General features: G+C 71.2%; 47 protein-coding genes and 1 tRNA gene (2 of these 48 cut by a window edge). 30 read left to right on the forward strand and 18 right to left on the reverse strand.

Annotated elements, in window-relative coordinates; translation table 11 throughout:
* From ACIRPH_RS19400 to ACIRPH_RS19415, 4 genes are all read right to left on the reverse strand, one after another.
* Positions 1-438, reverse strand: partial view of an ABC transporter permease gene (locus ACIRPH_RS19400; protein ID WP_402916218.1) — the 5' portion only. The gene continues 714 nt to the left of window position 1, outside the view; 438 of the gene's 1,152 nt are visible here — the first part of the coding sequence; it begins with the start codon at positions 436-438; its stop codon lies beyond the left edge, outside the window.
* Positions 435-1,628 (reverse strand): ABC transporter permease subunit, encoded by a 1,194-nt coding sequence (locus ACIRPH_RS19405; RefSeq protein ID WP_402916220.1) that lies wholly within the window; start codon positions 1,626-1,628, stop codon positions 435-437. Before ACIRPH_RS19405 ends, ACIRPH_RS19400 begins: the two co-directional genes overlap by 4 nt.
* Before the next feature lie 2 nt (positions 1,629-1,630).
* Entirely contained in the window at positions 1,631-2,566 is a 936-nt protein-coding gene (locus ACIRPH_RS19410; protein WP_402916222.1) for an ATP-binding cassette domain-containing protein, read from the reverse strand.
* A gap of 207 nt (positions 2,567-2,773) precedes the next feature.
* Positions 2,774-4,036 carry an activator-dependent family glycosyltransferase gene (locus ACIRPH_RS19415; RefSeq protein ID WP_402916224.1) on the reverse strand — a complete coding sequence of 421 codons (1,263 nt, stop codon included), beginning with the start codon at positions 4,034-4,036 and terminating at the stop codon, positions 2,774-2,776.
* A 182-nt stretch (positions 4,037-4,218) separates the two neighbouring features.
* Here ACIRPH_RS19415 and ACIRPH_RS19420 point away from each other — a divergent pair, with 182 nt between their 5' ends.
* Entirely contained in the window at positions 4,219-5,475 is a 1,257-nt protein-coding gene (locus tag ACIRPH_RS19420) for an activator-dependent family glycosyltransferase (RefSeq protein WP_402916226.1), read from the forward strand.
* Positions 5,476-5,498: 23 nt separating this feature from the next.
* Here the strand turns inward: ACIRPH_RS19420 and ACIRPH_RS19425 are convergent, their stop codons facing one another.
* Positions 5,499-6,497, reverse strand: a complete 999-nt coding sequence (locus tag ACIRPH_RS19425) for a Gfo/Idh/MocA family protein (protein ID WP_402916228.1) — start codon at positions 6,495-6,497, stop codon at positions 5,499-5,501.
* A 281-nt stretch (positions 6,498-6,778) separates the two neighbouring features.
* Between ACIRPH_RS19425 and rfbH the strand changes: the two genes are divergently transcribed.
* Complete coding sequence (rfbH, locus tag ACIRPH_RS19430) at positions 6,779-8,101, forward strand: lipopolysaccharide biosynthesis protein RfbH (RefSeq protein WP_402916230.1); 1,323 nt, start codon at positions 6,779-6,781, stop codon at positions 8,099-8,101.
* A gap of 90 nt (positions 8,102-8,191) precedes the next feature.
* On the opposite strand, the gene ACIRPH_RS19435 is transcribed toward rfbH, so the two are convergent.
* From ACIRPH_RS19435 to ACIRPH_RS19450, 4 genes are all read right to left on the reverse strand, one after another.
* Positions 8,192-8,908, reverse strand: coding sequence for a class I SAM-dependent methyltransferase (locus ACIRPH_RS19435; protein WP_402916232.1), 717 nt, complete (start codon positions 8,906-8,908; stop codon positions 8,192-8,194).
* A 151-nt stretch (positions 8,909-9,059) separates the two neighbouring features.
* Positions 9,060-9,836, reverse strand: a complete 777-nt coding sequence (locus ACIRPH_RS19440; protein WP_402916234.1) for a TetR/AcrR family transcriptional regulator — start codon at positions 9,834-9,836, stop codon at positions 9,060-9,062.
* Positions 9,837-9,959: 123 nt separating this feature from the next.
* On the reverse strand, positions 9,960-10,778 hold the full coding sequence (locus tag ACIRPH_RS19445) for an NAD(P)H-binding protein (protein WP_402916236.1): 819 nt from the start codon (positions 10,776-10,778) through the stop codon (positions 9,960-9,962).
* A 117-nt stretch (positions 10,779-10,895) separates the two neighbouring features.
* Positions 10,896-11,465, reverse strand: coding sequence for a DNA-3-methyladenine glycosylase I (locus ACIRPH_RS19450; RefSeq protein WP_402916238.1), 570 nt, complete (start codon positions 11,463-11,465; stop codon positions 10,896-10,898).
* Between the two features lie 232 nt (positions 11,466-11,697).
* Here ACIRPH_RS19450 and ACIRPH_RS19455 point away from each other — a divergent pair, with 232 nt between their 5' ends.
* On the forward strand, positions 11,698-12,657 hold the full coding sequence (locus ACIRPH_RS19455) for an ATP-binding cassette domain-containing protein (RefSeq protein WP_402916239.1): 960 nt from the start codon (positions 11,698-11,700) through the stop codon (positions 12,655-12,657).
* Complete coding sequence (locus tag ACIRPH_RS19460; RefSeq protein WP_402916241.1) at positions 12,654-13,505, forward strand: ABC transporter permease; 852 nt, start codon at positions 12,654-12,656, stop codon at positions 13,503-13,505. The genes ACIRPH_RS19455 and ACIRPH_RS19460 overlap by 4 nt, the downstream gene beginning before the upstream one ends.
* A gap of 51 nt (positions 13,506-13,556) precedes the next feature.
* Here ACIRPH_RS19460 and ACIRPH_RS19465 read toward each other — a convergent pair whose 3' ends face one another.
* Positions 13,557-14,288: a hypothetical protein gene (locus ACIRPH_RS19465; protein WP_402916243.1), complete on the reverse strand. Its 732-nt coding sequence runs from the start codon at positions 14,286-14,288 to the stop codon at positions 13,557-13,559.
* 293 nt (positions 14,289-14,581) lie between these two features.
* On the opposite strand from ACIRPH_RS19465, the gene ACIRPH_RS19470 reads away from it, so the two are divergent.
* Positions 14,582-16,546: a M3 family metallopeptidase gene (locus tag ACIRPH_RS19470; protein ID WP_402916245.1), complete on the forward strand. Its 1,965-nt coding sequence runs from the start codon at positions 14,582-14,584 to the stop codon at positions 16,544-16,546.
* Positions 16,547-16,599: 53 nt separating this feature from the next.
* Here the strand turns inward: ACIRPH_RS19470 and ACIRPH_RS19475 are convergent, their stop codons facing one another.
* Complete coding sequence (locus ACIRPH_RS19475) at positions 16,600-18,813, reverse strand: ATP-binding protein (RefSeq protein WP_402916247.1); 2,214 nt, start codon at positions 18,811-18,813, stop codon at positions 16,600-16,602.
* 107 nt (positions 18,814-18,920) lie between these two features.
* Complete coding sequence (locus ACIRPH_RS19480) at positions 18,921-19,628, reverse strand: response regulator transcription factor (RefSeq protein WP_402916249.1); 708 nt, start codon at positions 19,626-19,628, stop codon at positions 18,921-18,923.
* 222 nt (positions 19,629-19,850) lie between these two features.
* On the opposite strand from ACIRPH_RS19480, the gene ACIRPH_RS19485 reads away from it, so the two are divergent.
* The 3 genes from ACIRPH_RS19485 to ACIRPH_RS19495 all read left to right on the forward strand — a co-directional run bounded on the left by ACIRPH_RS19485 (position 19,851) and on the right by ACIRPH_RS19495 (position 21,313).
* Positions 19,851-20,612 carry a L,D-transpeptidase gene (locus tag ACIRPH_RS19485; protein ID WP_402916251.1) on the forward strand — a complete coding sequence of 254 codons (762 nt, stop codon included), beginning with the start codon at positions 19,851-19,853 and terminating at the stop codon, positions 20,610-20,612.
* Between the two features lie 65 nt (positions 20,613-20,677).
* Positions 20,678-21,019, forward strand: a complete 342-nt coding sequence (locus tag ACIRPH_RS19490) for a hypothetical protein (protein WP_402916253.1) — start codon at positions 20,678-20,680, stop codon at positions 21,017-21,019.
* 205 nt (positions 21,020-21,224) lie between these two features.
* Positions 21,225-21,313, forward strand: a tRNA-Ser gene (locus tag ACIRPH_RS19495).
* Between the two features lie 149 nt (positions 21,314-21,462).
* Here the strand turns inward: ACIRPH_RS19495 and ACIRPH_RS19500 are convergent.
* Positions 21,463-22,473 (reverse strand): LacI family DNA-binding transcriptional regulator, encoded by a 1,011-nt coding sequence (locus ACIRPH_RS19500; protein ID WP_402916255.1) that lies wholly within the window; start codon positions 22,471-22,473, stop codon positions 21,463-21,465.
* Positions 22,474-22,691: 218 nt separating this feature from the next.
* Here ACIRPH_RS19500 and ACIRPH_RS19505 point away from each other — a divergent pair, with 218 nt between their 5' ends.
* The 7 genes from ACIRPH_RS19505 (at position 22,692) to ACIRPH_RS19535 (ending at position 30,668) form a co-directional block, all read left to right on the forward strand.
* A complete protein-coding gene (locus ACIRPH_RS19505) occupies positions 22,692-23,738 on the forward strand; it encodes an extracellular solute-binding protein (RefSeq protein WP_402916257.1) in 1,047 nt (348 codons plus the stop codon).
* The gene (locus tag ACIRPH_RS19510) at positions 23,738-24,595 is read left to right on the forward strand and encodes an ABC transporter permease subunit (RefSeq protein WP_402916259.1); all 858 of its coding nucleotides are present in this window, start codon (positions 23,738-23,740) and stop codon (positions 24,593-24,595) included. The genes ACIRPH_RS19505 and ACIRPH_RS19510 overlap by 1 nt, the downstream gene beginning before the upstream one ends.
* A complete protein-coding gene (locus ACIRPH_RS19515) occupies positions 24,592-25,353 on the forward strand; it encodes an ABC transporter permease (protein ID WP_402916261.1) in 762 nt (253 codons plus the stop codon). Before ACIRPH_RS19510 ends, ACIRPH_RS19515 begins: the two co-directional genes overlap by 4 nt.
* Positions 25,350-26,426 (forward strand): ABC transporter ATP-binding protein, encoded by a 1,077-nt coding sequence (locus ACIRPH_RS19520; protein WP_402916263.1) that lies wholly within the window; start codon positions 25,350-25,352, stop codon positions 26,424-26,426. The genes ACIRPH_RS19515 and ACIRPH_RS19520 overlap by 4 nt, the downstream gene beginning before the upstream one ends.
* 31 nt (positions 26,427-26,457) lie before the next feature.
* Entirely contained in the window at positions 26,458-27,234 is a 777-nt protein-coding gene (locus tag ACIRPH_RS19525; RefSeq protein WP_402916265.1) for an MBL fold metallo-hydrolase, read from the forward strand.
* A 240-nt stretch (positions 27,235-27,474) separates the two neighbouring features.
* Positions 27,475-28,224: an ABC transporter ATP-binding protein gene (locus ACIRPH_RS19530; RefSeq protein WP_402916267.1), complete on the forward strand. Its 750-nt coding sequence runs from the start codon at positions 27,475-27,477 to the stop codon at positions 28,222-28,224.
* Positions 28,224-30,668, forward strand: coding sequence for an FtsX-like permease family protein (locus ACIRPH_RS19535; RefSeq protein ID WP_402916269.1), 2,445 nt, complete (start codon positions 28,224-28,226; stop codon positions 30,666-30,668). Before ACIRPH_RS19530 ends, ACIRPH_RS19535 begins: the two co-directional genes overlap by 1 nt.
* Before the next feature lie 61 nt (positions 30,669-30,729).
* Here ACIRPH_RS19535 and ACIRPH_RS19540 read toward each other — a convergent pair whose 3' ends face one another.
* Positions 30,730-31,443, reverse strand: coding sequence for a response regulator (locus tag ACIRPH_RS19540; protein WP_402916271.1), 714 nt, complete (start codon positions 31,441-31,443; stop codon positions 30,730-30,732).
* Complete coding sequence (locus ACIRPH_RS19545) at positions 31,437-32,852, reverse strand: sensor histidine kinase (RefSeq protein WP_402916273.1); 1,416 nt, start codon at positions 32,850-32,852, stop codon at positions 31,437-31,439. Before ACIRPH_RS19545 ends, ACIRPH_RS19540 begins: the two co-directional genes overlap by 7 nt.
* A gap of 1,325 nt (positions 32,853-34,177) precedes the next feature.
* Between ACIRPH_RS19545 and ACIRPH_RS19550 the strand changes: the two genes are divergently transcribed.
* The 9 genes from ACIRPH_RS19550 to ACIRPH_RS19590 all read left to right on the forward strand — a co-directional run bounded on the left by ACIRPH_RS19550 (position 34,178) and on the right by ACIRPH_RS19590 (position 44,120).
* Positions 34,178-35,377, forward strand: a complete 1,200-nt coding sequence (locus ACIRPH_RS19550) for a M16 family metallopeptidase (RefSeq protein ID WP_402916275.1) — start codon at positions 34,178-34,180, stop codon at positions 35,375-35,377.
* 367 nt (positions 35,378-35,744) lie between these two features.
* Positions 35,745-37,370, forward strand: a complete 1,626-nt coding sequence (locus ACIRPH_RS19555; RefSeq protein WP_402916277.1) for a B12-binding domain-containing radical SAM protein — start codon at positions 35,745-35,747, stop codon at positions 37,368-37,370.
* Positions 37,371-37,387: 17 nt separating this feature from the next.
* Positions 37,388-37,981: a helix-turn-helix domain-containing protein gene (locus ACIRPH_RS19560; RefSeq protein ID WP_402916279.1), complete on the forward strand. Its 594-nt coding sequence runs from the start codon at positions 37,388-37,390 to the stop codon at positions 37,979-37,981.
* Positions 37,982-38,057: 76 nt separating this feature from the next.
* Complete coding sequence (locus tag ACIRPH_RS19565) at positions 38,058-38,693, forward strand: DUF402 domain-containing protein (protein WP_402916281.1); 636 nt, start codon at positions 38,058-38,060, stop codon at positions 38,691-38,693.
* A gap of 3 nt (positions 38,694-38,696) precedes the next feature.
* On the forward strand, positions 38,697-39,506 hold the full coding sequence (locus ACIRPH_RS19570) for a hypothetical protein (protein WP_402916283.1): 810 nt from the start codon (positions 38,697-38,699) through the stop codon (positions 39,504-39,506).
* Between the two features lie 5 nt (positions 39,507-39,511).
* Positions 39,512-40,507 (forward strand): FomB family phosphonate monophosphate kinase, encoded by a 996-nt coding sequence (locus tag ACIRPH_RS19575; RefSeq protein ID WP_402916888.1) that lies wholly within the window; start codon positions 39,512-39,514, stop codon positions 40,505-40,507.
* Between the two features lie 27 nt (positions 40,508-40,534).
* Positions 40,535-41,842 (forward strand): phosphoenolpyruvate mutase, encoded by a 1,308-nt coding sequence (gene aepX, locus ACIRPH_RS19580; RefSeq protein ID WP_402916285.1) that lies wholly within the window; start codon positions 40,535-40,537, stop codon positions 41,840-41,842.
* Entirely contained in the window at positions 41,839-42,978 is a 1,140-nt protein-coding gene (gene aepY, locus ACIRPH_RS19585; RefSeq protein ID WP_402916287.1) for a phosphonopyruvate decarboxylase, read from the forward strand. Before aepX ends, aepY begins: the two co-directional genes overlap by 4 nt.
* Complete coding sequence (locus ACIRPH_RS19590) at positions 42,954-44,120, forward strand: phosphonoacetaldehyde reductase (protein ID WP_402916289.1); 1,167 nt, start codon at positions 42,954-42,956, stop codon at positions 44,118-44,120. Before aepY ends, ACIRPH_RS19590 begins: the two co-directional genes overlap by 25 nt.
* 467 nt (positions 44,121-44,587) lie before the next feature.
* On the opposite strand, the gene ACIRPH_RS19595 is transcribed toward ACIRPH_RS19590, so the two are convergent.
* Genes ACIRPH_RS19595 through ACIRPH_RS19605 form a run of 3 tightly spaced genes read right to left on the reverse strand, consistent with a single transcriptional unit; the run spans position 44,588 to position 47,124 of the window.
* Positions 44,588-45,385, reverse strand: coding sequence for an ABC transporter permease (locus ACIRPH_RS19595; RefSeq protein WP_402916291.1), 798 nt, complete (start codon positions 45,383-45,385; stop codon positions 44,588-44,590).
* A 12-nt stretch (positions 45,386-45,397) separates the two neighbouring features.
* Positions 45,398-46,177 carry an ABC transporter permease gene (locus ACIRPH_RS19600; protein WP_402916293.1) on the reverse strand — a complete coding sequence of 260 codons (780 nt, stop codon included), beginning with the start codon at positions 46,175-46,177 and terminating at the stop codon, positions 45,398-45,400.
* Positions 46,174-47,124, reverse strand: coding sequence for an ATP-binding cassette domain-containing protein (locus tag ACIRPH_RS19605; RefSeq protein ID WP_402916295.1), 951 nt, complete (start codon positions 47,122-47,124; stop codon positions 46,174-46,176). Before ACIRPH_RS19605 ends, ACIRPH_RS19600 begins: the two co-directional genes overlap by 4 nt.
* Positions 47,125-49,326: 2,202 nt before the next feature.
* On the opposite strand from ACIRPH_RS19605, the gene ACIRPH_RS19610 reads away from it, so the two are divergent.
* The 6 genes from ACIRPH_RS19610 to ACIRPH_RS19635 all read left to right on the forward strand — a co-directional run.
* On the forward strand, positions 49,327-50,490 hold the full coding sequence (locus tag ACIRPH_RS19610; protein WP_402916297.1) for an L-tyrosine/L-tryptophan isonitrile synthase family protein: 1,164 nt from the start codon (positions 49,327-49,329) through the stop codon (positions 50,488-50,490).
* A 106-nt stretch (positions 50,491-50,596) separates the two neighbouring features.
* Positions 50,597-51,754, forward strand: coding sequence for an ATP-grasp domain-containing protein (locus ACIRPH_RS19615; protein ID WP_402916299.1), 1,158 nt, complete (start codon positions 50,597-50,599; stop codon positions 51,752-51,754).
* A gap of 28 nt (positions 51,755-51,782) precedes the next feature.
* Entirely contained in the window at positions 51,783-53,021 is a 1,239-nt protein-coding gene (locus ACIRPH_RS19620) for an ATP-grasp domain-containing protein (protein ID WP_402916301.1), read from the forward strand.
* Between the two features lie 26 nt (positions 53,022-53,047).
* Positions 53,048-54,316: an MFS transporter gene (locus ACIRPH_RS19625; protein WP_402916303.1), complete on the forward strand. Its 1,269-nt coding sequence runs from the start codon at positions 53,048-53,050 to the stop codon at positions 54,314-54,316.
* A 36-nt stretch (positions 54,317-54,352) separates the two neighbouring features.
* Positions 54,353-55,729, forward strand: a complete 1,377-nt coding sequence (locus ACIRPH_RS19630; RefSeq protein WP_402916305.1) for a hypothetical protein — start codon at positions 54,353-54,355, stop codon at positions 55,727-55,729.
* A 1,578-nt stretch (positions 55,730-57,307) separates the two neighbouring features.
* Positions 57,308-57,671, forward strand: the start of a protein-coding gene (locus ACIRPH_RS19635) for a hypothetical protein (RefSeq protein ID WP_402916307.1). It continues 461 nt past the right edge of the window; 364 of the gene's 825 nt are visible here — the first part of the coding sequence; its start codon is at positions 57,308-57,310; the stop codon falls past the right edge of the window.

Here is a 57,671-nt window from a genome sequence, read left to right on the forward strand (position 1 = left end):
CGTCACCTGCGCGGTGCTCAGGAGGGAGGACTCCCGGGTCACGACCGAGCGCACCCAGATGCCCACGTCCGCAGCGGCCAGGTCGTCACTGCGAGTGACGAGTTCCAGCTCGGCGCGCTCGCCGTTCCGGATCCGCTCCTCGTAGTCGTCGGGGATGACGAGCCCGGCCTGGACGTCGCCGCCCTCGACGAGGTCGCGCATCTCGCCCTCGTCCATGTGCAGGACGTCGATCCGCTCGTCCTCCTCCAGGGCCTCGACCAGGCGGTCGCCGAGCCCTGCCTGCGACGGGGAGGAGACCGCGAGCACGGGCTGACCCTCTCCGTACATCAGGCCCATCATGAAAACCATGAGGAAGGGGAGCAGCAGGACGAAGAAGATGTTCGTCCGGTCCCGGAACACGCGACGGAGGTTGAGGACCCCGATGATCAGCGGCTTCATGCGTTCACCATCCGTCCCATACGAAACAGCGCGACGGTGGTGCCCACGAGGCCGAGGGCGAGGAGCACCGCGCACGGAAGGAGGACCACGTCGAGGCCTCCCGCGGAGAGTTCGCCCAGTCCGAGGAGGAACCACCGGTGGGGCGTCAGGTAGCTGACGATCGCCAGGCCGTTGAGCTGCGAGATGGGGAACAGCGCTCCGCCGAACACCCCCAGCAGCATCGCCAGGACCGACAGCCAGTTGGCGGCCTGCTCCGAGCTCCGGGCGAAGCTCGCCACGGCCGCGGTGAGGCCGATGACGGCCAGCACGCCCGTGAGGATCAGCGCGCCGGCTCCCAGGGGGTCGCCCCAGTCGGCGCCGAAGAAGACCGAGGTCGCGACGGCAAGCACGGCCATGTTCGCGAGGCCGATGACCAGGCCGCTGGTGAGCTTGGCGATCAGGATCGCCCCGCGCGGGATCGGGCTGGCCAGCAGGCGGGCCAGGGTCCCGCCGGCCTTCTCGTCGAAGATGCTCGTGACGCTGAACATCGCCGCGAAGAAGACGAAGAAGAACGCCATCGAGGCGGAGTAGTAGGTGGCGTTGCCCAGCTCCCGCCACTCCAGGTCAGAGTCCTCGGACAGGACGAGAGGCGCCTCGGCGGCCTCGGCCTCCTCCAGGAGGAGGGCCGCGTCCTCGGGGCTCGGCTCCGAGTCGAAGCCCGACGCGACGGCGAGGCGGATGCGCAGGTGCTCGGTCGCGAAGGCGCGGCCGATCTCCCGGGCGATGTGGGTCGCGACGGGGGCGTCGGCGTCCCCGACGACGGTGAGCACCGCGTCGTCGCCGTCCTCCAGGGACTCGGTGAAGTCCTCCGGGACGAGGAACGCGGCGTCCACGCTGCCGTCCTCGACCAGTTCGCGCGCCTCGTCCTCGGATTCCGCCGTGGTCAGTTCCAGGACCCCGTCGTCGGCCAGGGGCCGCAGGGCCGCGTCGACGAACTCCTGGCCGAGGGAGCCGGCGTCGCTGTCGACGACGACGTACTCGGAGCCCGTCTGCCGGGAGGTGTCGTCGCCGAGCAGCATGTTGAAGAAGAAGGCCACGCCGAGGGGCAGCAGGAGCCCGAAGACCAGCAGGCTGCCGTCCCGGAGCCGCTGGCGTACGTCCTTGGCCACGATGGCCGCGATCATGGTGAGCGTGTTGGGTCCGTTCGACATCGCTACTCCCGGAGTCCCTTCCCGGTGAGGCTGAGGAAGACGGCCTCGAGGTCCGGTTCCTGGACCTCGACCGACCGGATCCCGGCGCCGGCCCTGGTGAGCGTGTCCAGGATGAGGGGGAGGGCGTCCCTGGCGTTGGAGGTGAGGAGCCGGACCTGCGTCCCCTCGGAGGACACCTCGTCGATCGGCTCCAGCGCGCGCAGGACGTCCAGCACCCTCTCACCGGGGGCGTCCAGGGTGATCAGGACCGTGTCGTCCTCACCGACCTGCGAGACCAGCTCGCGCTGTGTGCCCTCGGCCCGGATCTTCCCGGCCTCGATGATGCCGACGCGGTCGCACAGGCGCTCCGCCTCTTCCATGTAGTGCGTCGTGTAGAGCACCGAGACCCCGCCCCGGGTCAGCGTGTGGACGCTCTCCAGGATGGAGTTTCGGCTCTGCGGGTCCACGCCGACCGTCGGCTCGTCCAGAATGAGGAGTCGGGGGCTGTTGAGCAGGCCGAGACCGATATTGAGACGGCGTGCCATTCCGCCTGAGAATTGGGATACGGCCTCACCGGCACGGTCGGAAAGACCGACCGTTTCCAGGACCTCTTCGGTCTTGGCGCGCGCCTCGGTTTTCGACAGCCCGTAGAGGCGGGCGAAGAAGCGGAGATTGTCGCGCGCGCTGAGGTCGTGGTAGAGGGCGAGCTCCTGCGGGACGAAGCCGATCAGGGACTTGCTTTTCCTGTTCGTCGCGCTGTGCTCGATGCCGTCGACCGTGATCGACCCGGAGTCGCGCTGCACGATGCCGGTGATCATGCCGATCGTGGTGGACTTGCCCGCCCCGTTCGGCCCCAGGAGGCCGTAGGTCTCACCTTCCTCGATAAAGAAGCTGACATCGTCCACCGCCTGGTTCTTTCCATATCTCTTGCTCACTCCCCTGACTTCCAGAATGGGCACGGGTGCTCCTCAAATTCTCGGTGCCTGCGTAGATCCGCCGGGGCGTGCCGAGTCGGAATCGTGCTTCTCCCCCGCCGTCTCCGGGAGATTGCCCATGGAGACCTTTCCCGTGCTGCGCCCGGTGCCGGGTCAGTGAACCATAGGAAGGGGTGCGGAGTGATACCGGCGCCATTTCCGCAGGTATTCGCCCCGGGGTGGCACGCGGGGTCAGCGCCGGTCGGCGAGGTCGGTGAGGGTGCGTGCGAGGTCGGCGGGTGTGGGCATGGCGGTGATGTCGTGTCGCAGGGCGTGGGCGGCGCGGGTGTGGCGCGGGTCGTCCAGGAGGGTGCTCACGCCGGCGGCGACGGCCTCGGGGGAGACGCGGTCCGCGTCCAGGACCAGGGCCGCCCCGAGGGCCGCCACGGACGAGGCCAGCAGCGACTCGTCGAACGTGGGCCTGGGGGAGACCAGCTGCGGTACGCCGTGCGCCAGACCGGTCAGGACGGTCCCCGTACCGCCGTGGGTGATCATGGCGTCGCAGGTGGGGGCGAGTGCGTGCAGGGGGACGTACTCGACCAGGCGGGTGTTGTCGGGGACGGCGGTGAGCTTGGCCTGTTCGCGGGCGGGCAGGGTCGCGACGACCTCCGCGTCCAGATCGGCCAGCCCCTCCAGGACCATGGGCACGTCCACCCCGAACCTGCCCAGCCACGCCGCCGTGCTCGTGCCGAGACAGAGTCCGACGCGGGGGCGTTCGGGGGGTGTGCGCAGCCAGTGGGGGACGACGGCCCTGCCGTTGTAGGGGACGTAGCGCATCGGCAGGTAGGTGAGGTCGTCGGGGGTGGGGACCCTGAGGGAGGCGGGGACCTGCTCGACGGTGGCCTGGCCGTGGACCAGGGTCTCGGAGTACTCGACCCCGTACCGTGCGGCGCGGGCGCCCAGCCAGGCGGCCAGGGGGTCCTCCCGCTCGGCCCCGGGCCGCTCGGCCATCCGCCCCAGGAACCGCGCGCGCACGGCGCCGAAGACGTCCGCACCCCAGGGGTGGCGCACGTGGGCGGCGCCGCACGCCTGCGCCGCGATCGCCCCGGAGAAGGTGATGGGCTCCCAGACGACGAGGTCGGGCCTCCACTCGCGGCAGAACGCCACCAGGTCGTCCAGCATGGGGTCGTTCACCATCCGCCACCACCAGGTGACCACCTGCCGGTAGTCCTCCAGCTCCTCGCCCCAGGAGCGCTCGCGCCCGCTTCCGTACGCGGAGAAGAGGGGGACCCCTCCGCGAAGGCCGTCGAAGGAGGAACGCGCGGTGAGGTGCCGCCAGAAGCCGTGGTCCCTGCCCACGGGGACGAAGGGCAGGCCGGTGTCCCCGACGACGGGTTCCAGCGCGGGCTGGCTCGCCACCCTCACCTCGTGCCCGGCGGCCCGCAGCGCCCACGCCACGGGGACCAGGCTCAGGAAGTTCGTCTTCTCCGCCAGGGACGCCATGACGACGCGCACGGTGGGCTCTCCTCGGGTCGCGGGCCGGCGTCGGAGCCGGAGGGGCGGGACGGCGCGGAGTGCGTGCTCCGCGCGGCGCCTTGTCTATCAGCTCCCGCCGGGGCGCCACGCGGTTCCTCCCGGCTGGACGCGTCGCCCACTCTCCCCTAGTCTCCGATTCGCTTCGAGGAGGTGCGGGGACGTTGCGTGTGCTGTTGGCGGTGGCTGCCGAGAAGCCGCACTTCCTGGGGATGGTGCCCCTGGCGTGGGCTCTGCGGGCCGCGGGACACGAGGTGAGGGTGGCGAGCCAGCCCGCGCTGGGGCCGACGGTGGCGGCGACGGGGCTGCCCTTCGTCCCCGTCGGCAGGGACCACGGCTTCTGGCGGACCATGAAGGTCTTCGACCTGCACGACACCCTGAACGACGCCCCGCTGTTCGGGCGCGTGACCGCCCCCGACGACCAGGTCTCCTGGGAGTACCTGCTGGAGGGTTACCGCAGGGTGGTCCCGTGGTGGTGGCGGATGGTGAACGACCCCATGGAGCAGGACCTGGTGGCGCTGTGCCGGGAGTGGGGGCCCGACCTCGTCGTGTGGGGCTCGGTGAGCTTCGCCGGGGCGATCGCGGCGCAGGCGTGCGGGGCCGCCCACGTGCGCTACCTGTGGGGCGCCGACATCTTCGCCCGCACCCGCGCGCGGTTCCTGGGGCGGATGGCCGAGCGGCCCGGGGTCGAGAGAGAGGACCCCCTGGCCGCCTGGCTGGGCGCCCGCGCCGCACGGTACGGGGTCGAGTACTCCGAGACCCTGGTCCACGGCCAGGCCACCGTCGAACAGGTCCCCGCCTCCCTCAGGGTCCCCACCCCCGACGACCTCACCTACCTGCCGATGCGCTACGTCCCCTACAACGGCAGGGCCGTGGTCCCCGACTGGCTGCGCACACCACCCGAACGCCCCCGCGTCGCCCTCACCCTCGGCACCACCCTCATGAGCCAGGACCACGGGGGGAAGGCCCTGTTCCGCTCGCTCCTGGAGGGGCTGGCGGACCTGGACGCGGAGGTCGTCGCGACCCTGCCCGCCCGCGAACAGGCCGAGCTCGGCGCCGTCCCCGGCAACACGCGCCTGGTCGAGTACGTGCCCCTGCACGCGCTCGCCCCCACCTGCGCCGCCATGGTCGACCACGGGGGATGGGGGACCGTCCTGACCGGTCTGGCGCACGGCGTGCCGCAGGTCATCGTCCCCAGCTGGTTCGACGATCCGATGCTCGCCGACATGCTCGCGGCCCGGGGCGCGAGCATCACCGTCCCCCACCGGCGGATGACCGCGGAGAGCGTCAGCCGGTCGGCCTCCCGGCTCCTGGACGACCCGTCGTTCGCCCGGGGCGCCGCCGGCGTCCGCGACGCGATGCTGGCCATGCCGTCCCCGGCCGACCTCGCGGACGCGCTCGTCCGGCGCGTGCGCGGCTGACCGGGGACGCCGTCCGGTTCCGGTCAGACCGCGGCGGCCTCCGCCGCGCTCCGGCGGACGCGGTCGACGAGACCGGCCAGCTCCAGGACCGGTGACGTGTCCACCGGCGCCGTCCCTCGGACACCGTCGGCGAAGGCGTCCAGGAGGTTGCGGAACTGGTGGTCCGGTTCCAGGGGGAGGTCCTCGGCGGTCGAGCCCGTCCGCAGCTCCAGGGTCGGCCGCAGCGTCTCCGGCGGGGTGAAGGCGCGGTCCAGCCGCAGCGTCCCGGACTCCCCCCAGACGGTGTACTCGTTGCGGTAGTGCAGCCCGAACCCGAACCCCGCCTGTGCCGTCCCGCCGTCCGGGGCGGAGAGCAGCGCCCCGCCGCGCACGTCCACCCCGGTCTCCTCCCCCCGCTCCAGGACCGCGCCGCCGACCCGGAGACCGCCGCCCCACAGGAACTGCGCCAGCGCCAAGGGGTACACGCCCACGTCCAGGAGGGCGCCGCCGCCCAGGGCGGGGTCGTGCCGGATGTCGCCGGGAGCGCGCCGGGGCACCCCGAACTCGCACATCAGCGCCCGCGGGTGTCCGATCGCCCCCTCCGCCACCAGCCTCCTCAGCTCGTGGTGCTGCCGGTGGTACCGGAAGGCGAAGTTCTCCATGACGGTCAGGTCGCGCCGCTCGGCCTCGGCGAGCAGCTCCGCCGAGGGCCCGGACCCCGTGGTGAGGGGTTTCTCGGAGAGGACGTGGAGACCCGCGGCCAGGGCGCGTCCGACCCACTCGTGCCTCAGCGCGACCGGCAGGGGCACGTACACGGCGTCGAGGTCCTCCCGCGCGAGCAGGTTCTCGTAGCCCGTGACCGCGGCGCCGCCGAAGCGGTCCGCGAACCGCTCCGCCTTGGCGGCGTCCCGGCTGGCGACCGCGACGAGACGCACGGAGGGGGTCGTCGCGACAGCCGGAAGGACGCGCCGCCACGCGATGTCGGCGCAGCCGAGCACCCCGAGCCGCACCGGTGCTCCCCTACCCTCGCGCGTCGAGGACACACGACCTCCCTCGTGTCGACCGGCTCCGAGGCGCCGGGTGCCGCGGCCGGCCGAGGCCGCGCCGCCGCCATACTGCCAGAGCGGGGAGGCCGGGGACACCGCCGTGCTCCGCGCTCCGGTCCGGTCGCTCCACCGGAGGCGGGAGGGCCTTCGCATCCCCTAGTGTGTCCGGCGCCGTCCCAGGGCGCCGGGAGCCGGGACGGCCGGGATCCGGTGTCCACGGGGACGGCCGGAGGGGCGGCGCCCGCCCACGACGTCCGCCCAGGAGGGAAGTTCCACGCATGGAGACGAGTGACGAGGCCGCGGCCGTGCTCGACGCCGTTCGCGCCTACCACCGGTCCACCCGGACCGAGCGGGAGTTCGTGCCGGGCGTGACGGAGATCTGGCCCTCCGGCGCGGTCCTCGACGAGGAGGACCGGGTGGCGCTCGTCGAGGCCGCCCTCGACATGCGCATCGCGGCGGGCCGGAGCGCCCGCCGCTTCGAGTCGGCGTTCGCCAGGAGGCTCGGGCGCCGCAAGGCCCACCTGACGAACTCGGGGTCCTCCGCCAACCTGCTGGCGCTGTCGTCCCTGACCTCCCACCTGCTGGAGGACGAGCGCCTGCGCCCCGGCGACGAGGTCGTCACGGTCGCGGCGGGGTTCCCCACGACCGTCAACCCCATCCTCCAGAACGGGCTCGTGCCCGTGTTCGTGGACATCGACCTGCGCACGTACAACACGACGGCGGAGCGCGTGGAGAGGGCGATCGGCCCCCGCACCCGGGCGATCATGATCGCCCACGCCCTGGGCAACCCGTTCCAGGCCCGGGAGATCGCGCAGATCGCGGAGGACCGGGGCCTGTTCCTCGTCGAGGACAACTGCGACGCCGTGGGGTCCCTCTACGACGGGCAGGTGACGGGGTCCTTCGGCGACCTCTCCACGGTCAGCTTCTACCCGGCCCACCACATCACCATGGGGGAGGGCGGGTGCGTGCTCACGTCCAACCTCCTGCTGGCGCGCGTCGTGGAGTCCATGCGCGACTGGGGCCGGGACTGCTGGTGCGAGCCGGGCGAGAGCGACACCTGCCGGAAGCGCTTCAGCTACCAGCTGGGCACCCTGCCGCCGGGGTACGACCACAAGTACACGTTCTCCCACGTGGGGTACAACCTGAAGGGGACCGACCTCCAGGCGTCGCTCGGCCTGACCCAGCTGGAGAAGCTGGAGGACTTCGGCAGGGCCCGGCGCCGCAACTGGCGCCGGATGAGGGAGGGGCTGGACGGGGTGCCCGGCCTGATCCTCCCGGAGGCCACGCCCGGCAGCGATCCGAGCTGGTTCGGGTTCGTCGTCACCGTCGATCCGGAGGCGCCGTTCGGCAGGGCGGAGCTGGTCCGGTTCCTGGAGTCCCGCAGGATCGGCACCCGTCTGCTTTTCGCGGGAAACCTCACCCGTCACCCCGCCTACCTCGACCGCCCGCACCGGGTGGCGGAGAACCTGGACAACAGCGACATCGCCACCGACCAGACCTTCTGGACCGGGGTCTACCCGGGCCTCACGGACGAGATGATCGACTACGTGGTCTCCTCCATCACCGAGTTCGTCAAGGAGCGGGGCGCCGTCGCCCCCTGACCGGGGCCCCGCCCGCGGTCGCCGAGGGGGCGGCCGGCGCGAGCCCGGCGGCCCCGGCGCGCTCCGCGAACGGAGCGCGCCGGGCGCGGCTCACGCGGACGGCAGGTGCTCGGGCATCCGGAAGTAGATCATCGGGTTGTCCCTGCTGGTGCGCACCGGCTCCCCCAGGCCCAGCTCCTCCTTGAGCTCCAGGAGCGCCGTGTACGGGGCGGGCGCCTTCCTGCGGGACGGCGTGAAGAAGTCCGTGCCCGTCCTCCGCAGCCACGCCAGCACGACCGCGCCCTCGGTCAGCGGCAGGGCCCGCTTGCCGTGGAACACGTCGTGGACGCTGACCGGGGTCCCGGGCGCGACCCGGGGGAACAGCTCCGACAGGTACCACCGCGCGAACCGGCCGTTGTGGGCCGCGTCCACGAACAGGTAGCCGATCCCCTCCGGAACCCGGGACATGTTCTCCCGGACGTCGCCCTTGTGGAACTCCCAGCGGCCCAGCGCCAGCTCGGCGGGCACGTTCGCCACCACGTCGTCCACGATGTCGAAGGAGTGCAGCGTCCCCGCCCCGTTGTCGCGCAGAGCCGACAGGATCCAGGTCGTGGACCAGCCGTGGAACGTGCCCAGCTCCATCACCGTGTCCGGACGGGTCTCGCGCAGGAGCAGGTAGGTGATCTCCGCTTCCAGGTCGTCGAGCTGCGGGGTCATGCGGTCCCGCGTGGCCCGGTGGAACGCGCGCTGCGCGTCGCGCACCTTCGCCAGCGGGTCGCGGTACTTGCGGTACAGGTCCCCGATCAACGACAGGCCGATGTCCCCCATACCGCTCCCCGGTTCGCTCCGTGTGGGTCCGGATCTCACCGTATCGACCCGGAGGCCGCCGGGCGCCGGAAACCGGGCGCCTTCCCTCCCGGCGGGTCGCGGTCGCCGTCGGCGGGGCCGCACGGCCGTCCGCGAGCCGTGCCCGGCGGGGCTACACGCCGTCCGCGGCGGAGGAACGGGAGTCCACCAGGACCTGGATCCCGTCCAGGACGCGCTCCAGCCCGAACGCGAAGGCGTGCTCGGCGGGGTAGACGGTCCGGTGCTCCCGCCCGACGGAGCTTCCGACGCGGGAGGCCGTCGGGTAGTCGCTGTCCCTGATCAGGGAGGCGAGGACCGGACCGTGGGTGCTCCACCACTGGCCGTCGGTCATGCCCGACGCCCGCTCGGTCTCGCCGACCGCGACGGCCTGGCCGGCGGCGCCCTCCGCGTAGCTGTTGACCAGGCTGACCGTGGAGTCCATCTCTCCGTCGGTCAGGCCGAGGCCGTCGACCGCGGACAGCTCGTACTCGTACTTGGCGACGAGGTTGGGGCCCAGCAGGCGCCCCCGGGAGGCCTGGAGCATCCACGGGTGGCGCAGGAACAGGCGCCAGTTCGCGTGCGCGATCGCGCCCAGCCGGTCCCGCCAGCCGCCGGGCCGCCCGCCGCCCGCGTGCAGGCCCGCGTAGGCGGCGTCGAGCATCAGGTCGATCAGCTCGCCCCGGCCCGGGACGTAGGTGTACAGCGACATCGTGCCGACGCCGAGGCGCTCGGCGACCTTGCGCATGGACAGCGCGGCGAGCCCGTCGGCGTCGGCGAGCCCGGAGGCCACGGACACGATCCGGTCCACGCTCAGGTCGGGCTTGTTGCGCCTGCTGGTGGGCTCCTGGGTGCGCCACAGCAGGGCCAGGCTGCGCGCTGGGTCGCCGCTCGTGGTGTGCTGAGTGGACATTGACCGCCCTGCTCTTCCGGTCCGGTGCCCGGTCAGTGTACGGCAGGGCGGTCACGCCGGGCGGACGCCGGTTCCGGGCCGCCCCCCGGCCCGGGGCACGGGGTCCGGACCCCGCGGGGGCGGTCAGCCCCGGAAGGCGTCCCTGTGCTCCTCGGCCCACGCCGCGAACCCGCGGGCGGGCCGTCCGGTGACCTCCTCGACGGTGGGCAGGGGTCGGGTGCCCACCTCCGGGGGGTCCGCGGCCAGCCGGGCGGCGAAGCCGATGTACTCCTCGTCGTGGCCCAGGGCGCGCAGTCGTTCGGCCTCCTCCCCGGGGTCGATCCGGACCAGCGCGATCTCCCGGCCGAGCACCTGTGAGAGCACCGCCACCCGCTCCCCGGGGGTCAGCGCCTCGGGGCCGGTGAGGATGTAGTCGCGGCCGCCGTGCCCGTCCCGGGTGAGGGCGGTGACCGCGACGGAGGCGATGTCCGCCTCGTGCACCAGGGCGCTGGGGTGGGTGCGGACCTCCCTGACCACGCCCTCCTCCGCGACGGACCCGGCCCAGTCGAGGGTGTTGGCCATGAACTCGACCGGGTGCAGGAGGGTCGAGGCGAGAGGGCTCGCGGCGAGGGCCTCCTCGACGGGACCCGGGTAGAAGTCGCACAGGACCGTCACCCGGCGGACCCCCGCCCGTTCGGCGAGTTCGACGAGCCGGGGCGCCGTGTCGAGGGGCGCGTAGTCGTCCCCGCCGAACGTGATCAGGTGCAGGCCGACCACCCCCTCCAGGTGGGGGACGAGGCTGTCGGGGTCGGTGAGGTCGCCGCGCACCGCCCGCGCCCCTTCCGGAAGCCGGGCACGAGCGGGGTCGCGGGTGAGCGCGCGGACCGGGAGCCCGGCGCCGAGCAGCTGGTCGACGACGTGGCGGCCGACGGTTCCGGTGGCGCCCGAGACGAGGAACGTCATGGCTCTCTCCTGCGGTTGGGGGGCGGCGGGGTCGTGCCCGCCTGTTTCGTAGGGCGTACAGTACACCGTACGGAACGGGGTGCGGAAGAGCGGCGGACCGCTGCCGCGCGCGGCGGCTCAGGCGGAGGCGGCGGGGCACCCGGCCAGGTGGTCGTCGACCACCCCGACGGCCTGGAGGTAGGAGTACACGATCGTGGTGCCGACGAAGTTGAAGCCGCGCCCCTTGAGGTCCTTGCTGACGCGGTCGGACAGCGGGGTGCTCACCGGGACCTGTGACGGCTCGGTGGCGCGGTTGACCACGGGCTCGCCGTCCACCCAGCCCCACAGGTAGCCGGCGAAGCTGCCGTACTCCTCGCGCACCCGCTCGAAGGAGCGGGCGTTGCGCACCACCGAGGCCACCTTGAGTCGGTTGCGGACGATGCCGGGGTCGGCGAGGAGCCGGTCGGTGTCCTCCTGTCCGTACCCCGCGATCCGGGTGCGGTCGAAGCCGTGCAGGGCGCGGCGGTAGTTCTCGCGCTTGCCGAGCACCGTGGACCAGGAGAGCCCGGCCTGGGCGCCCTCCAGCACGAGCAGCTCGAACAGGTACGCGTCGTCCCGGGACGGCCTGCCCCACTCCTCGTCGTGGTAGGCCTTCATCAGGTCCGACGCGTTCCGGGCCCAGGCGCAGCGCTGGTCCTGGTCGGGCATGGGTGCTCCTCGGTGTCGACTGCGGTCACCGCATTGTCGCGGAGGCCTCCGACCGTCCGCCCGTCCCCGCGGGGCGCGGGGGCCGGGGCTCGGGCCGGAAGGGGCGGCCGAGGTCGTCCACCGATCGCTTTATCCCGTAAGGAATTATCTCCGGCACCCTTGTGTTCCCTGAAGCGCAGACCGTACAGTACGGCGTACGGTAAAGGGATCGGCTGTCGGAGAGGGGATCACCGTGGAGACGACCGGGGGCGCGGTCACCGCGCGGGGCCTGGGGAAGCGCTACGGACGGAGCTGGGCGCTGAGGGGGTTCGACCTCCACGTGCCCGTCGGCAGCGTGTGCGGCCTGCTCGGCCCCAACGGGGCGGGCAAGACCACCGCCGTGCGCGTGCTCACCACGCTGCTGCGCGCCGACGAGGGCACGGCGAGCGTCGCCGGACACGACGTGGCCGCCCACGGGGACCGGGTGCGCCGGAGCATCGGGCTGGTGGGACAGAACGCGGCCGTCGACGAGGTGTTGAGCGGCCGCCAGAACCTGGAGATGTTCGGCCGCCTCCACCACCTGGGCTCCCGGCGGGCCGCCTCGCGCGCGGACGAGCTGCTGGAGCGGTTCCGCCTGGCCGACACGGGGAGGAAGCCGGCCGGCGCCTACTCCGGCGGCATGAGGCGCCGCCTCGACCTGGCCGCGAGCATGATCCTGGCGCCGCCCGTGCTGTTCCTGGACGAGCCCACCACCGGACTCGACCCGCGCAGCCGCGACGAGGTGTGGGGCGCGGTCCGCGAGCTGGTCGCGGGTGGCACGACCGTCCTGCTCACGACCCAGTACCTGGAGGAGGCGGACCGGCTCGCCGACCGGATCTGCGTGGTCTCCTCCGGCCGGGTCGTCGCCGAGGGCGCCCCCGGGGAGCTCAAGTCCCGACTCGGCGGCGACCGCCTCGACCTGGTGGTCCGCGACCCGGCGGAGCTCGCCGGGGCGGCCGGCGTCGTGCGGCGGGTCGTCGGGGCGGAGCCGGACACCGACGTGGAGAACCGACGGATCGGCGTCGGCGTGGAGGACCGGGTCGCGGCGCTCACCGGGGTGGTGCGTGCCCTGGAGGAACAGCGGATCGGTGTGGAGGACGTCGTCCTGCGCCGACCCACCCTGGACGAGGTGTTCCTGCGCCTCACCGAGGCCGAGGAGGCGACCGCACGATGAACACGACCGTCGCCCCGCCCGCCGGAGGACCCGCCCGCGGGGAGGCCGGCGGGTTCGCCGCCCGCGTCCGCTGGGCGGCCGCGGACGGGTGGACCATCACCCGGCGCGAGGTCCTCCACTGGATGCGCCGTCCCGGACAGCTCGTCGCCGGGCTGCTCTTCCCCGTCATGATGCTGCTGATGTTCGGGTTCCTGTTCGGCGGGTCGATGACCGTGCCCGGCGGCGGGGACTACCGCGAGTTCCTGATGCCCGGCATGTTCGCCATGACCATGGTCTTCGGCGTGGGCGAGACGGTCACCGCCGTGTCCCACGACATGGCGCGCGGCGTCACCGACCGCTTCCGCTCCATGCCCATGGCGCCGTCCGCCGTCGTGGTGGGGCGCTGCGCGGCCGACATGCTCAAGTCCGCGATCACACTGGCCGTCCTCCTCGGCTGCGGGCTGCTGGCGGGATGGCAGTGGCACGGCACCGGGGGCGAGGCCGCGGCGGCGGTCGGCCTGCTCCTGCTGCTGCGCTTCTCCCTGGTGTGGCCCGGGATCTACGTGGGCCTGGTCGTCCGGGGGGAGGCGGCGGTCACGGCCGTGCACACCCTGGAGTTCCCGCTGGGGTTCCTGTCCAACGCGTTCGCGGCCACCGCGACCATGCCCCTGTGGCTGGGCGCGGTCGCGGACTGGAACCCGCTGTCCTCCACCGTCGCCGCCACCCGCGAGCTGTTCGGCAACCCGGGCTGGGGCGGTGAGACCTGGATCGCGCAGAACGCCCTGATCATGGCGGTGGTGTGGCCGCTGGCCGTCGTCGCGGTCTTCTTCCCGCTCTGCGTCCGGCGGTACCGCGACATGGCCCGGTAGCCGGGCCGCGCCACGGGAGGCCCGGCGGACGGACGCCGGTCCGCCGCCGGTTCAGCCGTGCCGGCCCGCCCGCCGGCGGGCCGCGTCGTGCAGGGCGAGGTACCGGCCCGCCCTCGCCCGCCTGGCACTCGCGAGGGGGAGCAGGCACAGGAGGCCGATGAACATGAGGACGGTGTGCACACCGGTCGCGAGGCCGTTCAGGTCGCCCCGCAGGAGCGACCGGACGATGACGTAGAGTCCGCCCGCGAGCATCAGCGCGTGGCACGCCCCGATCACGACGTAGAGCCCGGCCCGGAACCACGGAGACAGGCCGGACAGGTGGGAGGGGTTCACGAGGACCGCCTCCGCCAGGGAGCGCGCGACGTGGTTGACACGGGCGTCCGAGCCGATCAGCCTGTGCCGGACGAGGGCCCGTGCGGCGCGCAGGCCCTCCGGCGTCGTCCGCGGGGGGACACGGTCGGGTGGCGGCCAATGGGTCGGCGCGCAGAGGAGGGCCGCGAGGAACAGCGCCGGAACGGCCACCAGGGCGAGGACGCCGACCGTGTCGGTCCAGGCCTGGACGGACCGCGCCCACGCCACGCCTCCGAGCAGTCCGAAGGGCCTCTCCGCCTCGGCGGCGACGGCCATCACCGCGAAGTTCCCCGCCATGACGGCGAGGGCCGCCCCGAACAGGACGAGCCCGGTGACGCGCCGCCGCCGGTACGCCCGGGCGTAACTCCCGGCGGTCCGGGGAGGGACCCGGTCCGGCTGCGCGGACGGCGGTGGGCGCGGGGGATGGTGCACAGGGGCCTCCGGGGGGTGTCTGCGGGGGGCCGGTCCGGAGCCGCGCGTGCCCGGGGCCCGGGAGGGGAACGGGAGCCGTTCCCCCTGCCTCGGACGTCCGGGCGGGGACCCCGGTTCCCCGGAAACCCCGACGGGACAGCGGTTCCGGGCGGGAGCGTGCGAGCCCCGGGCGGAACCGGCGTGACAGCGCGGGCCGGTCGCGATAGAACGGCACCGGCATTCCCGGCACACGTGTCCATTCCAGGCACACGGACCGCCAGGCCGACGCGTACGAATCACGAGGAGCCCGAGCCTTGACCGACAATCCGTTCTTCGCTCCCAGTGGTCTGCCCTACCAGCTGCCCGACTTCGCGAGCATCCGCGAGGAGCACTTCCTCCCGGCGTTCGAGAGGGGCATGGCCGAACACCTGGCCGAGGTCGACGCCATCGCGAACGACCCCGAGCCCCCGACCTTCGACAACACGCTCGTGGCCCTGGAGCGGTCCGGCAGGATCCTCCGCCGCGTCAAGGCCGTGTTCCACACCCTGGCCGGTTCGGACGCCACCGACGGCATCAGGGAGATCGAGAAGGAGATCGCCCCGAGGGCCGCCAACCACCGGGACGCGATCTCCCTCAACCGCGCCCTGTGGCGGCGGATCAAGCAGGTCACCGCCTCGGGACCGGAGGAGGCCCGCCTCCTGGAGCGGTACAGGACCGACTTCGCCGCCGCGGGGGCCGACCTCGCGGAGGACGGGCAGGCCAGGCTGCGGCAGCTCAACGAGGAGCTCGCCGGCCTCGCCACGGAGTTCGCGCAGAACGTGCTCCGCGCCTCCTCGGAGTCCGCGCTCGTCGTCCACGACCCCGCACTGCTCGACGGTCTGGACGAGGCCCAGATCAGGGCGGTCGAGAAGGACGGGGAGTACGTGCTCCCCCTGCTCAACTTCACCGTGCAGCCCGCGCTCTCCCAGCTCACCGACCGCGCCACGCGCGAGCGGCTGTACACCCTCAGCACGGAGCGCGCCCCGGAGAACCTCGCTCTCGCCGCGCGGATCGCCGGACTGCGGGCCGAGCGGGCCGACCTCCTCGGCCACCCCGACCACGCCTCCCTCAAGGTCTCCGACCAGACGGCGAAGACCGTCGGGGCGGTCGAGGAACGTCTCGGCCAGCTGGTCGGCCCCGCCGTCCGCAACGCGGAGAAGGAGGCCGAGGCGCTCGCCGAGCACGCCGGGCACCCCGTCGAACCGTGGGACCGGCCCTTCTACGCCGAGAAGGTCCGACTGGAGCGCCACGACTTCGACAAGGGCGCTCTGCGGCCCTACTTCGAGCTGGACCGGGTCTACCGGGACGGGGTCCTCCACGCCGCCGCCCTCCTCTACGGCGTCACCTTCACCGAGCGCACGGACCTGCGCGGCTACCACCCCGACGTGCGCGTGTGGGAGGTGTTCGAGGAGGACGGGACCGGGCTCGGGCTGTTCCTGCTCGACCCCTACGCCCGCCCCACCAAGCGCGGCGGGGCCTGGATGCACAACCTGGTCGACCAGTCGTTCCTCCTGGACGAACGGCCCGTGGTGGTCAACAACCTCAACATCACCAAGCCCGCGTCCGGGCCGACGCTGCTCACCCTCGACGAGGTCCGCACGGCCTTCCACGAGTTCGGCCACACCCTGCACGGCCTGTTCTCGGCGGTGCGCTTCCCGCGCTTCTCGGGCACCAGCGTCCCCCGCGACTTCGTCGAGTTCCCCTCCCAGGCCAACGAGATGTGGGCGCACCGTCCGGAGGTCCTCGCCAACTACGCCAGGCACCACGAGACCGGCGAACCCGTGCCCGCCGAGCTCGTCGAGCGGATGGCCGCGGCCACACGGTTCAACCAGGGCTTCGCGACCGTCGAGTACCTCGCGGCGGCGCTGCTCGACTGGGCCTGGCACCGCATCGGGGCCGGGGAGGCCGTGGACCCGGCCGCCTTCGAGGAGCGGGCGCTGGAGGCCTGGGGGCTCGGCCCGGCCCAGGTGCACCCCCGCTACCGCACCGCCTACTTCATGCACGTGTTCTCCAACGACTACAGCGCCGGCTACTACTCGTACGTGTGGAGCGAGGTCCTCGCCGCGGAGGCCGTGGAGTGGTTCACCGACAACGGCGGCCCCACACGGGAGAACGGTGAGCGCTTCCGGGAGCGGGTGCTCTCGGTCGGCGGGGGCGCCGACCCGATGGAGGCCTTCCGCGGCTTCCTCGGCCGCGAGCCGCAGATGGGCCCCCTGCTGCGCCGCCGCGGCCTGGAGTAGGCGGCGGGGACCGGGGACCCCCGCCGCGGGGGCCGGAGGCGCCGGGCCGGGGCTCAGGACGCCGACGGCCCCGGCGGCTCCGGCCGGTCCGGCGGGCCCGCCGGGGGCAGGCGCACCGTGAAGACGGTGCCCTCGCCCCGCACGCTCTCCACCGAGACCGACCCGCCGTGCAGCTCCACCAGGCCGCGCACGATGGCCAGCCCCAGACCGCTGCCGCCGGTGCGCCTGTTACGCGACTTGTCCGCGCGCCAGAACCGGTCGAACACGTGCGGGAGGTCCTCCCGTGCGATGCCGACCCCCGTGTCCTCCACCTCCACGACGACGTCGCCGTTCCGGAGCGGCCCGCCCGGCGGGCCCGCGGCCCCGTCCGCGCGCCGCACCCGGACGGCGACCGTCCCGGGGGCCGGGGTGTGCCGCAGCGCGTTGCCCACCAGGTTCCCGACGATCTGCCGCAGCCGGGTCCGGTCGACCACGGCCACCACGTCCTCCGCCTCCACGACCAGCCGCAGCCCCGACGTCCGCGCCCGCAGGCGCTGGCCGTCCACCACCTGTGCCACCAGGGCGCCCACCTCGACCGGCTCCGGGGACAGCCGCAGCTTCCCCGCATCCGCCAGCGCCAGGTCCTGGAGGTCGTCGATGATGTCCTGGAGCAGGAGCGTCTCGCCGACCAGCATCCCCATGCGCTCCCTGTCCAGGTCCGCGACCCCGTCCTGGGCGGCCTCCAGCCAGCCCCGCAGGTTGCTCAGCGGCGTCCGCAGCTCGTGGGAGACGTCGCTGACCATCGCCTTGCGCTGGTCCTCCAACCGCGCCAGGTGCTCCGCCATCTCGTTGAACGCGGCCGCGAGCTGCCCGATCTCCCCCGAGTCGCGCACCTCGACCCGCGCCGTCCCCTGCCCGGCGCGCATGCGCCGCACGGCGTCGGTCAGCGCGCGGACCGGGCGGACGAGGCGGGTCGACACGGCCACGCTCACCACCACCGTCAGCACCAGCACCAGCAGCACCACCCCGGCGACGCGCAGGAGGCCCTCGCGGGACAGGGACAGGCCGGACTCCGGCTCCTCCGACGGGTCGTCGATGAACAGCAGCGCGGCGGGGGCCACGTAGGGGTCGAGCTGTTCGCGGACACCGGAGTCGAGGCAGGCCGAGGTGCGCGCGTCGAACCTCGGGGGAGCGGGAGGGGACGGCTCCTCGGACGGCGCCGGGGCCACCGGGACGGGGGCCGGGGAGGGCTCGGGAGCCTCCGGCCCCGGGGCGACCGGCGCCTCCGGGAGCCCGGGCGGAGCCGGCTCGTCCTCGGGCGCCTGGACCGATCCGCCGTCGGCGGGCTCCTCGCTCGGAACGGCGGGCACACCCGGGTCGGCGTCGGAGTCCCCCGGCCGCTCCTCCACCGGTTCCCGGGGGGCGCGCGCCTCGTCCGCCGGGGCCCCGTCCCCCACGGGCTCGGCCACCGGGACCCCGTCGGCACCGTCCATGCGGAACTCCGCCTCGGGCAGCCCGTCCTCCCCGAGGCCGAGGCAGGAGGCGACCAGGCGGTTCAACTCCGCCAGGGCCTCCCGCTCGCTCCCGGTCGGCTCGTCCAGCGCGTCGAGCCCGCAGCCGACCCACGCGGCGTCGTCCACCGGGTCCCCGGTCACGGCGGGCCGACCGCTCGGACCGGCCTCCACCTCCGCGGCCAGCCCGTACGTCCCGCCCAGGCAGGCCGCGCCCGACTCCGCGACCTCCAGCAGCCGGGACCGGTCCTCCCGGGACAGGGCGAACGGCCCGACCGCGCGCGGGTCGATGCGCCCCGCGAGGTCGGACGCCAGCGTGACGTCCACCGCCAGCGGGTCGACCACCGAGGACGTGCGGTACGGGAGCGGCCGGTCACCGCCCGCCGAGTCCGCCAGCAGGCCGTGGCTCTCGGTCGTCAGGGCGATCCGCCGCCCCGTCTCCTCCGCCAGCCCCTCCACCGTCGACCCCACCCCGTCCCACGCGGGGTGGGTGGCCGCGTACGCGACGAGGGTGTCGTGGATGCGGGTGTCCACCGCCAGGGTCTCGCCCTGCTGGACGCTGATCGACTCCGACGTCCCCTGCACCGCCAGCCAGGCCGTCGCGGTGATCGAGCAGACCGCCACCAGCACCGAACTGGCCAGGAGACGCGCCAGCAGGCTGTGCCGCAGGGCTCCCCCCGTCCGGGGGCGCGCCCGGCGGCCGCGGGCCCGCGGGGCGCCCGTGGGGCGTGTTCCGTGGATGCCGCCCGTCGCGAGCGGCGTATCCGGTGCGTTCATCGCAAGGCCGAAGAAGGGGTCAGGGCGGGGTCCTGTCGACAGAGGGGAACGCCGCGAGGGGCGTGCCGGGGCGACGTGCAGCAGGGCGGGTGTCCGCGGAACACGCCCTACCCCGGCGACGTGCCATCGCCGGCCCCGACGAGCTTGTAGCCGACGCCGTAGACCGTGACCAGCCGCACGGGCCTGCGGGGGTCCGGCTCCAGCTTCTTCCGCAGGTTCTTCACGTGGACGTCGATCGTGCGCTCGGTGATGAACCGGCTCATGCCGTGGATGCACTCCAGCAGCTGGGCCCGGGTGAGGACCCGCCCCGGCCGGGCGGCCAGCGCGGCGAGCAGCTGGAACTCGGCCGGCGTGCACTCCACCGGCTCGCCGTCCACCCGCACGGCGTGCCGTGACGGGTCGACCGCGACCGGGCCCGCGCGCAGCACCCGGTCCGGACCGTCGGGGTCCCGCCGCGACCGGCGCAGCAGCGTGCGCACCCTCGCCATCAGCTCACGCGGGCTGTAGGGCTTGGTCACGTAGTCGTCCGCGCCCAGGTCCAGGCCGGTCAGCAGGTCCTCCTCGGTGGAGCGCGCGGTGAGCATCAGCACCGCGACGTCCGACTCCGCGCGGAGCGTGCGGCACGCCTCGAGGCCGCTCATGACCGGCATCATCACGTCCAGGACGACCAGGTCGGGCCGCTCGCGGTGGTGCTCCTCGACCGCGGCGCGCCCGTCGTGCACCACGCGGACGAAGTGGCCCTCGTGCTCCAGGTAGCGACGGATCAGGTCGGCCTGGTTCACGTCGTCCTCCGCGACCAGCACATGCGCGCACACGGCGACCTCCGCTCGGCTCGGTTGGCGGCCGGCGCCGGCCGCGGCTCGATCGTACGTGCCCCCCACGGGCCCCGGACCGGCGGTTCCGGGCCGCCCCAGGTCACCACACAGGAGACACACGACGGGCACACGGGTTCTTCACATCCGTCCGCGATTCTTCGATCTCGTCCGGCAGGGAAACGGTCCGCCGGACGCCTCCCCGAACGAAGCCGGACGGATGCCATGCGTCGATCCACGCCGCCCCGACGAACCACCGGGGCCCTGCCGCCACTCGCGGCCGCCGCGGCCCTGGCCGCTCTCACGGCCTGCTCGTCCGCACCCGCGTCCGAGGACGCCACGGGGGGCGGGGAACCGGCCGCCGGGGCGGGCGGGGGCGCCGGTGCCGAGGCGGTCGAGATCGCCACGGTCGTCGGCGGGGAGATCGACGTCCACGCCGGGAAGGAGGACACGGAGGCGTCGCAGACCCTCACGAGCCCCAACGACTTCGGGGTGGACCGCACGTTCCTCGTCGAACGGAACGAGGGCGAGTGGCTGGAGGTGCTCCTCCCGGTCCGGCCCAACGGATCCACGGGCTGGATCAGGAGCGACGAGGTGGAGCTGTCCACCACCGCGTTCCGCGTCGAGATCGACACGGAGGCCTTCGAGTTCACCGTCCACGACGGGGAGGAGGAGGTGCGCGCCGGGGTGATCGGCACGGGGGCGAACGAGACCCCCACCCCGCCCGGCCGCTACTACTTCACCGAGCTGCTCCGGCCCCCGGACCCGGACGGCGACTACGGCGTCTACGCCTTCGGACTGAGCGGCTTCTCCGAGACGCTGGAGACCTTCGCGGGCGGCCCCGGCCAGCTCGCGGTGCACGGCACCAACGACGAGGACGCCCTGGGACGCCAGGTCAGCCACGGGTGCATCCGGGTCTCCAACGACGACGTCACGTGGATGGCGGAGAACCTGCCGATCGGCACGCCGGTCGAGGTCTCCGGCTGACCCCGGCCCCGGACCGCCGCGCGGGGCGGTACCCCGCACACACCGAACGACCCGAAGGACCCACCATGCGTCTGAAGACCAGCCTGTTCGCCGCCGGTATCGCGGCGTTCGCCCTGTTCGGCGCCGCCCCGGCGTTCGCCGCCGACGAGCCGTCCGTCCCGCCCTCCCAGGGCGGGTGCCCGGCGGCGCCCGCCCCGACCGACCCCGCCGAGGGCGTGGTCGCCCCCGGTGAGGGCGGGGCCGGCCTGCCGGAGGAGTGCGCCGAGCCCGAGCCCGCCCCCTCCGAGGAGCCGAGCCCGGGCGAGGGGGTTCCCGCCGAGCCGGCCCCTGTCCCGGACCCGGGCTCGGGCGCGCCCGAGGCCGCCCCCGCTCCCCCGGTCGAGCGGGACCCGAACTACACGGGCTGACCCCCGTCGGGGCCGCGGGGCGCGCGCCCCGCGGCCCCGGTGGAACACCGTGCCGGGGCCCTCGCGCGGCGGCCCCGCCACGGGAGCGGCGGATCGGGGGCGTACTCCGATCCGCCCCTCCACCCGTGCGCGGCGGGTCCCGTGCCGCGATCCGGGCCCTCGTTTTGCGCAACCGTCCGTGGTGTCTGTAGTCTTGTCCCAGCCAGGAGGATTCGCCTAGTCAGGTCTATGGCGCCGCACTGCTAATGCGGTTAGGTGGCAACGCCTTCCGGGGTTCAAATCCCCGATCCTCCGCAGATCACGAGGGGTCCCGCGCTTCGGCGCGGGGCCCCTCGCCCTTTTCCGGGCCCCGATGTGAGGCCGGACGGCGGAGACGTCCGACACCGCGCCCACGCCGCGCCGGTTCCGGGGGGCGCGCTCCGCCCGCCGCCGCCCCGGCGCTCTCAGGCCAGGGGCGCGACCGACCCCCGCTCCACCAGGCGCACGGGCAGCCGCACGGCGGTGCCGGGGCCCTCCACCAGCAGGTCCATGATCTGCTTCCCCAGGGCCTCGCGCTCCACGGCGATCGTGGTCAGGCCCGGGTCCAGCAGGGCGGAGGTGGGCAGGTCGTCGTGGCCCACGACGCTGACGTCCCGGCCCACGCGCAGGCCCAGGGAGCGGGCGGCGTCGTAGACGGCGGCGCCCAGGTGGTCGGAGTTGACGACGAGGGCGCGATGCCCCGGACGCGCCATCATCTCCGCGGACCTGCGGGCCACCGCCTCGTGGTCCAGCGGGCCGCGCACCACGTCGCCGGCCATCCCGTGCTCCGCGCAGCGGCGCAGGAAGGACTCCTCGCGCCCCCAGTCGGCGGCCAGCGCCTCGGGGGCCGTCAGCAGCACGGCCTCGCGGTGCCCCCGCTCCGCCAGGTGAGCCACGGCCAGGGAGACGGCGGCGTCGTCGTCGGGGCCGACCGTGGAGAGGCGGCTCGCCGCGCCCTCCCGGTCCGGCTCCGGTGTGCAGTTGAAGGCCACCACCGGGATGTGGGCGTGGCGGTCCATCCACTCCAGGAGGCGGCCGCGCCGGCCGATGGGGGCGATGGCGATCCCGGCGACCGCCTCGGCGGCGAGCCTGCGCAGCGCGGCGCCCTCCCGCTCCTGGTCGTAGTCCGAGCTCATGATCAGCAGGAGCGCCCCCTCGCGGTGCGCGACGGTCTCCATGCCGCGCAGCACGTCCAGGAAGAAGGGGTTGCGCATGTTCCGGATCACCACGCCGTAGGCGGAGCGCCGGCCGGTGCGCAGCGCCCGGGCCCGGCCGTCGGGCTGGTAGTCCAGTTCCGCGGCGACGCGGCGGACCCGTTCCGCGGTCGCCGGGGCCACGCGGCCGGCGCCGTTGAGGGCGAAGCTGGCCTGGGCGACCGAGACGCCCGCCCCGGCCGCGACGTCCCGCAGGGTCGCGCGCTTGGTCGGCTCGGGCATGGCACTCCTCGGGGACGGCGGCCGTGGACTCGAAAAGTACCGTGTGCCCGCCGGACCCGGAACCGGCGCGGGCCTGGTATCGCCGAGCGCTGTTCCTCGGGAGTTCAGGCCGCGGACACCGTTTGCGTCATAGCAGGTCACGGTGCTGATTAATCGTTTAATCACATCATCCGGAACAGCGGTGTCCGACGGGCGCCGCGCCGACCACGGAGACCCCGATGACCCTCGCCCACGGCCGCGGCGTCCTGAGCGCCGCCGCGATCACCGCCGTCCTCGCCCTGACCGCCTGCGGCAACGCCGACCTCCCCCCGGCCCCGGCCACCGGCGAGGGCGGCACCGTCATCACCTACAACTCTCCCGCCGAGTGGGGGAACTACGGCGAGGTCCTGGCCGCCTTCACCGAGGAGACCGGGATCCGGGCCCCCAACGACCCGAAGAACTCCGGGCAGGCCCTGGCCGCGCTCCAGGCGGAGAAGGGGGCGCCCGTCGCCGACGTCGCCTACACCGGGATCGCCTTCGCCGGACAGCTCGTGGAGGCCGGCGTCCTCCAGGCCCACGTTCCGGAGGGGGCGGAGGAGGTCCCCGAGGACCTGCGCGACCCCGACGGGAACTGGACGGCCGTCCACACCGGCACGATCGCCTTCATCGTCAACGAGGACCACCTGGACGGCGCGCCCGTGCCGGACGGCTGGGAGGACCTCCTCGACCCCGCCTACGAGGGCAAGGTCGGCTACCTCGACCCCACCCAGGCGGCCGTGGGCTACTCCGCCGCGACGGCGGTCAACCACGCGCTCGGCGGCGACCTGTCCGACTGGGGGCCGGGCCTGGACTACCTGGCGGAGCTGAAGGACAACGGCGCCTCCACCTCGGCCCAGACCGCCACCGCCAAGGTCGCCCAGGGCGAGATCCCCATCCTCGTCGACACCGACTTCAACGGCTACAAGCTCCGGGACGAGGGCGCGAACGTCAGCGTCGTCATCCCCGAGGAGGGGTCGCTGCAGATCCCCTACATCGTCGGTCTGGTCGAGGGAGCCCCCAACGCCGAGAACGGCAGGGAGCTCCTGGACTTCTACTTCTCCGAGCGGGGCCAGGGCCTCTTCGCGGACGGGTACATGCGCCCGGTGGTCGGCGACATGCCGGAGGAGCTCGCGGACAAGGTCCTGCCCGACGCCGACTACGAGCGCGCGATCACCATCGACTACCTCGAACAGGGCGCGCGGCAGCAGGAGTTCATCGACATGTACCAGAGCGAGGTCGGCTTCTAGTGGCCCCCGGCACCGCGCGCGTGCGCCCGCGCACGCCGCCCCCGTGGACCGCCGCGCTCCCCGCCCTCGCGGTCATCGGCCTGTTCAGCGCCTACCCGGTCGCGGTGCTGGTGGGCAACTCCCTCGGCCTGGGCCTCGCCCCGGCCGACGGGGGCCCCACCCTGGAGCACTACGCCGACGCCCTGGCCTCGGCGTCCGTCCGCGAGTCCCTGGCCGCGTCGGCGCTGGTCGCCGGGGTGGCCGTCCTGGCCACGCTCGTGATCGCCGTCCCCGTCGTGCTGCACCAGGCACGGCAGGACCGCGCCGGGGGCGGCGGCGCCTCCACCGACGCCCTGCTCACCCTGCCGATCGCCCTCCCCGGCATCATCATCGGGTTCTTCGCGATCGTGCTCAACGGCAGGACCGGGCTGCTCGCGCCGCTGTGGGAGGGGTTCGCCGGCCTGGCCTACACCCTGCCCGGCCTCCTCGTCGCCTACGTCTACTTCTCGCTGCCCCGCGTCCTGGGGCCGCTGCGCGCCGCAGCGGCCGGGCTGCCGCCCTCGCTCACCGAGAGCGCCCGCACCCTGGGCGCCTCCAAGGCGCGTGTCCTGGCCACGGTCACCCTGCCCCTGCTGCTTCCCGCGCTCATCGAGACCGGGGGCACCGCGGCGGCGATCGCCCTGGGCGGGTACGGCACGGTCGCCACGCTCTCCGAGGGCATCCGCCTGCTCCCGCTCGACGTGGCCAACGCGCTGACCACCGGCTACCGGCTGGCCGCCTCCTCCACCCTGGCGGTGCTGCTGGCGGCCATGGCCGTCGCGGCGCTGGTCCTCGGACGCGGCCTGGGACGCCTGGTCGGACGGGCGGTGGCCTCGTGAACCGCGCCGTCACCCGGGCCGTCTGCGCCTTCGTCCTCATCCCGATCCTGGCGACCCTGGTGGTCGCCACCAGCGTCGACTTCTCGCAGGGTCCCTGGGGCGGGGGGATCACGCTCGACTGGTTCGCCCACGCCTGGCCCCCGCTCGCCCCCGTCATCGCCCGCAGCCTCGCCGTGGCCACGCTGGTGGTGGCGGTCAACCTCGTCCTCGGCGGCCCCCTGGCGTGGTGGGTGGCCCGCCACCCCTCGCCGCTGACCCGGCTGACGGGATACCTCGTCAACGTCCCCATGGCCGTGCCGGGCATCGCGCTGAGCGTCGCCCTGGTGAGCGCCTACGCGGCTCTGCGCCCCAGCGGTCTGCTGCTGGTCATGGGCCACGTGGTGTTCACGCTGCCCTTCACCCTGGCGGCCCTGGTCCCCGCGCTGGCGGACGAGGAACTGCGCCTCCACGAGGGGGTGGCGCGCAGCCTGGGGGCCGGAGCGGCCAGGGTCCTGGCCACGGTCACCGTCCCCGGCTGCCTCACCGCCCTCACCCAGGCGGTGACGATGGTGTTCGCCCTCTCCTTCGGCGAGTTCAACGTCTCCTTCTTCGTCAACCCGCCCGCCACGCCCACCGTGCCGTTCGCCCTGTTCGACTCCTACTCCACCCAGCGGCTCGAACCCGCGTCCGCGCAGTCGATCATCTTCATCGCCTTCGTCGCCCCGGTGCTGACGGCCATCGTGCTGGCCCGGCGGCACGCCCTGAGGAGCACTCCGTGACCGATCCCCGTGAACCCGAGACCGGGGCGCCCGGTCTCACCGTGTCCGACCTGACCATCCGCTACGGCGACACCGAGGCCGTGCGCGGGGTGTCCATGCGGGTGGGGCCCGACGAGACCGTGGCCGTCGTCGGCCCCTCCGGCTGCGGCAAGAGCAGCACCCTGCGCGCGGTGGCGGGGCTCACCCCGGTCGCGGGCGGGGGCATCGGCCTGGGCGGGCGCGACATCACGCACCTGTCCCCGGCCCGACGGGGCGTGGGCCTGGTCCCGCAGGACTACGCGGTGTTCCCGCACATGAGCGTGGCGGGCAACATCGCCTACGGCCTGCGCGCCCGACGGGTCCCGGCGGACCGCAGGCGCCGACGGGTCGCCGAGATGCTGGAGCTGACCCGGCTCACCGACCTGGCGGGCCGCCGGCCCGGCCAGCTGTCCGGCGGCCAGCGCCAGCGCGTGGCGCTGGCCCGGGCGCTGGCCGTCGAACCGGACGTCCTCCTCCTGGACGAACCGCTGGCGGCCCTGGACCCGCAGCTGCGGGGCGGTCTGCGCAGGGAGCTGTCCGCCATGCTCTCCTCCTCCGGGTGCGCCACGCTGATCGTCACGCACGACCAGCGCGAGGCGCTCTCCCTGGGATCGCGGATCGCCCTGATGCGCGAGGGGTCCCTGGTGCAGTTCGGAACGCCCCGGGAGCTCTGGGACGACCCCGCCGACGCCTTCGTCGCGGACTTCCTCGCCAACGCGGTCCTCCTGGAGGCGGAGCGCTCCGGGGGAGGGGCCGCGGTACTCGGCGGCCGGTGGAGGATCCCGGTGGCGGACCTGCGGACGGGACCGACCGGACACGGCCGCACCCGCCTGCTCCTGCGCGACGACAGCCTCACCGTCACCGACCGCGACGACGAGGCCGCGGTGACCGCGCGGGTGGTGCACGCGGAGTTCGTCGGCGACGCCGTCCGCCTCACGGTCGACGCGCACGGCCACGTGTTCGGGGTCCGGGTCCCGCCCGACGCCCGGATCGGCCGCTCCGTGTCGCTGGCGGTCGTTCCCGGCCGCGCCGCCCTGCTCGTCCCCGCCCCCTGAGACCTCCGGGTCACCGTACGAAGGAGGAACCATGCTCGAACTCGAAATCCTCGGATCCAACGCCACGGCGCCCACGGCGGAGGGCCCCGCCTCCTGCTATCTGCTGCACACCGACGACGGCGTCCTGCTGGTCGACGCCGGCCCGGGGTCCCTGCTGGCCTACTGCGCGCGCCACGGGCTCGACCGGTTGCGCGGGATCGTGGTGACGCACCTGCACGCCGACCACAGCCTGGACCTCATGGCCTGGGCCTACCGGTGGACCTTCCCCGAGGTCCTGCCGCGCATCCCCCTGTACTACCCGGCGGGGGAGGCCCGGCGCCTGGCCGCCTTCGACGCGGTCTTCGGCATCCCGACGCTGCCCACGATGAACAGCCCGATCGCCCAGTCCTTCGAGCCCAGGGAGATGGCCATGGACGGGACGACCCGCTACGAGGCGGCCGGGACGGCCTTCCGCTCGTTCCGGGCCCACCACAGCGTCCCCTCGGCCGCGCTCCGCTTCGAGGACCCCGACGGCAGGGTGGTCTCCTTCTCCTCCGACACGGGGTACTGCGAGGCCGTCGTGCGCGCGGCCGAGGGCGCCGACCTGTTCGTGTGCGAGGCGACCTACCTGGAGGCCGACGACCAGGCGCTGAACGGCCACGGCCACCTCACCGCCGCGATGGCCGGGGAGCTGGCCGCCGAGGCCGGGGCCGGCCACCTGGTCCTCACCCACTTCGCCGACCCCGGCATGTGGGAGGAGGGCCGGAGGCACGCGGCCCGCGGCTTCCCCGGAGAGGTGAGCGTGGCCAGGCCCGGCAGCCGCTTCTGAGGGGCCGGGCCGGCCCGCCGCGGGGGAGGGCCTCCCCCGCGAGCGGGCGACGGGACGAGCCCGTGACGGCGGCCGTCCCGGGCCCGGGGCGGCCGGGCGGGGGCGGCGGGAGCCCGCCGACCCCGCCCGACCGGTCCGCCCCCGACGATCGTCGGGGGCGGACCCCGACGGCCGGCACTGTCGGCGCGACACCGCGTCTTCCTAGCGTGGGACCCCCGAGGTCCGACGAGGGAAGGCTCCATGGACACGCAGACCATCACACCGGAGGACACCGCCCTCGAAGCGGTCGCCCTCGTCAAGAGGTTCGGCGAGGGCGGGACGGCGGTGGCCGCGGTGGCCGGGGTGGACCTCGTTTTCCGACGCGGAGAGTTCGTCGCCGTCATGGGGCCGTCCGGCTCCGGGAAATCCACCCTCATGAACCTGCTGGCCGGGCTGGACACGCCCACCTCGGGGAGGGTGCTGGTCGAGGGGACGGACCTCGCCGGCCTGGACGACCGGAGGCTGACCCGGCTGCGGCGCGAGCGCATCGGCTTCGTCTTCCAGGCGTTCAACCTGATGCCGGCCCTGACGGCGGAGCAGAACATCCTGCTGCCGCTCAAGCTGTCCGGCCGCGCCCCGGACCGGGCGTTCTTCGACGAGGTCGTGGGCTCCCTGCGCATCCGGGACCGGCTCGGACACCGCCCCTCCGAGATGTCGGGAGGCCAGCAGCAGCGCGTCGCGGTCGCCCGGGCCCTGCTGACCGAGCCCGCGGTGGTCTTCGCGGACGAGCCGACCGGCGCCCTCGACGTCTCCACCGGCCACGAGCTCCTGGGCCGGCTGCGCGAGGCGAGCACCCGGCTCGGACAGACGGTCGTCATGGTCACCCACGACCCGGTGGCCGCCACCTACGCCGACCGGGTACTGCTGTTGTCCGACGGTGCTCTCCACGGCACCGTCGAACGACCGACCACCGCCGGGGTACTGGCCGCCATGGCCCGGGCGGAGGGCTGATGCCCGGCTACGCCTGGGCGCAGATCGTCGCCCACCCCGCCCGCCTGGCCTCGGTCCTGTCGGCGATCGTGCTCGGCACGCTGTTCCTGGCGGCCACCGCCGTGTTCGCCGCGACCTCGTCCGCAGGCCTGCGCATCGTCGCCGCGGCCCCGCTGTCGGCCGCCGACGTGATCGTGGACCGCGATCCGGAGGCGGCCGATCCCGGCGCCGGGTGGCCCGAGCAGGTGGCCGAGCACCCCGGCGTCACGGCCACGGCCCGCATCCACGCGGGCACCGTCCAGCTCGTCACGGACGAGATCCGCGCCACCGCCAACCTCTACAGCATCTCCGACCGGGACGAACTCCGGTGGTTCGAGCTGGCGGAGGGGGAGTGGCCCGCGAACGCCGCCGAGATGGTGGCCGACGCACCGACCCTCGACTCCGCGGGGCTCGAGGTGGGCGACACCGTGAGCCTCCTCGTAGGCGACGGCGAAGCGACCGACATGACCGTCGTCGGCGCGGCCGACATCGGATTCCAGCCGCTGACCGGGGTCCAGTACCAGTTCTACACGTCGGAGGACTTCTTCGCCGGGGAGAGCCCTCTGAGCGTCACGGCCGACGTCACCGACAGGACTTCTCCGGAAGCGGTGGTCGAGAGCCTGGGAGCCGACCTGCCCGACGACCTCCACCCGATGTCGGCGGAGGAGCAGTCCCGGCTGGCGGCGGACCGGTTCGCGGGCGGCGCCCAGCAGTTGGAGCTCATCCTGCTCGTGTTCGCCCTCATCGACCTGCTCGCGGCCGCCCTGGTCATCGCCAACACGTTCACCATCCTGCTCTCCCAGCGGCGCCGCGACACAGCGCTCCTCAGGCTGGTGGGCGCGGAGCGGACCCAGGTGCGGGACCTGGTCCTCGTCGAGGCGCTGATCATCGGCTCCATCGGTTCGGCGATCGGTGTGGCCGCCGGCGTGGGCGCGGGGTACGCGGGCGCCTCGCTGATGGAACTGACCGGGGGCGGTCTGCACGTCAGCGCTCCGGCCCTGGGCGGGGCGTTCCTGACGGGTGTGGCCACCACCGTGTGCGCCGCGTGGTTCCCCGCCCGCAAGGCCGCCGGGACCGCGCCGGTCGAGGCGCTGCGTTCGGCTCCGCTCCGGAACGGGGTCCGCTTCGGAGCCGTCCATGCGGTGGGGCTCGTCGCGGCCGTCGCCGGTGCGGCGGTGATGGTGTCCGGCATGCTCGCCGAGAACCTGCCCGTGGCCGTCGCGGGCGGATTCGTGGGCGCCGTCGGCCTCCTCCTGGTCCTGCGCTACGCGATCTCCCGTCTCATCGGAGCGGCCGACCGCCTGCTGGGTCTCCGGGGAGGCGTCTTCGAGCTGGCGGGGGCCAATCTCCGGCGCGACACGGGCAGGGCGGCCACGGCCACCCTCACCCTCGTGCTCGGGTTCGGGCTGATCGCGGCCCTGGCCACGGCCGCGAGTACAGGTCGGGCCACCATCGACGGCGATCTCGACGATCGGTTCCCCGTGGACGTGAGCGCGCGGGTGGACACCGGCTCGGTGCCCGCGGCGACCGTGGACATGGTCCGCGACATCGACGAACTGGTGCTGGTGGAGACGCCGCGCACCGCACGGGTGACCGTCGGGGGTCTGGGCGAGACCACCCTGGTGGGGGTCTCCCCCGAGCTGGCGCGGGAGACCGGGGCCGAGGCACTGACCGGGACCGGTTCGGCGGCACCGGTCATGCTGGTGACGGCGGACCAACTGGATGCGGTCGGAATCGGAACCGGGGAGGCGGTCGACCTCGACGTCGACGGGGAGACCCACCGCTTCATCCTGTACGTGTCCACACTCGCCACAGCTTCCGGAGAAGCCAGCCCGGTGGTACGGGACGACGTCCTGGACTCTGTGGCTCCGGGCGAGGACCGCGGCATGGTGTGGGGCCTGGCTGCCGAGGACGCCGACGACGACGCCCTCGCCGAGAGCATGAGCCTGGTCGCCGGCGCGGACCCCGGGATCACTCTGAACGGAGCCCTCGGCGAGCGGGGCGATCTCACCGACGTCCTCGACGTCCTCGTCAACCTGTCGCTGGCGATGCTCCTGGTCACGGTGGTCGTCTCCGGCCTCGGCGTGGCGAACACCCTGGGCCTGTCCGTCCTGGAGAGGACGCGGGAACTGGCACTGCTGCGGGCACTGGGACTGACCAGAGGGGGGCTGAGGGGCACGCTCGCGGTGGAGGCCGTGGTCATCGCCGTCCTGGGCGCGCTCCTGGGGCTCGTGATCGGCGTTCCCTACGGGTTGGTCGGGGTGGACGCGGTCATCGGGGGGACCGCTCCCCTCGTCGTCGCGGTCCCCTGGGCGGAGCTGTCACTCCTCCTCGCGGCCGCCGTGGTCCTCGGGCTCGCGGCGACCCTGGCCCCCTCCCGGCGGGCGGCGCGGATCGCCCCCGCCGAAGGGTTGAGCGGTGACTGACCGGTGCGCCGCCGGGGCCCGCGCCTGCCTGCCGGGCTCCGGCGGCGGCCGGCGGCGCACCTCAGCCGTCGTTCGGCCGGGGCCCGGGGGCGTCCCCGGAGTGGTCGACCAGGCCCGCCTCGTGCGCCAGCACGGCCGCCTCCACACGGTTGCGGACCCCCAGGCGCTTGAGGATCGTGCTGACGTGGCCCTTCACCGTGCCCTCCACGAGGAAGAGCCGGCGGCCGATCTCGGCGTTGGACAGCCCGGCGCCGAGCAGGGCCAGGACCTCGCGCTCGCGTGGGGTCAGACCGCTCACCCGCCCACCGGCCGCGAGGCGTTCCGCGGCCCGGCCGCGTTCCAGCTCGGTGAGGACCCGTCGCGCCACCCTCGGGGAGAGGAAGGCGCCGCCCTCGGCCACGGCCCTGACCCCCAGGATCAGTTCGCGGGGGTCGCCCGTCTTGAGGAGGAACCCGTCGGCGCCTCCGGCGAGGGCCCGGACCACGTATTCCTCCTCGCCGAAGGTGGTCAGGACGACCACCCCCGTCCCCGGTGCGACGCGCCGCATCTCGGCCGCCGCGTCCAGCCCGTCCATCACCGGCATGCGGATGTCGACCAGGACGACGTCGGGGCGGTACGCGCGCACCATCTCGACGCCCTCCCGCCCGTCGGCGGCCTCCGCCACCACCTCGATCCCCGGGTCGCGGGCGAGGATCGCTCGCACGCCCGCGCGGATCATCGCCTCGTCGTCCACCAGCAGGACCCGCACCGCGGCCGAGGGCCTCCCCCTCACCACGTCACCACCTCCGCCGACACGAGCGTCTCGGAGTCGAAGCACAGTCGGTACCGGTCGTGTCCGTCGGCGAACACGTTCGGGCCCGACCCGTACAGGCCGCAGTCCAGGTCCGGACGGGCGCCGTCCGGCTCCCCGGCGAGCGGCCCCCCGTCCAGTCGGCCCCCGGGCAGGACCGCCTCCACCTCGGCCCGGTCCTGGCCGGGGCGCAGCCGCTCGAAGACCTCGGGGTCCAGGGCGGCGTTCGAGGCGCGGTACGCGGTGATCGCGAGGATCAGCGCGTATCCCGCGAGGGCCGCTACCGGGGGTGTGCCCGCGACCAGGCCCAGCGCCCACGCGGTGCGCCGACGGGCCCGCCGGTGGAGGTCCGGTCGAGGGGGACGCGTGCCCTCGTCCCGCGCCTCCGGCGTGCCGGGACGCGGCCGTCCGTGCAGAGGCAGGCGGGCCGTCACCGCCCAGCCGCGCTCTTCCGGCCCGGCGTGGAAGGCGCCCCCGACGAGCCTGACCCGTTCGCGAAGGCTCACCAGCCCGGTTCCGCCGCCCGGCGCACGGGACGGCGGCCCCCCTGCCCCGGGCCCCGACCCGACGACGCGGACCAGTACCTCGCCGTCCGCCGTCCGGACCCCGACCCGCACGGCCGCCCCCGGGGCGTGCCGGGCGGCGTTGGTCAGGCCCTCCTGGACCACCCGGTGCACGGCCCTGTCCACCAGCACGGGCAGTGCCCGTGCGCGTTCCTCCTGGCTCAGCTCCACGTCCATCCCGGACGCCCTGGCGCGCTCGACCAGGGCGGCGAGGCTGTCGTCCGCCGGAAGGAGGGGGGCCGCCCCGCCGTCGACCCGCAGCACCCCGAGCGCCTCCGCCAGACGGTCGGCCGCACGCGCCGCGGCCTCACGGAGCTCGGCGGCCTCCGCGCGCCGCCGATCGGACAGGTCTTCCGCCATCTCCAGGGCGCCGGCGCGCAGCGACAGCAGGCTGAGCTCGTGGCCGACGGCGTCGTGGAGGTCGCCGGCGATGCGGGAGCGCTCGCGCATCCGGGCGCGTTCGGCGACGAGCCTGGCCCCGCTCTCCAGGATCCGGGCCCGCTCCCAGCCCGCCTCCTCCAGGGCTGCGGTGTTGCGCAGGTACAGGCCGACCAGCCAGGGCAGGGGGACGGCGAACAGCATGACCGCGCCGCCGGTGATCCACAGCCCCACGGGCTGGCCGGTCCACAGGAGCCATCCTGTCCCGGCCGCCACGGCGGCCGCGTACACGGCGATCGCGGGACGCGGGTCCGGGGACAGGCGGCCGGTGAGCAGCACGGGCAGCGGGAGGAGGACGAACAGGAGGGGCTGGGCGGGAGCCGCCGCGGCCAGGAGGACCGCGCACGCCAGGGCGGCGTGTCCGGTCGGGACCGCTGCCGGGGAGGTTCTCATGTCTCGGAAGGTAACGCCCGTCGGCGGTCACGTCATCTGACGAAAGTCAGGTACGCGCCGTACGGGGCCGGGGGCCGTCCCGCGGCGGGGACCGCCGCAGGTGCCCGTGCCCGGGGAGAACGCGCGAAGGCCGGGCGGAAGCGGCGGCGATGTCTTTCGGAGCACGTCGAACCGGGAACTGGCGGAGTGCCTCGAACGAGAAGGCCGCCCCGCTGATCGATAACGCCGGGAAATGGAACCCGTCGGGGTTGCCTCGTGCCCAGCCGCGCGGGTGACGGCCCATGCGAACGCCTCATGACGTGATGGCGGAGCTCCCGGCGTGTTCCGTTTCTGTCGGTGCTGGATTCCTGGTTCACGGGACCGCGTGGCCCGGGGGGCGGCGCCGTGGCGGAACGGTCCTTTTCCGGGGCGAGGTGCCCGGCCCGGTTGATTGCAAAGGCAGATCCACCGAACCGGGGGCCGAGTCGGTGATCCGCCGAGGAGTCGTCGGGTTTCCCTGGAAAACGTTTTTCCGAAAGGCGGTCCGAGCTGATCGCGGCGGTGGCCGCCGAGGGGCGCCCGTTCCGGGCCTCCCTCCGGCCGCGCGCCGCACCGTCCGGAGGATCCATGCCGCCTCCCGCGTCCGCCACCGGGAACGGCCTGGGCGCCCCGGGCCCGCCAGGGGTCGTGCGACTGGGTCCGGCACGGACGAAGGGGGTGACTCCGAGCCGCTTACCTGCTGTTCTGTCGCACCGGTGTCTCATGTGGCCGTGCGGAAGGGCCACTCCGAACAGAGTTGCCCCGGCGCCGTGCGCCGGCGCCCGGGGAACGGGCGGTCCCGGATGGCCACAGTCGGCCAGTCCCGTACCGCCGCCGCCGCGGAGGCCGGGCCGCCCCCCGCCGCCGCCCCGACCGATGGCCGCAGCCTTCCGCTATCCGGTTCGTTCACGAGAACAAAACTGCAGGTGGAAGGCTCTCAATAGCACCGAAAACAAGTGGTGTGATGTAAGTCACTCCCATTTTCTGGCGTGTGTATAGATGCTGCACGTGCACCCTCGTGTCACTAAGGGTGACTAAATTGCCTTCTTCCGGCACGATGTGTGTATGGATCGTTTCAAGGGTCCTCTTGTATGGTCTCTTTTGTCGTTGCCGACCCGTAATCAGTGAGAGGGGGTATTGCTCTATGAACAACGGAGCTACGATCACGGCGCCGCGCCTGGAGAGGCTTGTCCGGCGCTAAGTGAATAACAAAGGCGTAAGCCCTTGAAAGGATGCGCCAGTCGATGTTACGGCTGGCGCATCCCTCGTGAATATGAAGAGGAGTTTCCTTGCTTCAGGGGTCTGTCGTGTCAACAGTCGGCTCGAAGCGGCTGGGGGCCCTGACCGTGGTGGACAGCAGGTTGCGGACGACCAGCCTGTGCCTGGCCACCGACTACGGTGCCTGGGGCGACCCTCGCGGGCAGGAGGGGATCGCCCATCTCCTGGAGCATCTTCTGATCTACACCCCCCTACGGGGGGGACACTCCCTCAGCGACCGGGTCTCCCGGCGCGGCGGCTACTGCAACGCGGAGACACACGCCGACGGCATGGTCTTCTCGGTACAGGTCCACCCCGACGACGCCGACCTGGCCCTGGAGCTGATGCTCGAAGCGGTGTTCGCCCCGAGTGTGGACGAGGCCTCGCTCGAACGGGAGCGCCAGGCAGTCCTGCGCGAGCTCGCCGCCCTGGAAACCGACCCCAGCGACCTCGTCCAGCGGACCTTCGCCCAGCGGGTTCTGGGCGACCACCCCCTGGCCTGCCCGGTCGGGGGGACTCCGGCGTCCGTGGAGCGGCTCAGTATCGGGCAGACGCTCGAGGCCCACGGCAAGCTCTTCCTGGACAGCGAGTTCACGCTCGTGTCGGTCGGCCCCAGAGCACCGGACGCGGTGCGGACGACTCCGGGGACGCCCGAACCGGGTGGCCCCGTACGTCCCGAGCCGCCGTCGACCGACCTGTCACGGCCCTGGGAGCCACCGCACGCCTGGACCGGCGACTTCGTCTGGATGTGCGTCGGCTCGGCCGCCCCGCCCGCCGGCTCCCCCCGCCGGCCGGCCTTCAACGTTCTGGAGTTCATGCTCGGGAGCAGGTCGACCTCCCTTCTGAACCGCGCGCTGCGGGTGGACCGCTCGCTGGCCTACGTCTTCGAGGCCTGGTACCGGGGATACAGCGAGAGGGGGACCTGGTCGGTCATCGTCGGCGCCGAGGCGCACCACGGTGAGGACATCCTCCGTGCCGTCCGTGACTGCCTCGCGGACGTCGCTGCGGGCAGGTGCGGCGAGGACTTCTTCGACGTGGCCCGGAAGCAGGCGGTCATGCAGCTCGTTCGGGGATCCGAATCCCCGTTCGACTGGGCCCTCCATCTCGCGCGCGAGGCGAAGTCGGGCGTCCTCGGCCGCGATGTCGGGTACGAGACCTCCCGGCTGGAGGGCGTCACGTTCGAGGACGTGCGCCGGGCGGCGCAGGACATCCTGGCCGGCCTGACGGTCGTGGTGGAGACGGAAGCGTGAGGCCCGCAGACGCGCGCCACCGGACCGGGCCCCCGCGTCCGCCGGCCGGGCCGGCCCTCTCCGCGGAACCGCGGCGGGGCGGCGCCCGCCCGGAGCCCTCGGGCGGGGTTCGATGAACGCGGCGCCGCACCGGGGCCGTGCCGGTGGAGGCGGCCCCTCGACCCGCCTTCGCCGCCGACCGCGTGGAGCACCGTCCGTCGGCGGGGAGGCCGACGAGAACCCTGCCGGAAGCCGCCCTCTCTGAATTCTTGCCAGGCCATGGGACTCGAGAGGTTCCTCAGGGCCGGGATCCCCCGAGCGTGGAGGTGCTGTTGGCCGATCACGATCCCCTGCAATGAGAAGTCGCTCGAAAGTGGATTGGTCTGCCTTGACTGACAACAACAATCTTCTGACCATCGGTTCCCTCGGGTCAGCTGATTCTGCGCTGCACGGGAAGCCGGCCATCAGATGGGGTGACCTGCCGGACCAGGTCAGCGAAAGCTCCACGAGGAGGTATCAGAGAGTTCTCCTGCTCAACCCGTCGGCCACTCTCTACAGACACGACCTCCCCCGTTGTACCTATCCGCTGGGGATCGGTTACATCGCGGCCGTTCTCGAGAAGTACGGCTACGAAGTCAAGATCCTCGATGTCTTCGCCGAGGGGTATGACAACGCCCGGCCGGTGGAGGGTGATCCGCAGTTCCTGCGCTACGGCCTCGACGACGAGGACGTCATCAAGGTCATCCGCGAATTCGAGCCGCACGTGGTCGGCGTGTCCAGCATCTTCAGTAATCAGGCCGACAACGTCCATAACCTGCTGCGCTTGGCCGACCTGGTCGTCCCCGACGCGCTGACGGCCATGGGAGGCGCCCACGCCCGCTACTTCCCCAAGGCATGCCTGGAGGACCCGAACCTCGACGCGGTCTTCCTGGGGGAAGGGGAACTGACTTTCCTGCTGTGGATGGAGTACCTCAACGGCAACGTGCGGGAGGAGGACTGCCACGGCATCGCACTGCGCGATGGCGACGGGAAGGTCGCCATCAAGCCCGAACTGCCGCTCATCAGTTCCAAGCGTCCAGAGGGCCCCGAGCTCCGGAAGACCTCTCCACTGCTCAGTATCACAGGCGAACTGGACCATATTCCTTTCCCCGCCTGGCATCACTACAACATGGAGAAGTATTTCGATATCAAGGCCTATCAGTCTCCGTACACCGTCGGATCCCGTGTCGGCCAGCTGTACACCAGCCGCGGTTGCACCGCACACTGCACCTTCTGCACGACCACTCATTTCTGGGGTCAGAAGTTCCGCAGGCGGAGCGTGGAGAACGTCGTCAACGAGATCATCAAGCTGCGTGACGAGTACGGGATCGACGAGTTCCACATCCAGGACGACAACATCACCAACGACATGGACCACGCCCGGGAGCTCTTCGTGGCCCTGCGGGAGGTCGGGCTGCCCTGGGCGACCCCGCAGGGCACCGCCCTGTGGCGGATGGACGAAGAACTGCTCGACCTCATGGCGGCATCGGGGTGCTACCAGATCACCTTCGCCATCGAGAGCGGTGTGCAACGTGTGCTCAAGCAGCTGATCAAGAAGCCGCTCAACCTGGAACGCACCTCGCATCTGATCAAGTACGCGCGCGGCCTCGGGATGCACGTGCATGGTTTCTTCATCATCGGCATGCCTCCGATGTTCGGCCACGAAGGCGAGTCGATCGAGGAGATGTATACATCGTACGAGTACGCAGAGGAGGCCGGGTTCAGCAGTGCCTCTTTCTTTGCGGCCTCGCCGATCGTGGGATCCGAGCTGCTCAGAGAATGTGTTCGCCAGGGCTTTGTCAAATCCGACGAGTCCCTGTACCGCATGAGTTACAAGCAGGGAATCATCAACGTTCCCGGTTTGTGGGACGGGGAGGAGATCGCTGAACTCGCTGCGAAGTTCAACCGTGAATTCAACTCGAACCGCGAACGCGCCTACACGCCGCAGAAGCAGTGGAACGAACAGCAGTACTGAACCTCGGGAGGAAGACGATGGGCAACACCACGATGGCGAGCGGGTTCGGAGCGCGGCTCAGGGAGCGGCGTGAGCAGGTCAAGATGGACCGCCCGGCCCTGGCCGGTCTCCTCGGCGAGACGCCGGACACCGTCGCCTCCTGGGAGGCGGGCGAGGGCGGGGAACTCACCCTGGACCAGCTCGCGAGGATCGCGGACGCGCTCGGAACGTCGGTCGGCGCCCTCACGCCGCAGGCCGAGTACGACCTCGACGACGGTGTGGCCATCCAGCGGCCCGAGGACCGCCCGATTCTCAAGGGGGTCCGTGACGACGTGGACTACTACGTCTACAACTGCCTCGTGCGCACCAAGCGGGCGCCCTCCATGGTCCCCCTGGTGGTCGATGTCCTCACGGACGACCCCGACGACGCGAAGTTCAACTCCGGCCACGCGGGAAACGAGTTCCTCCTCGTCCTGGAGGGAGAGATCCACATGAAGTGGGGCGACCCGGCGAACCCCCGTGAGGCCTTGCTCCCGACGGGCGCCAGCCTGTTCGTGGAGGAGCACGTCCCCCACGCCTTCACCGCGGCCAAGGGGACGGGAACCGCGAAACTCGTGGCCGTGAACTTCTGACCCCCGGGCCGCGGCGGGAGTGTCCTCCCGCCTGGCGCCGGGTGCGCCGGGCGGGCGAGCGAGCGAAGGGAAGGGCTTGAACAGCAGCGCTGGTCCACAGGTGACGGGTGTGAAGGGGTTCGGCCACGGCGCGATCGTCCGGCGGCGTGACGTCCTGGACGGTCGCACATGGATCGGCTACCCGGTGCGTGTGGTGGTCGACAGTCCCGGCCTGGTGGCCCTGTACCTGTCCCGGGGGACGCGACTCGACTTCGGAACAGGCCGGTTCAGCTGGGGGGCCCATCCGTGGTCCCACGTCGGCGACCTCTGGCAGAGCGCCGGGGTCCTCCAGCTGCACCGTCCCGGCAGCCGACACTCCGTGTGGGTGGTCAAGGACCCCGACACCGGCGGTTTCCGGCAGTGGTACGTCAACCTCGAGGCACCCCTGCGCAGGGAGGCCGGCGGCTTCAGCACCCTGGACCACGAGATCGACCTCATCGTGCCGGCGGGCGCCAGCCGTTGCCGCTGGAAGGATCTCGACAAGTTCGAGCGGCGTGTGCGGTCAGGTCACTTCTCCGCCGCGGAGGCGGCGGCCATACGCGCGGAGGCGGCGGGCCTGGCCGAGTCGATCAGGGAGGGCACGCAGTGGTGGGACAGCGGCTGGTCGCGGTGGAAGGCGCCGGACAGCTGGGGCCCTCTCGCGCTGCGGACCTCCGAGAAGGAAGGATTCTAGGGAATGGTTCCCGACCTCTTGGCCGTCAAGGTCGGCGGCAGCCTGTTCTCACGCAAGGACAAGCCCGGGGATCTGGACGAGGGCGCCATGTCGCGCACGGCACTGAGCCTGTACCGGCTCAGCCGTGTGCTGAAGGTGCCCCTGGTCCTCATCAGCGGTGGCGGCGCCTTCGGACACGGGGCCATACGTCAGCACGACGCGACGAACGCCTTCTCCCTCGCCGGCCTGACCGAGGCCACGTTCGAGGTCAAGAAGAGCTGGGCGGGCCGGCTCCGCGCAGTCGGGTTCGACGCCTTCCCGCTGCAGCTGGCCGCGATGTGCGTGCTGCGCGACGGGAAGCCCCGGCTCGAATCCTCCCTGCTCCGGGAGCTGCTGGACCACGGTGTGCTGCCGGTTCTGTCCGGTGACGTGTTGTTCGACGACGACGGGCGGATCCACGTCTTCTCCAGCGACCGGGTGCCGGAGCTGCTGTCGCCGCTGGTCGGGGGGAACCTGCGGGTGGTGGTCCTCACCGATGTCGACGGAATCGTCGTCGACGGGGAAGGAGGCGACCGGATCCTCCCCCACGTCGACGCGGAAGCGCCGCAGGAGGCCTACGCCGCGCTGTGGAAGAGCAGCGAGTGGGATGCCACCGGAGCCATGCACACCAAGCTGGACGCCTTGCTGACGTGCGCCCGGGACGGAGCGGAGTGCTTCATCATGCGGGGCGAACCCGGCAGCGACCTGGATTTCCTGTCCTCCCCCTACCAGGAATGGCCGTCGAAGGTGAAGTCCACGAGGATCACCTCAACGAGTTCCAGTCAAAGGAAATGATCGGGATCATGGAAGGCCTCACCATCCGCAGCAGCCGGCTGATCGACCTGGGTCTTCTCAGGCTCCGGCTGTCCACGAACCTGGAGTCGTTCCCGGCCTACAGCTACTTCTCCTCCTTCTGCGAAGATCAGGAGGAAGAGGCCGACTACGAGGTCGTCTGCATCGATCTGGACCGCGATCACGTGGATGAGGCCAGGTACGCGGACAAGGTCGATAAAACATTCCGGGGCAAGAGGTTCGCATACGGGTACTACCTCGTGCACTACTTCGGGGAACCGGCTCACCTCATCACCGTCGGAAATGTCTTCTACGTTTTCGGAAGGAAACTCGAGAAGACGGTCTGGCCCTATTTTGTCAAGCATATTCTGACGATCTTCTCCGCGGACCGGGGTTTTCTCCACCTGAAGGCCGCGGCCTTCGAGCTGCCCGGCGGAGGGGCGACCCTGCTGATCGGCCGGAACGGTGCGGGGAAGACCGTTTTCCTGACGAAGGCGTGCCTGGAGGGAGCGCGGTTCATCAGCAACACCCACACGTTGGTGCGGGACGGGGTCGCCCACGGCGTCCCGTCCTCCATACGGGTGCGGCGCGACCGGTGCTTCGGCGAGATCATCGACCGGCGTGGCCTCACACCGCACATGGAGTCGGGGGACTACGTCACCGACGCGGCGACGCTCTTCGACGGCCCGCAGGCCGGCAGCGCACGGGTGAGGAACATCGTCGTCGCCGACTACGACCCGGCGTCCGCGCAGGGGCTGTTCCCCGTGACGGCCCCCGCGGCGGAGTCCTTCATGGAACAGTTCTCCTTCGCCGTGACCACCTATGGGCTCAAGGACGACCTCCTGGCCCACCACGGGAACGACTTCGACGCATACGTCGCTTCCCTTTCCTCGATGCGGAGAGAACTGGCCGGCCTGGTGAGGGGGGCGCGATGCTATCGCGCCAACGTCGACATGCTCGACAGGGATGCCAGGAACGAGGCGCTGCGACAGCTCGTCGAATAAAATATCCATTCTGGGGAGATGTGTCACATGAAGAGACCGGTCGTCTACGTCGGTATGAGCGCCGATCTGATCCACCCTGGCCATATCAATATCCTGAGGCGGGCCGAAGAGATAGGCGATATAATGATCGGTCTTCTGACCGATACTGCGATCGCCAGTTACAAGCGGCTCCCGCATATGACCTTCGAGCAGCGCCGGGCGGTGGTCGAGAACCTCAAGGGCGTCGTGGCAGTGGTTCCCCAGCGCACGCTGGACTATACGGAGAACCTGCGGGCGATCCGTCCGGAATTCGTTGTGCACGGCGACGACTGGTGCACGGGGGTGCAGAGGCAGACCCGGCAGCGCGTCATCGACGTACTGGCGGAGTGGGGCGGACAGCTGGTGGAGGTCGAGTACACCCCGGGCATCTCCTCCACCCAGCTGAACAGATCGCTCAGGGAGATCGGAACGACACCGAGCCTCCGGCTCTCACGGCTCCGCCGACTCCTCGAGAGCAAGGACATCGTGCGCATCCTGGAGGCGCACAACGGTCTGGCCGGGCTGGTCATCGAGAACTCGACGGTCGAGGTCGGCCACCGCCCGAGGGAGTTCGACGGCATGTGGTCGTCCTCCCTGACCGACTCCATCGCACGAGGCAAACCGGACACCGAGGCGGTGGACGTGTCCTCCCGCCTGTTGACGGTGAACGAGATCTTCGAGGTCACCACGAAACCGCTGGTGTTCGACGCGGACACGGGGGGACGGCCCGAGCACTTCGGGTTCACCGTGCGCTCCTTGGAGCGGCTGGGGGTCTCCGCGGTCATCGTGGAGGACAAGGAGGGGCTCAAACGCAACTCGCTCCTGGGCACGGCCGTCCCCCAGGTCCAGTCCTCGGTCGAGGACTTCTGCGAGCGTATCCGCACCGGTAAGCGGGCCCAGATCACGGACGACTTCATGGTCATCGCACGCATCGAGAGCCTGATCCTGGACAAGGGCCTGGACGACGCCGTCAGGCGTGCCGAGGCCTACATGGACGCCGGAGCCGACGGCATCATGATCCACAGCAGGCGGTCGGACCCCTCGGACGTCTTCGAGTTCTGCAAGCACTTCGACAAGCTGGCCCGCCGTGTCCCCCTGGTGGTGGTCCCGACCTCCTACAGCAGTGTGCGCGAGGCCGAACTCGTCGATGCGGGCGTGAACATGGTCATCTACGCCAACCACCTCATGCGTGCGGTCTATCCGCAGATGTCCAGGGTCGCCCAGTCGATCCTGCGGCACGGCCGGGCACACGAGGCCGAACCCACGCTCGCTTCGATCGGGGAGATCCTGTCCGTCATTCCGGAGAACGTCGCGTGATCGACCCCGCCCACATGGTGGCCCGGTTGGCGGCGGAGGGCGTATCGCTGTACTGCGGAGTGCCGGACAGCCTGCTCAAGGCCTTCAACACGTGTGTCGACGACCCGGCGTCGGGTGCCGGCCACGTGGTCTCCGCGAACGAGGGCAACGCCGTCGGCCTGGCCATCGGCCACTACCTGCGTACCGGGACACCGGCCCTGGTGTACCTCCAGAACTCCGGCCTCGGAAACGCGATCAACCCCCTGACCTCGCTGGCCGGTCCCGAGATCTACGGAATTCCGATGCTCCTCCTCATCGGCTGGCGGGGGCGGCCCGGTGTTCACGACGAGCCCCAGCACCGGATGATGGGGAGGACCACGCCGGCGTTGCTGGACTCCCTGGAGCTGCCGTGGTCCGTCCTGCCCCGCGACCCGGAAGCGGTCGGTGCGGCGCTCCACGAGGCCGTCGCCCTCTCGGTCTCCTCCAGGACGCCGTACGCCCTGCTGGTGGAGGAGGGGACCTTCGCACCCGCTGCCGCGGAGCCCGCCGGACCGGCCCCCGCGTTGCCGAGTCGCGAAACGGCGCTGATCGCTCTGGCCGACGAGTTGGGACCCGAGGAGGTGGTGGTGTCCAGCACCGGGATGCTCAGCCGTGAGCTCGCCGAACACCGGGAGGGGCCGGGGGGGAGCGCACGGATGGACTTCACCGCGGTGGGCGGCATGGGGCACGCCAGTTCGATCGCTCTGGGCATCGCCCTGCAGGAGCCGGAGCGGGAGGTGTGGTGTCTGGACGGGGACGGATCGCTGCTGATGCACCTGGGAGCGCTCCCCGTCATCGCACGGCACGCGCCGCGGACGTTCTTCCACGTCGTCTTCAACAACGGGGTCCATGACAGCGTGGGCGGACAGCCCACCTCGATCGACCAGGTGGACGTGGTGGCCCTGGCCGAGAGCGTGGGGTACCGGTACGCCTCGGCCGTGTCCTCCCTGGCGGCGCTGCCGGACGAACTGGCCGCGCTGAGGGCCGAGGGCGGTCCCGCTCTGCTCGAGATCCGCGTGAGGCCGGGAAGCCGCCCCGACCTCGGACGCCCCCGGGCCACCCCGGCCGAGAGCAGGGCGGCGCTCATGCGGGCATGGACGGAAGGAGCGCGACCGTGATCCCGCCCGGCACGGTGGTGCGGTACGGCCGGGGCTCCGTCTCATCGGTGCCGGAGCTGGTGGAAAGCCTGTCGGCCGGCAGAGTGCTCATCGTTCACGGGGCCCGGTCCTTCGAGGAGTCCGGAGCGTCGAGAATGCTGGGCTCCTTCGACGGCCGCACACGGGTCTGGCAGTGGTACGGCTTCGCCCCGGACCCGGACATCGAAGACCTGGAGCGCGGCCTCGCCCTGGTCCGGGAGATGCGGCCCGACACCGTTGTCGCGGTGGGCGGGGGCAGCGCCATGGACATGGCCAAGATGCTCTGCGCGTTCGAGGACGTGCCTCCCCACGAGATCGAGGACCGTGTCCGGTCCGGAGAACCGGTCGACCGTCGGCGCATGGGGCTCGCGCTGGTGCCGACGACCGCGGGCTCCGGCAGTGAGGCCACGCATTTCGCCGTCCTGTACGTCGGCGACGCCAAATTCTCCGTGTCGGGCCGGGCACTGCTGCCGGACGCGGTGGCCATCGACCCCGAGCTCAGCGAGAGTTGCTCCGCCCACCGGCGGGCGGTGTCCGGCATGGACGCCGTCTCCCAGGCGATCGAGAGCCTGTGGGCCGTGGGCGCGTGCGAGGAGAGCCGGAACCTCGCCCGCCGCGGGCTGAAGGTGCTCCTCTCCGGCATCGAGGACTTCGTCCTGCTGCCGCATGCCGGCGCGTCGAGGGCCATGGCGGTGGGCAGCCATCTGGCGGGACGTGCGATCAACCTCTCCAGGACGACGGGCGCCCACGCGTTGTCCTACGGTCTGACCCGACGCCACGGAGTGGACCACGGCCACGCGGTGGCGCTCACCCTGGGGGCCTTCATGGACGTCCATACGCGTGCGGCCGCGTCGGATCTGCGGCCGGGCGTCCGGTGGTCGACGCACCGGCGGGCCGTCGACGACCTGGTCCGGCTGTTCGGGGCCTCCGACCCCGCCGGTCTGGGGGAGTCCTTCGCCGGGCTGGGACGCCGCCTCGGCCTGGCCATGGAACTCTCCGCCGTCGGGGTGCGGACCTCGGCCGAGGCCCGCGAACTGGCCGGCACCGTGAACGCTCAGAGACTCCGCAACAATCCGGTCGATTTCTCTCATGAGGAGCTCACCGATCTCCTCATGAGATGTTGACGCGGGAGCGCGTGGCGGGCGGGACCCCCGCCGGGTACGCCGGTGGGACGTCCCGGGCCCCGGCCGTGCCCGTGGCCGGGGCATGACGCGACCCGGGCCGAGCGGGATCGATCCGCCCCCACCGCCGGGGGCAGGGCGGGAGCGGTGGGCGCGGAGGCGTGGGCACGTGCCCCACCTGCCCGGGCGCCTCGGCGAACTGAGGCCCGGCCCCCGCGCAGGAGTGCGGTACACCACGAGGCCCACGGGCACGGGCAGGCCCAGGGCCATGCCCCCGCGCGGGAGTGCGGCACGCGCCCGGACACCGCTGCTGAGTGGTGGCGGGGCGCCCTCCGGGCCGCCGGAGACCGGACACCGGCCGGGAAGGGGCCGGAGAGGCCCGGGCGGCCCCGGGCGGCGGACCGGGCGGGAGCACTGCCGGAGGCCCGGGAGCGGAACCGGCCGGATCCGGGCCGGTGCCGGCCGACCGGTCACGACAAGGCGCCGTAGCCCGTCCGCGCTCGGGCGAACACCATGCGGAAGGAGAGGAAGGCGAGGGCGAGCCACACCAGCGCGGCTCCGACCATGACGGCGACCGATGAGGCGACCCCGCCTGCCGGGGCTCCGGCTTCCACCAGGCGTACGGCTGCCAGGCCATGCGTGACCGGCAGCGCTTGCGCGACCCACTGCACCGGAAGCGGCCAGAAGGTGACAGGCACCATCGCACCGCAGATCGCGATGACGGAGAGCCCGGCCATGGAGCCGATCACGTTGCGGGCCTGGTCGTGGACCAGCGTCAACGAGGCGATCAGGAGGGTCATGCAGTACGTCGACAAGCTGGTGAGGAAGACGATGCCGACCAGGACGGGTATCTGCCACAGCGCCCAGCGCACGTCGAAGAACGGGGGGACGGCCAACAGGGCGATCGACGTCGTCGCCATGGCGGAGAAGGGCCATTGGAGGCTGCGGCCGAAGAAGAAGGCGCCTGGTTCGACGGGTGAGGCGACGAGCGACCCGAGCGTGCCCTGGTACCGGTCCCAGCACGTCGACGCGGTCGCCAGCATCGTCTCGGTGACGCAGGTGACCACCGCGGCGCCGATGACGATGTGGCGCGTGAAGTCCGGGTCGCTGACGAGTACCCCGATGAGGGTGTAGAAGAGCACCTGGAAGACCAGGCGGATCAACCATCCCAGAAGCCAGGTCTTCCAGGTGTAGAAGGCGGCGAAGTCCGCGCGTGCGATGACAGCGCCCAGACGTACGGTGCGAAGGGCCTGTACGGGTGAGGTCACGGTGTTCTCCTTTCAGGCACGGGACAGGCCCCCGTCGGCACGGGCTCGGCGGATGAAGCGGACGAGCGTGAGCGACCCCAGGGCCAGGGCGAGGGCGCCCAGGGCCAGGGTCATGAACAGCCGGAAGGCGACTGATTCCACGGGGCCGCTCGTCAGGGCGTCACGGAACAGGTCTGCGCCCCAGGAGAGGTAGAGGAGTCGGCTCACGCCTTCCAACCAGCCAGGGAAGAGGACGGCGGGGACCATGACGCCCGCAAGTACGTACATCGGCATGGAAAGGGTGTTCTGTACGATTCGGGCGCCCGGGGCCGCGATGAACAGTGCCGAGAGCGCTGTGGCGGTGGCGGCGGTGGAGACCGCTATGGCCAGGGCGGCCAGGACGAACACCACGGGGTGGTGCACCGTGATCCAGTAGCCGAAGAACACGCCGGCCACGCCGATGGCCAGAAGGAACGCCGGCAGGGAGACGAGCATGGCCCCGCACAGACGTCCGAACACCAGCATGGCGAGCGAGACCGGGGACGCCACGAGCAGTTCCAGCCGCCCGTTCTCCCGGTCATCGCTGACCATCTCGCCGGCGAACATCAGTGCGGCCGCCCACAGCGTCATGAGCGTGGGCGCCACCACGGCGTAGGCGGCGAGGTCGGTGCGGCCGGAATACAGCATCATCGACATGAGGATGATCGTGCTGAACGGGGCCGTGACCAGCGTGAAGTAGGTGTCGACACTGCGGGCCATGGTCCGGGCCTGGAAGGTGAGGCCCAGAAGGAGGCTGCTGAGCGCGGGGGTCACCGTTCCACGCTCATGCCGCGCCGCCCGACCAGGTGCAGGTAGACCTCTTCCAGGCTGGGACGGCTCCGGGCCACCTCGCGGATCTCCGCCTCGACCAGGATCCGCTGGACCGCCAGCGTCGCCCGGGGGGTCTCGGTCTCGGTGCGGAGCACACCGTCACCCGTCCTGGTCACGGCCACCACACCGGGAAGCCCCTCGATCCTCTGCCGTATCGGTTCCGGCACATCGCGCGCGTCCACGCGTTCGTAGGTGGAGACGAGGTCACCGATGGTGCGCGGGCTCTCCGTGAGGATCATCCGCCCCTGGTCGATGAGGGAGACCCGGTCGCTGAGCGCGGCCGCCTCCGCCATGTCGTGGGTGGTGAGCAGGATCGTGGTCCCGTTGCTGCGCAGTTCACCGACCAGGGCACGGAAGTCCCTGGCGGCGACGGGGTCCATTCCCACGGTGGGCTCGTCGAGGATGAGGACCCCCGGGTCGGCGACCAGCCCGCGGGCCAGGTGCAGCCGCTGCTTCATGCCGCGGGAGAACCCCCCGACCTTGTCGTCGGCGCGCGTAGCCAGTCCCACCCGGTCGAGGAGCTCGTCGACCCGGCGCCGGCGCCTGCTTCCGCTCAGTCCGTACACACCCGCCCAGAAGCTCAGGTTCTGGCGGGCGCTGAGACGGTCGTAGGCGCCCTTGTCACCGCCGAAGACGATCCCCAGGCTGCTCTTGGCCCGCTTGGTGTCGGTGACGACGTCGTGGCCGAGGACGCTGACCCGGCCCGTGGTGGGCAGCAGCACCGTGGAGATGATCTTGCACAGTGTCGTCTTGCCGGCGCCGTTGGGCCCGAGCAGGCCGTGCACCTCCCCTCGGGGGACCTGGAGGGAGACACCGCCCAATGCCTGTACTTCTTCACCTCCGGCGTTCTTGTAGACGCGTGTGAGGTCGGTGATGTCCAGAGCGCTCATCCACAGTCCTTTCGCTCAGTCCGTCGAGGGGGAGGGTGACGGCCGGGCGCACGCGCACCGCACGGTCCGGACTCGAACCGACGCGCGGTGCGGCAAGGGGTGACTTCCCGGGGGGTCTCGTTCTGTCGGCCGTTCCGGCGGCACCTCCTCCGGAGATATCGGCAGAAGCGAACACGAGGCCGGTTCGCGAGTCGCATAAAAAGCTCCGACGGTTCGGAGCCGGGCTGCCGAAGGCCCCTCACTCCTGGCGGTGTTTTCTCTGCTCGCAGAGGGGGCGGGGGAGTTACGGTGTTCAAGCCCTTTTGGGCGTTGACATACTAGCACCTGATTTCCACATGATAAAAGGCCCTGGTGGCGGTTGCAGATGTTATCTCTTGTGGCTGGTGTGACTCCAGTGAGCCTCTGGAGCCGGGTTCTGCAGGGCTTGCCGGGCCTGTCGCGCGGTCCGGGCCCCTGGGGCGGCCGGGCATTCATCCCGTATTCGATGCCGCCCGAAAACACCGGTCCGACAAAGAGGAAAGGCGTGTGACGCACGTCACCGGTCGTTTTCCCATTGCGATATTCGCTGCGCATCCGCAGTTTCATCACCGAGGGTGAGTGCGTCGCCTGACGTTTTCACACTCTGCTCATGGATCGCCCTATGGGGCACTTGTAAGGTCTTCCTCGCCCCTGCCCGCCGCCGGTCGGGGAGAGGGGTACGCCCCCGTGGACGGCGGAGCCGCCCCGCGGGCTTCCGGAGGGTCCTGCGGCTCCGGAGCCGGCGTGAGGGGCGCTCCCGCGGCAGGGGACCGTCGGTTCGGATCCTGGCCGTCGCACTCCCGCCGGCATCCATGGGAGGCCACCGGTCTCCGGTGACCGTCCCAGGCGCACCCCCGGAGAGGCGGCGGCGATCCCGTGGCCCGTCCGCACGGCGACAAGGACCCCTGATCCGGCGGGGACCTGTATCCGGGCGCGTCGCGGCGGGCGCGCCACGGGAGACGGGTGCGCATGGGCGCATCCCTTCGTGGCCGCGACCGCCGTGACGGTCCTCCCACGGCGGGCCTCCCGGGCCCCCGGGCGTCGAGAGGACACGGTCCTTCCCCGGGTGTGTGTTCCGCCCCTGTCCAGAGAGGCCGAGCGCCCAAGCGCCCCATGGAATACCCATGGCCTGCGGTTCTGACATGGAGATATGAAGTCAGCGGCCCGGCGGGAGGATATTCATAGGAACGCTCGTGCGGCCGACCGTATCAAAGGCAGGCATCGTCGCCACTGGTCGGAAGATGTGTCGCCCGCCGGGGGAGGCCCTCATCCCAGCAGATGAGATGTTACCGAACCGTGAATGGACAACCACCTCGCGAGGGCGTTTCGACGCTCGGGACGGCCGCCCGGTGGCCGGATCTGGACACCCGGTTGTCTTCTACTTAAAGGATGCGTAAGCTCTGCGTCGGGAAAGAAAAGGGGTGCTATATGCACACCTTGGGGGAGGCGGTTATGGTTCCCTGGCTCGGGGTCTTTTTTCCAGGATTTCCGAAGTCATGGTGCTCGGTTCTCGATGTACTCTCCTGATCGCTGCACTGTACATTGCGAGAGTGCTGCAAGAGCGACCGGACTATGTTTTATCCATGGTTTTCGCGAATGATATGCCAGGCAGAACATCGGGTGCGGTCCGGCGGAGCCCACCCGGCGCGCGTCTCACGATCACGCAGGTGGGGGTGTAGGGGTCAGGGAAGCGTTCCACGCCGAACATCCCACGGATGCGGAGCCTGCGCACCGGGGCGCGGTGCTCCTCTGCGGCGGTGCGGAGGCAGAGTACTGATTGCTGCACAGAAGAGGGAAAGGGATGGTCATCTGCACGCACAAGGTCAGACCGCTGTCCGATCCCCTGCCTTGCAGTACAGGAATCCTGCACTGTTTTCGACCGATGGTCCGCGCGAATACGCCCTCCTTTCCGAAGTCAGCCCCCCCGAGCCCTTGCCCATCGCATCGGGGATCGGAAAGCGGTCGATCCGTGCTCGTGGGCGACACCGTTGTCGACCGGGGGCGCGGGAAGCGCAAAGATTCTGTTCGCTTTCGCCAGGTGCGGCTACGCATAAATTCGTCCGGAGCTGACACGACCGGTGGGAGCCATCGACTCCAGCGGTCAGCTCGTCCATGAAGAGCACGGCGCCCGGCCTGACCGGGCAGGCTCTCCGCGGTAATCCGACCAGAATCAAAGGGGAACTCTTGCCTGATAACAAATTCACGTACGTCTCGTACACGGAGCCGGACGTGCGGACGACGATCGAGGGCCTCATCGAGGCCAATCAGTCCTGGGAGCCGCTGAAAGCCCGAATCATTCCTGAGTTCGACTACCCCGGGTTCATCGAGAGATACGGGTTCAAGGGAGCCCTCCTCGAACCGGGCACCGGTTCGGACGACGCAGCGCGGACGGTGGCAGAGCGCGTGCTCGCGGTCCTGAACGATGAGAGCCACCGACGAGGTCCCGAGTCACACACCCACGCCGAGGGCTCGGAGATCCCCCGACTGGTGGAAGAGGCGGTCGGACGGCGGTCGCCCGTTCGGATCGTCATCCCCTCCTTCCCGGGAAGGCCGCACAACCCCTGGTCGCACCGGAGGGTACGACCGGACCTGAGCGAGGCCTACGCGCTTCTCAGGTTGAAGAACGTCTCGGACCACGTTCGCACGGTCTACCCGCCCGGGGTCGAGTTCATCATTCTCCTGGACGGTCGCGCCTACTCGCCCTTCTACGGTTCCAGCCCGGAAGCGGACGAGCCCTACGTGGAGGAACTGCGGACCCTGGTCGGCAAGCTCGACGCGGAGGAGTCCATCGGGCTTCTCGACCTGCAGGACCTCGTCGACGAGCGGGCTGCGGAGTTCGAGGAGGTCAAGCGGCTGGTCGCTCCAGAGGTCGAGGCCGAGTGGAACAAGCCCGACTACGAGTTCCGGGACCAACTGATCGCCGCGATGCGCCTGGGAACCGACACCACGGCCCTGAACGCCGCCGCCATCCAATTGGTGAAGCACGAGACCGACACGGGCATCGACACGAACACCCTGATCAAGAGGATGCGCGAGGGTGTGGACGAGAGGGGCCGAAGGACCGCCTTCGACTACATGGTCTTCCTGGTCACCATCAAGAGGATGGAACTGATCAAGACGAGGCTGCCCGATGCCATTCGCGGAACCGTGCATCCCAAGCCGGGACAGTACTCCCCGTACCTGACCGATCCCGAGACGGCGATCGCCCCCTGGCACGGAGTGCCGATCGTGTTCGGTGACGGCCGGATCCGAACGGTCTACGAGAGCTATGTCTACCAGAACCACTCGGCTTTCAGAGCGGTATACGAGAAGGGCGACTACGAGCCCTTCTACTACGAGGAGGCGTAGAGCGACCGGGGGTTGAAGAACCTGAAACGCATCCGTGAGCGAATCCACTCTCCGCCGATTCGCTCACGGATTTTTCGCGAATGTCGATCGAGGATCGGGAGAGTCGATGGAAACTAGAACCGAACGCCGCCATGGGATGTACCGGATCGAACTGTCCGATGTCTACGGCGCCAAGAGCTTCATGAACCCCAGGGAGCCCTATACGGGGGGCGCCGGCGTCCAGGGGCAGCGGGACCACGTGACCGGGGCGATGCTCGGCATGGCCGGGGAGACGACGCTCCTGTGCCACAGCAGGACCCTGCTCTCAGAGAACGTCGATCTGCTTTCGGCTGCTGGAATGCGCTTACCAAAAGTTCTGCCCTACTCCGGGAGAGAGGAGTACGAAGAAATACTGGAGAGCCTGCCGAAAAGCAGCACGGTTTTTCAGCACGCACATCCGAGGGGGGCGTTGAAGGAAGACGTCTACTTCCATAAGAGGTCCCTGCTGGTGTGGCTCAACAACAAGGCGAACATGGGTGAGCTGGCCCCGGCCGAATCCGTTCCCAAGAGGAGCATGCATACTCCAGGGCATTTGCTTTCAGGTGCCAGCCCTCTCGGGTTCCCCAAGGTTTTCAAGGTTGCCTCGGAGAAATCGCTCGGCGGTGGGGAGGGGGTGCGAATCTGCTTCTCCGATGATGACGTAAGGCGCGCCGCCCAGGAGTTCGCCTCGGAATCGAAGGTGATAATAGAGGAGTATGTCCGGGTCGAGGAGAACTGGTGTGTGAACTTCGCGATATCCGATGAGAATGACATCCTCTACCTCGGGTCGGCGAACCAGATCGTCAACGACGCGGGTGAGTACCAGGGAAACTGGATCTCCGGTGAGCCCCGCTCGGAAGTCGTCGATCTGGGGCGACATGTGGCGGAGTTCGCTGCGGAGTTGGGCTACCGAGGTTTCTGTGGTTTCGACGTCGTCGTGTCCGAGTCCGGGCCTAAGGTCATCGACCTCAACTTCCGGTTGAACGGTTCGACACCGGCCTTGTGCCTCGAAGGCGCGAGAACTGGCGGGCGGAGTACCCGGCTGTTCCGTTCATGGAAGTGCGCCGATACACACGGGGAGAACCACTCGTTCCTCCTCCGTCTGGCTCAGGAAAGGATTTTCATACCCCTGACCGGAACATTCGCGTGGGGAGGCCATTCCAAGGTGCTGGGCGTCCTGTGCGGGGAGAGTCGCAAGGAGGTCTCCGCGCACCTGGACCTGATGAAATCCTCCGGCTGGCACTGAGCGGTAGAGACCAAGGAGAGATCGAACGGTGAAAATCCTTATTATCGATGCCTTCTCGTCCGGGAAGCATCTGGCTCACGAACTCGTTCGGCGCGGTGCGCTCGTGCTGCATGCGCGGAGCATGGAGGATCCGCCCGCCTATTTAGCGACCCACTATCCACAGGGTTTCTTCACGAAGGACTTCGGCCATCTGCCGGAGTACGAACTGATCGACGAACTCAGTCGCGCACCCGTCGATCACGTACTGGCCGGCACGGAGACGGGGGTCGAACTGGCCGAGAGGATCGCGGGAAAGTTCGGCCTGCCCACGAACGAGCCCCTGCTGCCCGGGGCCCGGAGGAACAAGCAGAAGATGGCGCAGTACCTGGGCGAGGCGGGGCTGGACCATGCCCGCTCGGTCGTCGTCAGGTCCGCCGAGGAGGCGGAGGGAGAGTATCGCGCCCACTTCGCGGAAGGCCGGGTCATGGTCAAGCCGACCAGCAGCGCGGCCACCGACGGAGTCCGCATGTGCCTGACCGCCGGAGAGGTCGTCAAGGCGGTGGAGGACATCTTCTCCGCTTCGGCCAACGTACTCGGGTACAAGAACACCCACGCCATGATCCAGGAGTACCTCCCCGGCGAGGAGTACTGCGTGAACACGGTCTCCGACCAGGGCTCGCACACGGTCGTGGAGCTGTGGAGGTACTCCAAGACGGTAGGTCCCTCGCAAGAGCCCGTCTACGATTTCGAGGAGCTCGTGCCGCGGGGGAGCGACCGGGCCGGGGCCGTCCTCGCGTACTGCCGAGAGGTGCTCACCGCCCTCGGCGTGCGCAACGGTCCCGCGCACACCGAGATCATGCTCACCCCCCGGGGGCCGGTCCTCGTCGACCTGGCCGCCCGGTTGGGCGGGGCCCAGAGCCCGCACGTCCTGGAGGAGTACCTCGGCACGTCCCACGTCGGCGCGACCGCTGACTGGATCACCTCGCGCGGACGGGCCACGATAGTGCCTCCTCCGGCGGGAGAGGACACGAACCTCCTGTACATGAATCTGATCAACCGTCGCCCCGGCCGCGTGCGCGGTACCGGTTGGATCCAGGCCTATCGGCGCCTGGGCGGGGTGGTCGAAGTCGCCTCCTCCTGCCGGGAGGGGGACTTCCTGCCGGTGACACGCGACCTGGTGACCTCACCCGGGTTCGTCTACCTCTCCGGCAGCGCGGCCGACATCGACAGGTCCTATCGGCGAATCCGCGAACTCGAGGACAACGGCATCTACACGGACCTCGTGTGATGTCCGCAAGACCAGGACAGGATCCAGTGGCACATCAGAAAACATCGGGAGGGCACTCCGCCTTCGGCCTCCGGGTGCGCGCCAGAGTGCTGGCCCTCCTCGTGCTGATCCAGATCGTCGGCGGGGTCGGCATCGCGATCGGCGTCACCATCAGCACGTTGGCCGTGGCACACGTCTCCGAGACGTCCTCCCTCGCGGGCCTCGGACAGTCGGCACTCGTGCTCGGGTCGGCGGCCATCGCCTTCCCCATGGCGAGGATGATCAGTTCGGGCGGCCGCCGCAAGGCGCTGGCCAAGGTCTACGCCGTCGCCGCCCTGGGCGCCTTGGCCGCGGCGGTATCGGTGCTCCAGGCCAACCCCTGGCTGCTGCTGGCGTCCCTGGTCGTCTTCGGCACGGCCACGGCCGCCGGATACTCCATCCGCTATGCGGCCAGCGACGTCAGCACCCCGCGTTATCGGGCCCGGGTGCTGTCCAGCATGCTGTTCGTCGCGGCGTTCGGGAGTCTGGTCGGACCGAACACGATCGACCTCTCGCAGAGTTACGCCGCGGGCTCCCGGCTGGACCCCATGGCCATCCCCTTCCTCCTCTCATCCGCGGCCTTCGCGTTGTGCTCCTGTCTCTCCCTCCTCTTCCTGCGACCGGACCCCATCGATATCGCGAAAGCTTCGGAAGGGGGTGTGGGGCGAGCTTCCGGTGACCCGGTCAAGGAGAAGGCCCTGAAGGTCGCCGTCAGGATCTTCCGGAACAACAAGCGCGTCCGTGTCGGAATCATCGGCATCTTCCTATGCCAGTTCGTCATGACCACGCTGATGGTCATGGCGCCACTGCAGCTGCACGACCATGCCGGGCACGGCATGGGCGTCGTCGGCCTGGTGATGAGCATCCACTTCGCCGGTATGTACCTCCCCAGCATGGTGGCGGGGTGGTGCAGCGACCGTCTCGGCACACTCCCGACTCTGGCCGTGGGAGCGGTGTTCCTGGGTGTCTCCGCCGGCATGCTCGCCGTGGGGGAGGCCGGCGTCGCGTATCAGGCGGCCGCCCTCTTCCTGCTGGGGGTGGGGTGGTCCTTCGGGGTCATCGCCTCCTCCGCGATGTTGTCGGACTCCTGCTCCCCCACCGAACGCCCCCCGGTCCAGTCCCTGAGCGACATCGGGATGAGCGGGGCCGGCCTGCTCGCCGGCCTCATCTCTGGGCTCGCTTTCTCGAGTCTCGGCATGGGCGGTCTGGCCACGGTCTGCCTCGTCTCCCTCGTCCTCTTCGGATGGTTCCTCATGACCGCCCGCACTGCCCCGTAGCCGATCTCCCCCTCACAGACTGGAGTCCGAACGCCCATGAGCGAGTATGAAAGCAAACGGATCCGTGTCCTCGGGGCCGACTTCTTCGCCCCCGGAGACCTCGACATCGGTGGGAAAGCCGCTCCTGAGATGTTTTCCGAGGTCTTCATGGCGGCGGGCCCGTGGTGGCCCACGCACCCCCTGGTCATCACGGACACGGACCGCCGGCGCCTGGAGGAGCTCTCCTGGAGGGTCACCGAGATGATCCTCTCGGCGGCCCTGCGCAGAGCGCGCACGGCGGGGGAACTGTGCACGGCACTCGGCTACAGCGAGGCGCTGACCCCCATGCTCGACACGGAGGAGCCCCTGGGCCGGCACCTGCTGTCGTCGGTCCGCCCCGACCTCGTCCTGGAGGAGGGCGTCCCCCGGGTACTCGAAGTCAACATCGACGGTGCGGTCGGCGGGGCTGTCCCGCTCGACCAGATGGGCGCCTCCTTCGTCGACATGTACAAGGGGAGCACGACCGCTGCCGCGGACCTTTCCGTGACCGGCTACGCGGTGCGCCGCAGGTTCGAGTCGATCGTGGAGGACCTCGGCCTCCGTCCCGGCCACAGACTCCTCGTCCCCGCCTTCTCCGGCGGCGCGATTCCGGGCTACGAGGCGGCCAAACGCTTCGCCGAGGCCCAGGGCTACATGGTTCCGATCGCCCGGAGCATGGGCATCGATCTCGTCTTCGTGTCCGTGGACGACCTCGGCATCGACCACGAGGACAGGCTGCTGGCCGAGGGAAGCCCGGTCGACGGTGTCCTGAGGCTCTTCCTCTCGGCGGACCAGGCCGAGACACCGGGCTTCACCAACCTCGTACGGTCGGTCAGGGCCGGACGGGTGGGGATGTTCACCTCCGAGGCGGCATGGCTTCTGAGCAACAAGCACATCCTCCACTGGCTCTGGGAGGACATCGACCGCCTTCCGCGCGGGGAGCAGGATTTCATCCGGTCCTTCGTCCCTCGCACACTGCCACTGACCTCGGACTGGCTCAGGAGCGACGCCGGGGCGTCGGCGATTCGGGACCGGGGTGAATGGGTCGTCAAACCGGCCGGCGGCTCGGGCGGTGAAGGCGTGGTCATCGGTGGTCAGGTCGACGCCGACGCATGGAGGGACGCGTTGGAACGTGGTGCCGGGCAGGACTGCGTTCTCCAGCGGAAGGTCGCCGTCGACAAGGTGCGTGTGAGCTTCCTGCACGACCTGACCCGTCGGACACGGAACGAGGAAGTACCGTTCCTCCTGGGGCCGCTGCTCTTCGGAGGGCGCGGCTCCGGGATCACGGCGAGGATCGGTGTGCCCGAGTCCTCCGAGGTGCTCAATGTCCACCAGGGCGCCTCCATCCAGTCCGTCCTCGCCCTGCGGGAGCACGGCCCTCAGCCGCGCGGTTGAGCGCACGGGGCCGACCTCTCCGACGTGAGGACGGGGCGGCCCCACCGGCGGGGGCCTGTGGGTCACGGGGCGCGAAGGCCGGCCCCGCCCCAGCCCCGCGTCCCCCTGCCCCCGTGTGTCCGTCGACAGGCGTGCGGCGGGGAGCGCTCCGGTGCCCGCCCGGCCCCTTGCACTCCCCTCGCCGGTGTGCCCGACCGGGGAAGTGCGCACGTCCGCCGAGGAATACGGAGGACGGTGGTGCGACGGGCGGTGGAATTCCGGCGCTGTCGGAGACCTGCGGGGATTTCGTCCGGCATGGCGGAGTCACCCCGGCGAAGGCGCTCTCCGCCGTAAAAGCGCCTCGGGTCTCCCGGGGGGTTGCGTGTGAACCCGGGCGGTGAATGATGCGCCCGGCGGGCGTCTCCGGAACCTCGAACGTGGGAAGGGGACGATTTTCCGATGGCCCTCGCGGGGCTCGTGCCTTTCGGTTGGGGAAATCGTCGCCACTACCGTTCCACATGAGTGGAGGATGTGGCACTTGTTGTGCATGTCAACTGATGTGGCGGTTGTTACTCAAGTGGTTTGGGGCTGGCGAGTGCTCGACCGGTCCGGGCGAGAACGTAGGGGGACGAACCTGAGGGGGAGGGCGCGGTGCCGCATTCCGGGAGGGCCGTCGGGAGAGCGGGCCGAGGGGCCGTGAGGCCGGGGTGCGATGCGGCGTTCGCCCAGCCCGGGGCGTCGCGAAGGGCTTCGGGGCGTCGGCGCTCCCCGCGGCGGACGTGGGGAAGCCGTCCGCCGGGCGCAGGCGCGGGCGGGTGCCGCTCCGGTTCCCCGGCGTCCGCCGTTCTCGAACCCGGATGGAAGTGCTCTTGTGCAACAAGGGGGGTATGTGACTCAAGTCACTACAGCTTTCCGAGATCTCGTGTCCGCTGCGCATCCAACTCGTCTCACTGTCCGTAGGTAAATGGGTCAAGGTTTTTACGCTCTGTGTATGGATCATTATGAGGGTGCCTTGTAAGGTTGTTTTCGTTCCTGACCGACTTTGGTTTGGGAAGGGGGGTGCCCGGTTATGAACAATGCAGCCACTATCTCTGCTCCGCGACTGAAGAAGATCGTTCGTCGCTGAATCTGAAGTCAATACATTGCGCCAGTGAACGGGATGCGCCGGTTGTTTTTCTGGCTGGCGCATCTCTTATTGATGAAAATGGAGTGCTTCTTGCTTCGAGGGTTTTTTCGGTCATCGGCCGAAATGAGGGCGCCGTTTTCCCCGGCCGCGGTGGGGGGTCGGAGCGATCCACCTGCCCCGGAGGGACTCGCCCGGACCCTGGAGCATGCGCCGGACCATACCCGTGACGGGGCCTCGGAACACCGGAGGCCCGGGACCGCCCGCGGCCGCCGGCAAGCGGGCGGCCGTGCGAGTGCTCCGCGCGTCATGGCCCCCGTGCGAGCGGACCCGACACCCCGCCCGCAGGGCGGGGCCGGGCCGGCCCCGACACCGGGAGCGGGTCCGTCCTCCCGGAAGCCGTCGGCTTCCCGCATCCGCCCGAGACGGCGAGACACATCCCCCAACCCGACGATCGTCGTCGAGACGGAGAAGTGATGACTGGAGTAGGCGAGGTCTCCTCCGTGTACCTTGCGTCCGCCCGTGAGGCCGGCCTGCTCGGCCATCTCGCGGGGGAACCCTACGTCAGCGGGTTCTACCGCGAGCCGGTGGCGAACGAACCGCAGATCCTGGTGGAATACGCCTCCGCCCGGATTCTCGGGGACGCGCAGCTGATGGACGAGCTCCGGTCCGGGTTGGTCGAGGAGCACCCCGAGGCGCAGCGGATCCTCCTGCGGGTCCCCTCGGGACACGCGCCTGCCGCAGAGGGCTGGTTCCCCTACCTGTCCTACGTCCAACTCGGACACCGGACGGAACCGGGCAACGACGACCTGGTCCGTCACGCCGAGACGTCCGAGGAGC

The sequence above is a fragment of the Nocardiopsis sp. NPDC101807 genome (assembly GCF_044766605.1).
GTDB classification, from domain to species: domain Bacteria; phylum Actinomycetota; class Actinomycetes; order Streptosporangiales; family Streptosporangiaceae; genus Nocardiopsis; species Nocardiopsis tropica.

What these genes read in the sequence shown, in the direction of transcription:
- ACIRPH_RS19405 (WP_402916220.1), bottom strand. Translation starts at nt 1,628, where the DNA reads ATGTCGAACGGACCCAACACGCTCACCATGATCGCGGCCATCGTGGCC.
- rfbH (WP_402916230.1), top strand. Translation starts at nt 6,779, where the DNA reads ATGGAGACGAGTGACGAGGCCGCGGCCGTGCTCGACGCCGTTCGCGCC.
- ACIRPH_RS19435 (WP_402916232.1), bottom strand. Translation starts at nt 8,908, where the DNA reads ATGGGGGACATCGGCCTGTCGTTGATCGGGGACCTGTACCGCAAGTAC.
- ACIRPH_RS19440 (WP_402916234.1), bottom strand. Translation starts at nt 9,836, where the DNA reads ATGTCCACTCAGCACACCACGAGCGGCGACCCAGCGCGCAGCCTGGCC.
- ACIRPH_RS19445 (WP_402916236.1), bottom strand. Translation starts at nt 10,778, where the DNA reads ATGACGTTCCTCGTCTCGGGCGCCACCGGAACCGTCGGCCGCCACGTC.
- ACIRPH_RS19450 (WP_402916238.1), bottom strand. Translation starts at nt 11,465, where the DNA reads ATGCCCGACCAGGACCAGCGCTGCGCCTGGGCCCGGAACGCGTCGGAC.
- ACIRPH_RS19460 (WP_402916241.1), top strand. Translation starts at nt 12,654, where the DNA reads ATGAACACGACCGTCGCCCCGCCCGCCGGAGGACCCGCCCGCGGGGAG.
- ACIRPH_RS19475 (WP_402916247.1), bottom strand. Translation starts at nt 18,813, where the DNA reads ATGAACGCACCGGATACGCCGCTCGCGACGGGCGGCATCCACGGAACA.
- ACIRPH_RS19485 (WP_402916251.1), top strand. Translation starts at nt 19,851, where the DNA reads ATGCGTCGATCCACGCCGCCCCGACGAACCACCGGGGCCCTGCCGCCA.
- ACIRPH_RS19490 (WP_402916253.1), top strand. Translation starts at nt 20,678, where the DNA reads ATGCGTCTGAAGACCAGCCTGTTCGCCGCCGGTATCGCGGCGTTCGCC.
- ACIRPH_RS19500 (WP_402916255.1), bottom strand. Translation starts at nt 22,473, where the DNA reads ATGCCCGAGCCGACCAAGCGCGCGACCCTGCGGGACGTCGCGGCCGGG.
- ACIRPH_RS19505 (WP_402916257.1), top strand. Translation starts at nt 22,692, where the DNA reads ATGACCCTCGCCCACGGCCGCGGCGTCCTGAGCGCCGCCGCGATCACC.
- ACIRPH_RS19525 (WP_402916265.1), top strand. Translation starts at nt 26,458, where the DNA reads ATGCTCGAACTCGAAATCCTCGGATCCAACGCCACGGCGCCCACGGCG.
- ACIRPH_RS19530 (WP_402916267.1), top strand. Translation starts at nt 27,475, where the DNA reads ATGGACACGCAGACCATCACACCGGAGGACACCGCCCTCGAAGCGGTC.
- ACIRPH_RS19535 (WP_402916269.1), top strand. Translation starts at nt 28,224, where the DNA reads ATGCCCGGCTACGCCTGGGCGCAGATCGTCGCCCACCCCGCCCGCCTG.
- ACIRPH_RS19545 (WP_402916273.1), bottom strand. Translation starts at nt 32,852, where the DNA reads ATGAGAACCTCCCCGGCAGCGGTCCCGACCGGACACGCCGCCCTGGCG.
- ACIRPH_RS19560 (WP_402916279.1), top strand. Translation starts at nt 37,388, where the DNA reads ATGGGCAACACCACGATGGCGAGCGGGTTCGGAGCGCGGCTCAGGGAG.
- ACIRPH_RS19570 (WP_402916283.1), top strand. Translation starts at nt 38,697, where the DNA reads ATGGTTCCCGACCTCTTGGCCGTCAAGGTCGGCGGCAGCCTGTTCTCA.
- aepX (WP_402916285.1), top strand. Translation starts at nt 40,535, where the DNA reads ATGAAGAGACCGGTCGTCTACGTCGGTATGAGCGCCGATCTGATCCAC.
- ACIRPH_RS19590 (WP_402916289.1), top strand. Translation starts at nt 42,954, where the DNA reads ATGGACGGAAGGAGCGCGACCGTGATCCCGCCCGGCACGGTGGTGCGG.
- ACIRPH_RS19605 (WP_402916295.1), bottom strand. Translation starts at nt 47,124, where the DNA reads ATGAGCGCTCTGGACATCACCGACCTCACACGCGTCTACAAGAACGCC.
- ACIRPH_RS19615 (WP_402916299.1), top strand. Translation starts at nt 50,597, where the DNA reads ATGGAAACTAGAACCGAACGCCGCCATGGGATGTACCGGATCGAACTG.
- ACIRPH_RS19630 (WP_402916305.1), top strand. Translation starts at nt 54,353, where the DNA reads ATGAGCGAGTATGAAAGCAAACGGATCCGTGTCCTCGGGGCCGACTTC.